The 55,898-nt window shown below is 63.7% G+C and carries 54 protein-coding genes, 1 tRNA gene and 1 pseudogene (2 of these 56 cut by a window edge); 30 read left to right on the top strand and 26 right to left on the bottom strand.

Going from position 1 to position 55,898, the window contains the following annotated elements:
• From CR492_RS09305 to CR492_RS09295, 3 genes are all read right to left on the bottom strand, one after another.
• Positions 1–371 carry the beginning of a competence/damage-inducible protein A gene (locus CR492_RS09305; protein WP_102843469.1) on the bottom strand. 406 nt of this gene lie to the left of the window's left edge, so 371 of the gene's 777 nt are visible here — the first part of the coding sequence; its start codon is at positions 369–371; the stop codon falls past the left edge of the window.
• 127 nt (positions 372–498) lie between these two features.
• Entirely contained in the window at positions 499–918 is a 420-nt protein-coding gene (locus CR492_RS09300; protein WP_102843468.1) for a secondary thiamine-phosphate synthase enzyme YjbQ, read from the bottom strand.
• Positions 918–1,586: a M15 family metallopeptidase gene (locus tag CR492_RS09295; protein ID WP_102843467.1), complete on the bottom strand. Its 669-nt coding sequence runs from the start codon at positions 1,584–1,586 to the stop codon at positions 918–920. The genes CR492_RS09300 and CR492_RS09295 overlap by 1 nt, the downstream gene beginning before the upstream one ends.
• Before the next feature lie 215 nt (positions 1,587–1,801).
• On the opposite strand from CR492_RS09295, the gene CR492_RS09290 reads away from it, so the two are divergent.
• Positions 1,802–2,275, top strand: coding sequence for an RDD family protein (locus CR492_RS09290; protein ID WP_102843466.1), 474 nt, complete (start codon positions 1,802–1,804; stop codon positions 2,273–2,275).
• An 86-nt stretch (positions 2,276–2,361) separates the two neighbouring features.
• Entirely contained in the window at positions 2,362–3,096 is a 735-nt protein-coding gene (locus tag CR492_RS09285; RefSeq protein WP_102843518.1) for an arginyltransferase, read from the top strand.
• Between the two features lie 63 nt (positions 3,097–3,159).
• Here the strand turns inward: CR492_RS09285 and CR492_RS09280 are convergent, their stop codons facing one another.
• Both CR492_RS09280 and CR492_RS09275 read right to left on the bottom strand, forming a co-directional pair.
• Entirely contained in the window at positions 3,160–3,678 is a 519-nt protein-coding gene (locus tag CR492_RS09280) for a DUF4399 domain-containing protein (protein WP_180982492.1), read from the bottom strand.
• Between the two features lie 86 nt (positions 3,679–3,764).
• Positions 3,765–5,861: a bifunctional serine/threonine-protein kinase/formylglycine-generating enzyme family protein gene (locus CR492_RS09275; protein ID WP_102843516.1), complete on the bottom strand. Its 2,097-nt coding sequence runs from the start codon at positions 5,859–5,861 to the stop codon at positions 3,765–3,767.
• Between the two features lie 401 nt (positions 5,862–6,262).
• On the opposite strand from CR492_RS09275, the gene CR492_RS09270 reads away from it, so the two are divergent.
• Entirely contained in the window at positions 6,263–6,859 is a 597-nt protein-coding gene (locus tag CR492_RS09270; protein ID WP_146030227.1) for a hypothetical protein, read from the top strand.
• A 246-nt stretch (positions 6,860–7,105) separates the two neighbouring features.
• Here the strand turns inward: CR492_RS09270 and CR492_RS09265 are convergent, their stop codons facing one another.
• Together CR492_RS09265 and parC are read right to left on the bottom strand one after the other, a co-directional pair.
• The gene (locus CR492_RS09265; protein ID WP_102843464.1) at positions 7,106–7,456 is read right to left on the bottom strand and encodes a hypothetical protein; all 351 of its coding nucleotides are present in this window, start codon (positions 7,454–7,456) and stop codon (positions 7,106–7,108) included.
• Positions 7,457–7,513: 57 nt separating this feature from the next.
• A complete protein-coding gene (parC, locus tag CR492_RS09260; protein ID WP_102843463.1) occupies positions 7,514–9,766 on the bottom strand; it encodes a DNA topoisomerase IV subunit A in 2,253 nt (750 codons plus the stop codon).
• A gap of 260 nt (positions 9,767–10,026) precedes the next feature.
• Here parC and CR492_RS09255 point away from each other — a divergent pair, with 260 nt between their 5' ends.
• Positions 10,027–10,260 (top strand): hypothetical protein, encoded by a 234-nt coding sequence (locus CR492_RS09255; protein ID WP_146030226.1) that lies wholly within the window; start codon positions 10,027–10,029, stop codon positions 10,258–10,260.
• 44 nt (positions 10,261–10,304) lie between these two features.
• On the opposite strand, the pseudogene CR492_RS09250 reads toward CR492_RS09255, so the two are convergent.
• Positions 10,305–11,369: pseudogene (locus CR492_RS09250) on the bottom strand (SDR family oxidoreductase).
• 58 nt (positions 11,370–11,427) lie between these two features.
• Positions 11,428–12,702 carry an adenosylmethionine--8-amino-7-oxononanoate transaminase gene (locus CR492_RS09245; RefSeq protein ID WP_102843461.1) on the bottom strand — a complete coding sequence of 425 codons (1,275 nt, stop codon included), beginning with the start codon at positions 12,700–12,702 and terminating at the stop codon, positions 11,428–11,430.
• Positions 12,703–12,808: 106 nt separating this feature from the next.
• On the opposite strand from CR492_RS09245, the gene CR492_RS09240 reads away from it, so the two are divergent.
• Both CR492_RS09240 and bioD read left to right on the top strand, forming a co-directional pair.
• A complete protein-coding gene (locus CR492_RS09240) occupies positions 12,809–13,957 on the top strand; it encodes an aminotransferase class I/II-fold pyridoxal phosphate-dependent enzyme (RefSeq protein ID WP_180982491.1) in 1,149 nt (382 codons plus the stop codon).
• A 3-nt stretch (positions 13,958–13,960) separates the two neighbouring features.
• Positions 13,961–14,632, top strand: coding sequence for a dethiobiotin synthase (bioD, locus tag CR492_RS09235; RefSeq protein WP_102843460.1), 672 nt, complete (start codon positions 13,961–13,963; stop codon positions 14,630–14,632).
• Between the two features lie 60 nt (positions 14,633–14,692).
• On the opposite strand, the gene CR492_RS09230 is transcribed toward bioD, so the two are convergent.
• The 7 genes from CR492_RS09230 to CR492_RS09200 all read right to left on the bottom strand — a co-directional run bounded on the left by CR492_RS09230 (position 14,693) and on the right by CR492_RS09200 (position 20,707).
• Positions 14,693–15,253, bottom strand: coding sequence for a TetR/AcrR family transcriptional regulator (locus CR492_RS09230; protein WP_102843459.1), 561 nt, complete (start codon positions 15,251–15,253; stop codon positions 14,693–14,695).
• Positions 15,254–15,259: 6 nt separating this feature from the next.
• Positions 15,260–15,733 carry a DUF1348 family protein gene (locus tag CR492_RS09225; RefSeq protein WP_102843458.1) on the bottom strand — a complete coding sequence of 158 codons (474 nt, stop codon included), beginning with the start codon at positions 15,731–15,733 and terminating at the stop codon, positions 15,260–15,262.
• 121 nt (positions 15,734–15,854) lie between these two features.
• Positions 15,855–16,601, bottom strand: a complete 747-nt coding sequence (locus tag CR492_RS09220; protein WP_102843457.1) for an ABC transporter permease — start codon at positions 16,599–16,601, stop codon at positions 15,855–15,857.
• Positions 16,598–17,536, bottom strand: coding sequence for an ABC transporter ATP-binding protein (locus tag CR492_RS09215; protein WP_102843456.1), 939 nt, complete (start codon positions 17,534–17,536; stop codon positions 16,598–16,600). Before CR492_RS09215 ends, CR492_RS09220 begins: the two co-directional genes overlap by 4 nt.
• Positions 17,533–18,702, bottom strand: a complete 1,170-nt coding sequence (locus CR492_RS09210; protein WP_102843455.1) for an ABC transporter permease — start codon at positions 18,700–18,702, stop codon at positions 17,533–17,535. The genes CR492_RS09215 and CR492_RS09210 overlap by 4 nt, the downstream gene beginning before the upstream one ends.
• Positions 18,699–19,619 carry an ABC transporter substrate-binding protein gene (locus CR492_RS09205; protein ID WP_102843454.1) on the bottom strand — a complete coding sequence of 307 codons (921 nt, stop codon included), beginning with the start codon at positions 19,617–19,619 and terminating at the stop codon, positions 18,699–18,701. The genes CR492_RS09210 and CR492_RS09205 overlap by 4 nt, the downstream gene beginning before the upstream one ends.
• Positions 19,616–20,707 (bottom strand): ATP-dependent DNA helicase, encoded by a 1,092-nt coding sequence (locus tag CR492_RS09200; RefSeq protein WP_102843453.1) that lies wholly within the window; start codon positions 20,705–20,707, stop codon positions 19,616–19,618. Before CR492_RS09200 ends, CR492_RS09205 begins: the two co-directional genes overlap by 4 nt.
• 147 nt (positions 20,708–20,854) lie before the next feature.
• Between CR492_RS09200 and CR492_RS09195 the strand changes: the two genes are divergently transcribed.
• Complete coding sequence (locus CR492_RS09195; RefSeq protein ID WP_102843452.1) at positions 20,855–21,358, top strand: DUF3455 domain-containing protein; 504 nt, start codon at positions 20,855–20,857, stop codon at positions 21,356–21,358.
• Between the two features lie 119 nt (positions 21,359–21,477).
• On the opposite strand, the gene msrP is transcribed toward CR492_RS09195, so the two are convergent.
• Entirely contained in the window at positions 21,478–22,467 is a 990-nt protein-coding gene (gene msrP, locus CR492_RS09190) for a protein-methionine-sulfoxide reductase catalytic subunit MsrP (protein ID WP_102843514.1), read from the bottom strand.
• A 248-nt stretch (positions 22,468–22,715) separates the two neighbouring features.
• Between msrP and CR492_RS09185 the strand changes: the two genes are divergently transcribed.
• The 5 genes from CR492_RS09185 (at position 22,716) to CR492_RS09160 (ending at position 28,605) form a co-directional block, all read left to right on the top strand.
• Complete coding sequence (locus CR492_RS09185; RefSeq protein ID WP_180982490.1) at positions 22,716–23,081, top strand: ArsR/SmtB family transcription factor; 366 nt, start codon at positions 22,716–22,718, stop codon at positions 23,079–23,081.
• Complete coding sequence (locus CR492_RS09180) at positions 23,078–23,611, top strand: SRPBCC family protein (protein WP_102843450.1); 534 nt, start codon at positions 23,078–23,080, stop codon at positions 23,609–23,611. Before CR492_RS09185 ends, CR492_RS09180 begins: the two co-directional genes overlap by 4 nt.
• 364 nt (positions 23,612–23,975) lie before the next feature.
• Entirely contained in the window at positions 23,976–27,023 is a 3,048-nt protein-coding gene (locus CR492_RS09170) for a bifunctional diguanylate cyclase/phosphodiesterase (protein ID WP_146030225.1), read from the top strand.
• A gap of 134 nt (positions 27,024–27,157) precedes the next feature.
• Entirely contained in the window at positions 27,158–28,045 is an 888-nt protein-coding gene (locus CR492_RS09165) for an S-methyl-5'-thioadenosine phosphorylase (protein WP_102843447.1), read from the top strand.
• A complete protein-coding gene (locus CR492_RS09160; protein WP_102843446.1) occupies positions 28,045–28,605 on the top strand; it encodes an adenine phosphoribosyltransferase in 561 nt (186 codons plus the stop codon). The genes CR492_RS09165 and CR492_RS09160 overlap by 1 nt, the downstream gene beginning before the upstream one ends.
• Positions 28,606–28,672: 67 nt before the next feature.
• Here CR492_RS09160 and CR492_RS09155 read toward each other — a convergent pair whose 3' ends face one another.
• Together CR492_RS09155 and CR492_RS09150 are read right to left on the bottom strand one after the other, a co-directional pair.
• The gene (locus tag CR492_RS09155) at positions 28,673–29,107 is read right to left on the bottom strand and encodes a DUF1801 domain-containing protein (RefSeq protein WP_102843445.1); all 435 of its coding nucleotides are present in this window, start codon (positions 29,105–29,107) and stop codon (positions 28,673–28,675) included.
• A gap of 11 nt (positions 29,108–29,118) precedes the next feature.
• Entirely contained in the window at positions 29,119–29,472 is a 354-nt protein-coding gene (locus CR492_RS09150; protein ID WP_245412028.1) for a hypothetical protein, read from the bottom strand.
• 144 nt (positions 29,473–29,616) lie between these two features.
• Here CR492_RS09150 and rph point away from each other — a divergent pair, with 144 nt between their 5' ends.
• The 3 genes from rph (at position 29,617) to CR492_RS09135 (ending at position 31,396) form a co-directional block, all read left to right on the top strand.
• A complete protein-coding gene (rph, locus tag CR492_RS09145; protein ID WP_102843444.1) occupies positions 29,617–30,330 on the top strand; it encodes a ribonuclease PH in 714 nt (237 codons plus the stop codon).
• Entirely contained in the window at positions 30,330–30,959 is a 630-nt protein-coding gene (gene rdgB, locus CR492_RS09140; RefSeq protein WP_102843443.1) for an RdgB/HAM1 family non-canonical purine NTP pyrophosphatase, read from the top strand. Before rph ends, rdgB begins: the two co-directional genes overlap by 1 nt.
• Before the next feature lie 119 nt (positions 30,960–31,078).
• On the top strand, positions 31,079–31,396 hold the full coding sequence (locus CR492_RS09135; protein WP_102843442.1) for a hypothetical protein: 318 nt from the start codon (positions 31,079–31,081) through the stop codon (positions 31,394–31,396).
• A 197-nt stretch (positions 31,397–31,593) separates the two neighbouring features.
• On the opposite strand, the gene CR492_RS20760 is transcribed toward CR492_RS09135, so the two are convergent.
• Positions 31,594–32,469 (bottom strand): hypothetical protein, encoded by an 876-nt coding sequence (locus CR492_RS20760; protein WP_180982489.1) that lies wholly within the window; start codon positions 32,467–32,469, stop codon positions 31,594–31,596.
• A 152-nt stretch (positions 32,470–32,621) separates the two neighbouring features.
• Here CR492_RS20760 and hemW point away from each other — a divergent pair, with 152 nt between their 5' ends.
• From hemW to CR492_RS09115, 3 genes are all read left to right on the top strand, one after another.
• The gene (gene hemW, locus CR492_RS09125; protein WP_102843441.1) at positions 32,622–33,791 is read left to right on the top strand and encodes a radical SAM family heme chaperone HemW; all 1,170 of its coding nucleotides are present in this window, start codon (positions 32,622–32,624) and stop codon (positions 33,789–33,791) included.
• 245 nt (positions 33,792–34,036) lie between these two features.
• Positions 34,037–35,875, top strand: coding sequence for a DUF882 domain-containing protein (locus CR492_RS09120; protein WP_180982488.1), 1,839 nt, complete (start codon positions 34,037–34,039; stop codon positions 35,873–35,875).
• A gap of 159 nt (positions 35,876–36,034) precedes the next feature.
• Positions 36,035–36,517: an MmcB family DNA repair protein gene (locus CR492_RS09115; RefSeq protein WP_102843512.1), complete on the top strand. Its 483-nt coding sequence runs from the start codon at positions 36,035–36,037 to the stop codon at positions 36,515–36,517.
• A 4-nt stretch (positions 36,518–36,521) separates the two neighbouring features.
• Here CR492_RS09115 and CR492_RS09110 read toward each other — a convergent pair whose 3' ends face one another.
• Positions 36,522–38,483, bottom strand: a complete 1,962-nt coding sequence (locus CR492_RS09110) for an AI-2E family transporter (protein WP_102843439.1) — start codon at positions 38,481–38,483, stop codon at positions 36,522–36,524.
• A gap of 254 nt (positions 38,484–38,737) precedes the next feature.
• On the opposite strand from CR492_RS09110, the gene CR492_RS09105 reads away from it, so the two are divergent.
• The 7 genes from CR492_RS09105 to CR492_RS09075 all read left to right on the top strand — a co-directional run bounded on the left by CR492_RS09105 (position 38,738) and on the right by CR492_RS09075 (position 46,370).
• Complete coding sequence (locus CR492_RS09105) at positions 38,738–39,712, top strand: flagellar motor protein MotA (protein WP_102843438.1); 975 nt, start codon at positions 38,738–38,740, stop codon at positions 39,710–39,712.
• Positions 39,712–40,731 carry a peptidoglycan -binding protein gene (locus CR492_RS09100; RefSeq protein WP_102843437.1) on the top strand — a complete coding sequence of 340 codons (1,020 nt, stop codon included), beginning with the start codon at positions 39,712–39,714 and terminating at the stop codon, positions 40,729–40,731. The genes CR492_RS09105 and CR492_RS09100 overlap by 1 nt, the downstream gene beginning before the upstream one ends.
• 619 nt (positions 40,732–41,350) lie before the next feature.
• Positions 41,351–42,778 carry a UbiA family prenyltransferase gene (locus CR492_RS09095; RefSeq protein ID WP_245412027.1) on the top strand — a complete coding sequence of 476 codons (1,428 nt, stop codon included), beginning with the start codon at positions 41,351–41,353 and terminating at the stop codon, positions 42,776–42,778.
• Between the two features lie 8 nt (positions 42,779–42,786).
• Positions 42,787–43,251 (top strand): GtrA family protein, encoded by a 465-nt coding sequence (locus tag CR492_RS09090; RefSeq protein ID WP_102843435.1) that lies wholly within the window; start codon positions 42,787–42,789, stop codon positions 43,249–43,251.
• Positions 43,242–44,570: an FAD-binding oxidoreductase gene (locus CR492_RS09085; RefSeq protein ID WP_102843434.1), complete on the top strand. Its 1,329-nt coding sequence runs from the start codon at positions 43,242–43,244 to the stop codon at positions 44,568–44,570. Before CR492_RS09090 ends, CR492_RS09085 begins: the two co-directional genes overlap by 10 nt.
• A gap of 17 nt (positions 44,571–44,587) precedes the next feature.
• The gene (locus tag CR492_RS09080) at positions 44,588–45,331 is read left to right on the top strand and encodes an SDR family oxidoreductase (protein ID WP_102843433.1); all 744 of its coding nucleotides are present in this window, start codon (positions 44,588–44,590) and stop codon (positions 45,329–45,331) included.
• A 106-nt stretch (positions 45,332–45,437) separates the two neighbouring features.
• The gene (locus CR492_RS09075; RefSeq protein WP_102843432.1) at positions 45,438–46,370 is read left to right on the top strand and encodes a ribose-phosphate pyrophosphokinase; all 933 of its coding nucleotides are present in this window, start codon (positions 45,438–45,440) and stop codon (positions 46,368–46,370) included.
• 206 nt (positions 46,371–46,576) lie between these two features.
• Here the strand turns inward: CR492_RS09075 and CR492_RS09070 are convergent, their stop codons facing one another.
• Complete coding sequence (locus CR492_RS09070; protein ID WP_102843431.1) at positions 46,577–47,182, bottom strand: TetR/AcrR family transcriptional regulator; 606 nt, start codon at positions 47,180–47,182, stop codon at positions 46,577–46,579.
• A 577-nt stretch (positions 47,183–47,759) separates the two neighbouring features.
• On the bottom strand, positions 47,760–48,419 hold the full coding sequence (locus tag CR492_RS09065; RefSeq protein WP_245412026.1) for a Crp/Fnr family transcriptional regulator: 660 nt from the start codon (positions 48,417–48,419) through the stop codon (positions 47,760–47,762).
• A 344-nt stretch (positions 48,420–48,763) separates the two neighbouring features.
• Here CR492_RS09065 and CR492_RS09060 point away from each other — a divergent pair, with 344 nt between their 5' ends.
• Positions 48,764–49,000 carry a hypothetical protein gene (locus tag CR492_RS09060; RefSeq protein WP_102843429.1) on the top strand — a complete coding sequence of 79 codons (237 nt, stop codon included), beginning with the start codon at positions 48,764–48,766 and terminating at the stop codon, positions 48,998–49,000.
• 318 nt (positions 49,001–49,318) lie between these two features.
• Here CR492_RS09060 and CR492_RS09055 read toward each other — a convergent pair.
• Positions 49,319–49,395, bottom strand: a tRNA-Arg gene (locus CR492_RS09055).
• Positions 49,396–49,800: 405 nt separating this feature from the next.
• Here CR492_RS09055 and ffh point away from each other — a divergent pair.
• The 4 genes from ffh to CR492_RS09030 all read left to right on the top strand — a co-directional run bounded on the left by ffh (position 49,801) and on the right by CR492_RS09030 (position 54,681).
• A complete protein-coding gene (ffh, locus tag CR492_RS09045) occupies positions 49,801–51,417 on the top strand; it encodes a signal recognition particle protein (RefSeq protein ID WP_102843427.1) in 1,617 nt (538 codons plus the stop codon).
• A gap of 71 nt (positions 51,418–51,488) precedes the next feature.
• Entirely contained in the window at positions 51,489–51,863 is a 375-nt protein-coding gene (gene rpsP, locus CR492_RS09040) for a 30S ribosomal protein S16 (protein WP_102843426.1), read from the top strand.
• Between the two features lie 100 nt (positions 51,864–51,963).
• On the top strand, positions 51,964–52,947 hold the full coding sequence (locus CR492_RS09035; RefSeq protein WP_102843425.1) for an asparaginase: 984 nt from the start codon (positions 51,964–51,966) through the stop codon (positions 52,945–52,947).
• Positions 52,948–52,989: 42 nt separating this feature from the next.
• Positions 52,990–54,681, top strand: a complete 1,692-nt coding sequence (locus CR492_RS09030) for a SulP family inorganic anion transporter (protein WP_102843424.1) — start codon at positions 52,990–52,992, stop codon at positions 54,679–54,681.
• An 18-nt stretch (positions 54,682–54,699) separates the two neighbouring features.
• Here CR492_RS09030 and CR492_RS09025 read toward each other — a convergent pair whose 3' ends face one another.
• Together CR492_RS09025 and CR492_RS09020 are read right to left on the bottom strand one after the other, a co-directional pair.
• Positions 54,700–55,224 carry a DUF4142 domain-containing protein gene (locus CR492_RS09025; protein ID WP_102843511.1) on the bottom strand — a complete coding sequence of 175 codons (525 nt, stop codon included), beginning with the start codon at positions 55,222–55,224 and terminating at the stop codon, positions 54,700–54,702.
• Between the two features lie 149 nt (positions 55,225–55,373).
• Positions 55,374–55,898 carry the end of an acetate/propionate family kinase gene (locus CR492_RS09020; protein ID WP_102843423.1) on the bottom strand. Its footprint extends 690 nt past the window's final position, so only the last 525 of its 1,215 coding nucleotides appear in the window; its start codon lies beyond the right edge, outside the window; it ends in the stop codon at positions 55,374–55,376.

The raw sequence follows: 55,898 nt of genomic DNA, 5'->3' as shown, positions 1-55,898 counted from the left end.
ACGCGGGCCATGCGCCGGCGCGCTTCGTTCAGATCCTCCGGCTTGATCTTTTCCAGCAGCAGGGCGATCGCGCGGGGATCTTCCGATATGCCGACGCCGAAGGCGCGGGCGATCGCGTCGGCGGTGATGTCGTCGTGAGTCGGCCCGATGCCGCCTGTCGTGAACACATAATCATAGCGCGCCCGCAGCGCGTTCACCGCGGCGACGATTTCCGGCTCGACATCGCCGATGACGCGCACTTCGCGCAGATCGACGCCGATCTGCGCAAGGTAGTCTGCGATATAACCGCTGTTCGCGTCTTTCGTCCGGCCCGACAAAATCTCGTCGCCGATGACGAGGATCGCCGCCGTGATGTCGGCTTGTTGCGCCATATGCGCCTCCGTTGCGTCGAAAAGGCGGGGATTTTCGCGGGCCGTCCTCCCGCTTGTAGATCAAACGCTTTATCACGAAAATCCGTCCGTTGCGGCAAAGCCTGAGCCGGCGCGTCTTCGTGAAAAATCATTCGCCGATGAGATGCATCGCGACGCGACGCCGATGCGGCGCGCGCCGATGCTCGAACAGATAGACGCCTTGCCAGGTCCCGAGCGTCATGGCGCCGCCCGCCACCGGCACGCTGAGCTGGGTTTGCGTCAACGCCGCCCTGATATGCGCCGGCATGTCGTCCTGCCCCTCCGCGTCATGGATATAGAGCGCGCTCTGTTCGGGCGCGGCGCGCTCGAAAAAGGCCAGAAGATCCGTCTGAACGTCGGGATCGGCGTTCTCCTGGATGAGCAGCGAGGCCGAGGTATGCCGACAGAACAGCGTCAGAAGGCCGGTTTCAATCCGCTCGACCTTCACAAAGGCGGCGATCTCGCGCGTGATCTCGATGAGGCCTTTGCCTTTCGTCTCCACATCGAGCTGGCGCAGCGCCTGCCGCATCAGCGCACGTCGAAATCATGGGGGGCGACGCCCTCGAGGTTTTCGAGCGTAAAGTGCCACCATTCCTTGTCGAAATTGACGAATCCGTGCCGTTCCATCAGTGCGAACAGTTCCGCGCGGTTCTGCTTCGCCTCGGCGCTCAGCCCCGCGAAATGAGAGCCGGAGGCCTCGTCGAAGAGGTCGAAGGGCGTGCCAAAATCAAGCCCGATCAACGCGAGATCGACGGCGACTCCAGTCGAATGCGCCGATTCCCTGGCGATATAGCCGAGGTCGAACAGCGTCTCTTTGCCAAGATGCGGATAATATTCCTCTTTCATGAGCTCGTCGGCGGGATCGCCCGCCCAGGCGATGAACGCCCGCGTCGCGCGCTGCGGCCGGTAGCAATCATAGACGACGAGGCTTCGCCCGCCGCTTTCCGCGTCGCTCTGGACCGCCGCCAGAGCCTTGGCCACTTCCCGGCGCAGCCAGCATTGGCCCGCGCAATAGCCCGGAACCGGGCGGCCCATGAAATTTTCCGAGCCAGCGTAGCGCATCTCCTGACGGATGCGAGGGGCGACATCGCCGAGGCGCACGAAATTTTCAGGCGGCTCGCCGCGCGGTCCGGCCTGATCGCGGCAGCCGCCGCTGGAGGTCAGCAAGGTTGCGAAGGGCTTGTCGGCGCAGTTCATCCCGGCTCCTGAACAATTATGATTTCAGCGATACGGGCGCCGGTTTTGTTTTCTTCGGGCGGAAAAATAGCGATTATGAGGCAAAGTCCCGGCTGCGACGCCGATCGGGGAGCCCACGAGCGTCAAAACGCCCTTGTGCGCGCCGGACGGGTCGCCAAATAAGGGACGCGCGGACTTTCCCCGCACCCGCGCAAAAAGGTGAATCGAGAACGCCAATGAGCAATCTGGACCAATTCGACAGGGTCGCGGTCGGCAGCGCGCCTTATCTTCCGGCCAATCTGCCGCCGGCGGCGTTTTCGGGCGTGCTGACGCGACGCGTCGCAGCCTTTTTCCTCGACTTCATTCTCGTCTCGATTTTTTCGGTCGCAATCTGGTTCGCGCTCGCCCTGCTGACGTTCGGCCTGTCAGTGCTGCTGCTGCCGCCGATATTTCCCTTTGTCGCCTTCTTTTATAACGGCCTCACCGTCTCCGGGCCGAATATGGCGACGCCAGGGATGCGCGCCATGGACCTCGAATTGCGCACCGTGGACGGTCAGCGCGCGCCCTTTTTGATCGCCGCGGCGCATGCGGTCCTCTTCTATATCAGCACCATGTTCATGCCGATTTTTCTTGTCGCCCTCGTCACCGACGGAAAAAGATGTTTGCACGACATCCTTGCTGGCGTGATCATGACGCGGCGTCCGATCTGACCTGCATTTTATTCAGTTGCGGCCGCCTCAGAAACCGCTAGCCTGATTGATCGAAGATGAAAACGGGTTCAAAGGGGCAGACCAGCTTGACGAGAGAGCCGCGTGACGCGCCGCAGTTCTATCTGACTGCGCCCTCCCCGTGCCCCTATCTTCCCGATCGTCAGGAACGCAAGGTCTTCACCCATCTCATCGGCGGGCGCGCTGTCGGGCTCAACGATCAGCTGACCCTGTCCGGCTTTCGTCGCTCCCAGACCATCGCCTACCGGCCGGCCTGCGAGCGCTGCCGCGCCTGCGTGTCGGTTCGGGTCAAGGTGGATGATTTTCGCTGCTCGCGCAGCTTCAGGCGCGTCATCGAGCAAAACCGCGATCTTGTCAGCGCGGTCGGCCGCACCGAGCCGACCTCGGAGCAATATAGCCTGTTCCGCCGCTATCTCGACGCCCGCCATGGCGAGGGCGGCATGGCTGACATGACCGTTCTCGACTATTCGATGATGATCGAGGACAGCCACGTCGAGAGCCGGCTGGTCGAATACAGGGCGCCCGATCGCGAAAAAGGAGGGGAGACCACGCTCGCCGCCGCCTGCCTGACCGATCTCCTCGCCGACGGCCTATCGATGGTCTACTCCTTTTATGCTCCCGAGGAGACGCAGCGCTCGTTGGGAACCTATATGATCCTTGACCACATCGAGCGCGCCCGGCGCCTCGGCCTGCCGCATGTCTATCTCGGCTATTGGGTTCAGGGTTCGCAGAAGATGGCTTACAAGGAGCGTTTTCTGCCGCAGGAGCGCCTGACGATGAGCGGCTGGGAACGTGTGGGTTAGGCGCCGTTCGCCAGGCGCCCGCTCCCATAAAGGTCTCCCGCGCTGACCGGACGCGGCGGCGTTTCAATAATGGCTATGCGGCCGCCGATGTTTTTTCTTCTTGGCCGTCGGCGAGATCACCGTCACTTCGATCTTTTGCGAGGCCAGCAGCGGCGCCAAGGGCCTGTGCTTGGCGTCGCCGAGAACGAGCTGGAGCGTGTGCCGGCCCGGCGGCAGATCAAGCGTGGTTTCGGTCTGGCCGCCGCCGAAATGAAGATGGTTCTTGTCGGAGGGAATGATCTCCGTCTCGGAAATCGGCTCCTTGACGTCGACGAGAAGATGATGATGCCCGGCGTTGGCGGATGTGTTCCCTGCCTGCGTGACCCCCATGCCCTTCAGGCCGAACTGGACCGTGAAGGGCGAGCGCACCCGCGCCTTATTGGCCGGCGAGATGATGTAGAGTTTTGCGCCGGGGGGCGTCGCGACCTGCTGGTAGGCGGCTGCGGGCGCGGCGGGATCAGCTGGCGCAGGGGCTTGCGCCGCCGCCTGCAAGGGAAGCGCCATCGCGCCGAGAACGAATGCCGTCTTGAACCAGTGCCTCATCGCGTCGCTCCTCAGTTGGCCTTGCGTTTTCTTAAGGTTTACTTGCCGCCCGCGCGCGTCGAACGGGGCTTTGTCCCACCAAGCCGTCAGGGGTCGCGGCCGACGCGAAGTCCGTGGCCGGGATAGCGCACTTTCGGATCGTAGAATTCCCGGTTGGTGACCCTGAGGTCGGCGGGCGCGCTGTTCCATGAGCCGCCGCGCAGAACCCGCTCGGGGCAGTTCAGGCTCGTCCAGGCGCTCCCGTCGGTCGGCGCGCCTTTAAAGCTGCGATGCCAGCAGTCCGCCACCCATTGCGACACCGAGCCCGTCACATCCTGCAGGCCGAAACCGTTCGGCGGGTAGAGGCCGATTTTTGGCGGACCCTCGGCGCTTTGGTCGCCGCAGGAGCGGCACGCCGACATCTCCGGCTTGAACTGATCGCCCCACCAATAGCGCGTCGCGCCGCCGCCGCGCGCCGCATACTCCCACTCCGCTTCGCTCAGCAGGCGATAGCGATGGCCCGTCAGCTTTGAAAGCCAGTCGACATATTGCGCGGCGTCGTCCCAACTGAGGTTATGGGCGGGGGCGCCTTCATCGCCGCCGGGATCGAAGCTGCACCCCTTTGCGGCGACGCAGAGGCGCCATTCGCCTTCCGTGACCGGGAAGCGGCCCACCATGAACGGCGCGACCTTGACCTTCCGGATCGGCCGTTCGCTCGGATCGGCGTTGCTGCCCATCGCGAAGACCCCGGCCGGCGCCGGGAGCATTTCGGGGCATCCGCCGCAGTCGCGGAATGCGCCCTCGGGGGGAGGAACAGCGGAACCGGATTGCTGCTCCGCCGGCCGGGCGACAATGCCGGCGGTTTGCACGCCATCCGGCTCGGCGGCTGGCCGCGTGGGCCGCGTCGGCGGCGCGGCGGGCGAAACCTCCGAGAGCTTGAGCTCTGCGAGCTGCGCGGCGGTCGCGTGGTCCGGCGAGGCGTCGAGCGGCGCCGGAGCCGTTGCGACGGGGGCTCCCGGCGGCGCGCTGAGGTTTGAAGGCGGGGGCGCCAGCGGGCTCGGATCGGACGGGATTGGATTCGTCGCGCTTTGGATCGGCGGCGCAGACGCGGACGGCGCCGACGTTGCGGACACCGACGGCTGGGGAGATTGTTCGACTGGCGGCGTCGCCGCTTGGGGAGGCGCTTCGGCAGTCAGGCGCGGCGCCACGAGCGGAAACTGCTCGAGGCTGCCCGATTTGCGATCGCCGAGGCTCAGCATCGCGACCGCGCCTGCGCCGATCAGCGCCGCGGCCGCCGCCGCAGCGGCCGGCAGGATCCAGCGACGTTTTTGGGGGACCGGCCGCGCCGAGGCAGGCGCGGCCTCCGTCGAGGCGAAGGCGACCTCGGCCATGGTCGGACGATCCTCCGGCCGCGGCTGCAGCATACGGCGCAGCAGCGGGCGCATCTCGGCGGGCATTTCGCTCAGATCCGGCACGCTGCTGCGTTTTCGCACCACCTCGGCCGGGAGACCGCCCATGTCGATTGAGCGCCCGAGCAGGGCGGCGGCGAGCGTGAGGCCAAGACTGTAGACATCGGATTTGGTGGTGACCTCGCCGCCGAAGAGGCCGATCTGTTCGGGCGAAACATAATTCGACTTGCCGGCGAACTCGCCGCCGATCACCGTCGCGTCGCCCTTCGAGTCGCGGGCGATGCCAAAATCGATGATCTTGGCCTGGTTCGGGTCGTTCTCGGGGAGAATGATATTGTCGGGCGACAGATCGCGGTGGATCACGCCCGCCCGATGCGCAACGTCAAGCCCCCCGGCAAGGCGCCGCTGCAGGACGCGCACCGTGCCAAGATCGAGCGGCCCGCGGTCGAGGAGACTTGCAAGCGACTCGCCCTCGACGAACTCCATCGCAAGATAGGGGCAGCGAAGCTCGGGATCGGTCGTGAAGAGATAATAGCGCACGATGGCCTCGTGCGGGCTACGATGCAGCGCCGCGGCCTCCTTGCGGAACAGAGCCAGATAGGTGTCGCTCTGGGCGAGTTCGGGGCGGATCATCTTGATCGCCACCTTGTCGGCGGTCTCGATCGTGTGGCCGACAAAGACCTGCCCCATCCCGCCCGTGGCGATCAGCCGGTCGATTACATAGATGTCGTTGAGCCGCGTGCCGGGTCCCGCCAGCGCATAGGAAGCAAGCGGTGGGGAGGTCGGCTGTTTCAAGGAAGCGGCTCCATTCGATTTCGCGAAACGGGCGTCCGGTCGGCCGCCCTCGGGGCGGCCCCGGATATGGTAGTGCGGCGCGGCCCGCAGGGCCATGCCAAAATTGTACCGGCGGACGTTGATTTCTCAAACTATTTGGCCAACGCGCCGCAAGCAGCTTAAACGCCGCGCCGCCGCGCGGACGCGGACAGGACAGCGAACCGCCCTGACCTTGTTATACTTGATGGTTTCAAATTCTTGCGGTTATTTTTTTCTTAACGCGTGCGCTAGAGCATATTCCGATCGAGCCGGCTCGCTGTATCGCAATCATTCCAAGCTTTTGAAGCGGAAGCGGTTTTTGGTCTGCCGAATGGATCGGCCGATCTTAAGAAATCGCTTACTCAAGCGATCGGAGTTCAGCCATGCGATCATACGCGCGTTCATTGCAGCTTTTTGCAACCGCCGCCGTTCTGATGCTCGGCGCCGCGGCGGCGCCTTCGCGCGCGGCAAGCAGCGACGGAGGGGTTCAGCAAAGCGCGCCGCTTGCCGACCAAGCTGGCGCTCAGCCAGCCGCCCTTCCGGCGCCAACAGGCCAGGCGGCCCGCTATGTCATCCCCTTCTACACGTCGCAAACGGTGTTTTCGACCGCACGTAGCGTCACCGTGGTGGGGATCTTCAATAACAGCAATGTCGCCTGCTCGGTTTTCGTTCAGTTCCAGTTCGCCAGCCAAACAAGCAGCATCTGCACGATCACCGCGACCGTCCCGGCGAGAACCTCGGCGCAATTGTGCAGCCGCCCGGTCGGCGATCCGCTGGCGCCCTGCAATGCGAGCTGTCCAGGCGGCGGGCTGACCTTTAACACCGGCCACGCCTATGTCGGCTCCAGTACGGCGCCGCCAGGGTGCAAGACGATCGCAGTCGATCCGCGCATCTATTACACGACCGGCTCCGATTCAGTGATTTTGGGGAGCAGCCAGCTCTCTCTGGTGCCGGTCAATGCGGCCAACAAGGGCGACTGAGGGGCAATCAGGGACCGTTTGAAAATTTGAACCTCCTCTCCTGAGGAGCCATTTCTTCAGAAATGGCGTCTCGAAGGATGCGTTCAGAGCACGCTTTTAGCGCCCTCGTGGTTCGAGACGGGCTCTTCGAGTCCTCCTCACCATGAAGGCTTCTTGGAGGAAGCGAGCATTTTCAAACGGTCTCTCAGCGGCCGCATTGAGGAGATGGACTTACGAGAAGCGCGGCGGGAGGATGCTCATAAAAGCTTATGCGAACATTCTCCGATCGATTTTTCTAAGTAGTTTATAGTCACGCTCTTCCCATGTATAAATAGTTCCATCTAAGAGAATATTTTTAACCCTGCGGCCAAAAAGAAACGGATTGTGACCACAGTTGATACGTTGAAACTTATCAATTTCGGCAGGATAAGGATTCTCTTTTCTTATTCTCGCGTATGCAAGTTTTTCTGCTTCCGTTGTACCTGAAAGCAGGATGTATAACTGCTCGATTAGATCCTTGACGCGAGTGGCGCCCCACCGCGAATCATAGACTGCGACGATTTTGTTCCGATTCAGGTCGGCGTCGGTCCCGTCCCACGTAACGATCCAGCCGTTCATCACCCCTCCGAGTTCATTCGACTGCTTGCTTTCGCCAGCGGATGGAGACTGCACCTTTCACCCAAACCGGCTGTTCTTCGGAAAACCTCGCGGCGGCAGCCGGCCGGCCTCGGCGCGGTTGCCGATCCATTCCGCCAAATCCGCCTTCGCCACCACAAAACTGCGCCCCGCCGAATCTTTCCAGCTCAGCCCCTCGGTCATGGCAAAGACCTTGGCGTCGGCGACGCCGCCGTCGCGGTATTTTTGCAGGCGCACGCCCTTGCCGCGCGCCATTTCCGGAACCTGATCGAGCGGAAACACCAACAGCTTTCTGTTCTCGCCGATGATCGCGACATGATCGCCGTCGGCCGGAATAATGATTTTCGCGATCCCCGGCTTTTCCACATTGAGCAGCAGCTTGCCCTTGCGCGTGCCGCCGATCATCTCGTCCTGCGAAACGACGAAGCCGCGTCCGTCATCGGTTGCGACCAGCATTTTTTGCCCCGGCGCATAGGGAAACACCGCAGCGACGCTCTCGCCCTCGCCGATGTCGGCAAGCAGGCGCAAAGGCTCGCCCTGACTGCGCCCGCCCGGCAATTTGCCAGCGTCGAGCGTGAAAATCTTTCCGTCCCCCGACAGCACAAGAATCTTCGACGTCGTCTCGGCAAAAAACGAGATATGCAGCGAATCATCGCCCTTGAATTGCAGCGCCGAAAGATCGGCGACCTGGCCTTTCAGCGCGCGGATCCAGCCCTTTTCGGACACCACCACCGTCACCGGCTCGCGCTCGACCATCGCGCTCGCAAAATCGATCTCGCCAATATCGGGCGCCTCGGCGAAGCTCGTGCGCCGGCGCCCGAGTTTGGTCTCGGGGCCATATTTCTTCTTCAGATCGCGGATTTCCGCGGCGATCTTTTTCCACTGCCTCGCCTCGTCGGCAAGCAAGGCCTCGAGCTCCAGTTTTTCCTTTTCGAGCGCTTCATGCTCGCGCTGGATTTGCATTTCCTCAAGCCGGCGCAGGCTGCGCAGCCGCGTGTCGAGGACATAATTGACCTGCATGTCGGAAAGGCTGAAGGCCAGTTGCAGCCGCTCCTTCGGCTCATCCTCCTCGCGGATGATGCGGATCACCTCATCGAGATTGAGGAAGACGATGAGCATGCCGGCCAGCAGTTCGAGCCGGCGCACGATCTCGGCGAGGCGATGGCGCGCGCGGCGCACCAGCACCTCGCGGCGATGGTCGAGCCATTGCTGCAGCGCCTCCTTGAAGGAGACGACGCGCGGCGCGACGCCATCGACCAGCACATTGAGATTGACCGGAAAGCGCGTCTCGAGCTCGGTCAACCGGAACAGATGCTCCATCAGAAGCGCCGGGTCGACCGTGCGGCTTTTGGGCTCGATGACGACGCGCACATCCTCAGCCGATTCGTCGCGGATGTCAGCGACGAGCGGGAGCTTCTTGTCGTTCAAAAGCTCGGCGATCTTTTCGATTAGCCGCGATTTTTGCACCATGTAGGGAATTTCGGTGACGACGATGGTCCAGGCGCCGCGCGCGGCCTCCTCCTTCGACCAGCGCGCGCGAAGGCGCAGCGAACCGCGTCCCGTCCGGTAGGTTTCCGCGATGGACTGTTTCGATTCGACCAGCACGCCGCCGGTCGGGAAATCCGGCCCTGGCGCGAAGCTTAGAAGCTGATCGGTCGAGGCGTCGGAATGGGAGAGCAGATAGAGCGCGGCGTCGCAGAGTTCGGCAAGATTATGCGGCGGGATCGAGGTCGCCATGCCGACCGCGATGCCCTGCGCGCCATTGGCCAGCAGATTGGGCAGCGCCGAGGGCAGCACCACCGGCTCCTGCTGGTCGCCGGAATAATTGTCGCGGAAATCGACGCTGTCCTCGTCGATGCCTTCCAGCAGCAGGCGCGCAACGTCGGTCATGCGCGCTTCGGTGTAGCGATAGGCGGCAGCCCCGTCCCCGTCGATATTGCCGAAATTGCCCTGCCCGTCGACCAGCGGATAGCGCGAGGAAAAATCCTGCGCGAGGCGCACGAGCGCGTCATAGATCGCCTGATCGCCATGCGGATGGAACGAGCCCATCACGTCGCCGACGATTTTCGCGCATTTCTTGAAGGCGGTTCCGGGGTCGAGCCGCAGAATCTGCATGCCGTAGAGGATGCGCCGATGCACGGGCTTCAGCCCGTCGCGCGCGTCCGGCAGAGCTCTGCCCATGATGGTCGAGAGCGCATAGGCGAGATAGCGCTCTTCCAGCGCCTCGCGCAGATTGACGGGTTCGGTTCCGCCGGAGGACGGCGGGGCGGGAGGAGAGACGGTCTTGCCCATTCGAAGACGCCTAGCGGAGGCGGCGCGGCGGCGCAAGTTCCGTTTTTGTTCTGGACGAGACCAGACCGCGCCGAACAACAAAACGCCTTACCGAACCCGGTCCACTGTGTCCCGCCTGCACTAGTTTGGCGGGCGCCCCTCGGCTACCAAGCGCTCGGGCTGCAAAAGCTGGTTTTTCGAAATTTCGGAACCGCGCAAGCGGAACCGTAAGGGCAACTTAACTGTTTAGCTTGTCGAAGCGGCATAAGAATGGATGCGACATGATCAGGCTGGGTTCGATCTTCGGTTTTGTCCTCAGTCTCGGCCTCATTTTCGTGATTTATATGGGAACCCCGGACCCCTCGCTCGCCGATTCGCAGGCGAGCGCCGCGCTGGCCGAAGGCTGCGTCGCTGAAAAAGTCGCCCTAGACGAAGGCTATGGCGTCACCCGTACGGAGACCCATGTCGTCTGCCCGAAGGCGAGCGAAGAAAAAGCCAAGGGCGCGAAAGACTGATTTCCTTTGGCTGGCGTCGCCAAAGACGGCCAGCCGGCTGGTAGCTAAGTCGGAATAAGCCGGTCCGCGCGCAGCTCCGCAAACAAATCGAAGAAAGCCTCATCAGTTGGCTGGTAGGCGGTAAAACCGAGCTTCCGGCTTTTCGACATGTCGGTGACGACCTCGATCGGCCGTCCAAGGTCGGCGTCCGTGTGCCAGGGCGAGGCCAGCCGAGCAATCTCCGGCTCCTTCAGACCATGCCGCTCGGCGATCGCGCGCCAAACGGGCGCGTCGCTCGCCATCTGCGTTTCCAGCGGCTGGATCCGGCCGTCGAAGGGCGCAGCCTTGATCCCGAACCAGTCGGCGATGCGACGCCACATCCAGCTCCAGCGAAACACATCGCCATCGCCGACATTGAAGGCCTCGTTCGCTGCCGCGGGGGTCGTCGCCGCCCACAGCAGATGACGCGCGAGCAGGCGCGAATCCGTCATGTCGGTGAGCCCGCTCCACTGCACGGCGGACCCCGGGAAGTAGAATGGCCTTCCCGTCTCCCGGCAGATCGACGCATAGACCGCCAGCGTCGTTCCCATATTCATGGCATTGCCGACCGCCTTGCCGATGATCGTATGCGGGCGGTGCACGCTCCACGCAAAACCTTCGCGGGCGGCGGCGGCAAAGACCTCATCCTCCTGCGCATAATAGAAATTCTCGACAGCGAGCCGCGGCTGATCCTCGCGAAAGGGCGTCGCCGGCAGCTTGCCCTTGCCATAGGATTCAAACGGCCCGAGCTAATGCTTGAGGCCCGTCACGAGAGCGACATGGCGCAGGCTTTCAGCCGGACGCAGGGCGTCGAGCAGATTGCGCGCCATGGCGCCATTGACCCTGATGTTTTCGGCCTCGTTCGCCTGCCGCGACCAGTTGGTCAGAAAAACATGGCTCGGGCGCATCCCGGCGAGCGCTGCCGCGAGGGCGGCCGGGTCTTGCAGATCGGCGGCGATCGGCGTGACGCCCTTTTGCGCCAGCGGTTTGCGCGCGAGCCCGAACACGGTCCAGCCGCTCTCAACCAAAAGACTTGCGGCGGCGGCGCCGACGATGCCGCTCACGCCGGCGATGAGGGCGGTCTTTGTCATGGCTTGGCTCCTGATGGGTCTTGGCTCCATCTAAGCGGAGGCTCGGCGCCGCGCCAGCCTAGGCCTTCCGCCCATGGGCGCCGACCCCCGCGACCACGGCGTCGGTCAGACGCTTCAATTCCTCGGGCGCAATGGTGAAAGCCGGCGTCAGATAGACGATGTTACGAAACGGGCGCACAAAGACGCCCGCCTCGACGAAGCGCCGTTTCAGCCCGTCCATGTCGTCGATGCGATCGAGTTCGACAACGCCGATCGCGCCAAGCACGCGCACATCCCTGACCCGCGGAAAGTCGCGGCAAGGGGCGAGACCCAGCTTCAGCGCCTCGCTGATCGCAGCGACCTGTTCGCGCCGCGGCTCTTGCTCGAACAGATCGAGCGAGGCGTTCGCCGCCGCGCAGGCAAGCGGATTGGCCATGAAGGTCGGGCCATGCATCAGCGCATGCAGCGGATCGTCCGACAAAAACGCCTCGAAAATTTTTCGGCTGGCGATGGTCGCAGCGAGCCCCATCGTGCCGCCCGTCAATGCTTTCGATAGCGCGACAATGTCGGGGACGACGCCTGCCGCCTCGCAGGCGAACATGGTCCCGGTTCGGCCGAAGCCGGTAAAAACCTCGTCGAAAATCAGCAGGATTCCATGCCGGTCGGCGGCGCGACGCAGTTTTTGCAAGACCTCCGCGTCATGAAAGATCATGCCGCCCGCCCCCTGTACGAGGGGCTCGACGAGAATTGCGGCGAGTTCGTCCGCATGCGCCGCGAGCAGCTGGTCGAAGGCCGCTTCGCTTGCTTCATCGACCGGGAGATCGGCAATGATTTGTTTCGCCAAAGCGCCGGCGAACAGGCTGTGCATCCCTTCCTCGGGATCGCAGACGGACATGCAGGCGAAGGTGTCGCCATGATACCCGCCCCGAAACGACAGGAATTTCGTGCGGCCCTTAAAACCCTGATTGAGCCAGAATTGCATGGAGATTTTCATCGCCACTTCCATGGCGACCGATCCGCTGTCGGAGAAAAACACCCGCTCCAGCGGCTCCGGCAGAAGCGCTGCAAGACGCCGCGCCAGCGTCAGCGCCGGCTCGTGAACCAAACCGCCGAACATCACATGCGGCATTTTTTCAATCTGGGCGCGGAGGGCTTGTGCGATATGCGGATGATTATAGCCGTGACAGGCGGTCCACCAGCTCGCGAGCCCGTCAATCAGCACGCGGCCATCGGCGAGCGTGATGCGCGAGCCTTTTGTGCTGGCGACCGGCAGCGGCGGCGGCGCGGTCCGCATCTGCGTATAGGGCAGCCAAATGTGGGGCAGGCCCTTTTCGAGCCAGTCGGCAGCGCTCATGAATTTGCCTTGAGCTGGTTTGCGCGCAATTGCGTTGCGCGCGCATATTGCGCAAAAGCTTGGGAGAAAACAGGCTTTCGCCGACTCAACGAGGACCAAAGTCCTGATGAACTCCCTCGACCAGTTCGCCGCCGCAAAACTCGCTGAGCTCGACGCCGCGCATCTGCGCCGGCGCCTCGCGCCGAGCACGCGCGAGGATGGCGTGCATATCATGCGCAACGGGCGCCGGCTCATTTCCTTTTCCTGCAATGATTATCTTAATCTGACGCATCATCCCGCCGTGAAAGCCGCCGCCATCGCGGCAATCAATCTTTATGGCGCGGGCAGCGGCGGCTCGCGGCTCGTCACCGGCAATCATCCGCTGCTCGTCGTGCTTGAAGAGCGCCTCGCGCGGATCAAGGGGATGCGGGCCGCCTGCGTCTTCGGCTCGGGCTATCTCGCCAATACCGGCATCGTGCCGGCGCTCGCCGGCGCAAAAGATCTGCTTCTTATCGACGAATTGGCGCATGCCTGCCTTTTCGCCGGCACGCAGCTCTCGCCGGCCAAAACGATGGTCTTCCGCCACAATGATGTTGCCCACGCCGAAGAGATTCTGGCGGCGAGCCGCAAAACCTATCGCCATGTTCTGCTGTTGACCGACGGCGTTTTTTCCATGGACGGCGACCGCGCGCCGCTCGACGCGCTGTCCGCGCTTTGCGCCGCTTATGACGTCTGGCTGATGAGCGATGACGCGCATGGGCTTGGGGTGATCGGCGGCGGGCGCGGTTCGGTCGCCGCGAGCGGCGATCCGCCGGTTCCGCTGCAGATGGGCACGCTCTCAAAAGCGATCGGCGGCTACGGCGGCTATCTCTGCGCCTCGGCCGGCGTGATCGACCTCATGAAAACGCGCGCGCGCACGGTGATCTATTCGACCGGCCTACCCCCTGCCTCGGCAGGCGCCGCCATCGCGGCGCTGAAGATTATCGAGAGCGAGCCGGAGCTGACGGCCAAGCCGCTCGCCAAAGCGCAAGCGTTTTGCGCCGCGCTCGGCCTGCCAGAGCCGCAAAGTCCGATCGTGCCGGTGATTGTCGGCGCGCCCGAGGCCGCGCTCGAGGCTTCGCAAAAATTGGCGGAGGCGGGCTTTCTCGTCACCGCGATCCGGCCGCCAACGGTTCCGGCCGGCACAGCGCGGCTGCGCTTCGCCTTCACCGCCGGACATGCGGACGAGGATGTCGCAAGGCTCGCGCAAGCCCTGCGCGATATCGTGAAGCTGTAAGAGATGGCGGCCTATTTCGTCACCGGCTCCAGCACCGATATCGGCAAAACGTTCGTCACGGCGGGGCTCATTCGCGCGCTGCGGGCGCGGGGCCGCGCGGTCGCGGCGCTGAAGCCGGTCGTCAGCGGCTTCGATCCGGCGGCGCCGGAGGGCAGCGATCCCGTCGTGCTGCTTGAAGCGCTTGGGCGTCCGCTGACCGCGGAGACTCTGCAAAAAATCGCGCCCTGGCGGTTCAGGGCGCCGCTGTCGCCCGACATGGCGTCAGAGCTTGAGCAGCGGGAGATCCATCTCGCCGAGGTTGCAAGCTTTTGTCAGGCCGCGCTGGCGGGCGCGCCCGATGTGCTGCTGATCGAGGGGGCTGGCGGCGTCATGGTTCCGCTGAACGGGCGCGAGACCACGCTCGACCTCATGGCGGCGCTGAACCTGCCGCTGATTTTTGTCGCGGGCTCCTATCTCGGCGCGATCAGCCATGCGCTGACAGGGCTTGAGGCCGTGCGGGCGCGCGGGCTTCAGGTGCGGTCGATCGTGGTCAACGAGACGCCCGGCTCGACCGTCAGGCTGGAGGCGACGGGCGAGACCTTGTCGCGTTTCGTCGCTGCGCCTTTGCTGGCGTTGCGCTTCAACGATCCGTCCGCGAACGAGGCCACATTCGCGGCGCTCGCCGCGCAGCTCTGACAACGCGGCAGGCGGCCCCCGCGTCGCCGTGGAGCGCCTGCGCGTAGTTGCCGACGCGTCTCACCCCGCCAGCAGCCGCGCCACGATCCGCGCCATCGCGCGCTCGAACACGGCCGGATCGTCGAGCGCCCGCGCCAGCACCAGCGCGCCCTGGATGTTGGCGACCGCCTCCTCGGCGCGATAGGGCGCCTCTTTCGGATCGACGCCGCCCCGCTCCAGGGCGCCGGCCAGCGCTTCCGTCCAGGCCGCAAAATAATTGCGGATTTTTGCGCTGAAGCGGTCGCGCACATTGTCAAGCGCGAAGGCGCCGATCAGGCAGGCGCGCCGGCCGGAGCGGAAATAATCCTCGACCGATTGGCGCATGTCGCCGACGGCCTGCGCGGCATCCTGCGTTTCGCGCAACGGGCGATAGACATGCGCCTCGAACCAGCGCTCGATATCGCCCAGCACAGCTTCCGCCATCTCTTCCTTTCCGCCGGGGAAGAAATGGTAGAGGCTGCCCTTGCCGAGCCCGGTGCGCGCGCCGATGAGCGTCAGGCTCGCGCCCTCAAAGCCATTCTCGCGAAACACTTCGGCGAGAAGAGGCACGATGTCGGAGCGCTCGGCGATTTTGCGCGCCATGGGAAGCTAGAGCCCAAGGTCCGACAGGCCGGGATGATCCTTGGGGCGATCGCCTTGCGGCCAGAACAATTTGCGCTGCGATTCATGGATCGGCAGATCATTGATCGAGGCAAAGCGGCGCGTCATCAGACCGTCCGCGTTGAACTCCCAATTCTCATTGCCATAAGCGCGCCGCCAGAAGCCGGAATCATCGCAAAACTCATAGGCGAACCGGACCGCGATGCGATTGTCCGTGTAGGCCCAGAGCTCCTTCACCAGCCGATATTCGAGCTCGCGCTCCCATTTGCGCTTCAGGAAGGAGACAATCTCCTTTCGGCCATTGACGAATTCGGCGCGGTTGCGCCATTCGCTGTCGACGCTGTAGGCGCGCGCGACGCGCTCCGGATCGCGGCTGTTCCAGGCGTTTTCCGCAAGGCGGATTTTTTCGACCGCGCTCTCGGCGGTGAAAGGCGGCAGCGGCGGGCGTTGATCCTCGGACATGCATCTCTCCCCGTGATTGTACTCTTTGGTCCAAACCGGACCGTTCGGTACATTATGATCGGCGCGGCGTCAAATCCTTGCCGTGACGGGACAGGATAATGCGAGAGCCCTCCTGTACCAATCATCTTGGGCGGACCGCGGCCTCGAGCGCCGCAAAGCCGCGGTCGGCGGTGACGGCGAGCAGGGCGACGAGAAACCCGCCTTGCAGAACATAGGCCGGATTTGACGCTGAAAGGCCCTCGAGGATGGGCGAGCCGAGCGACAGCGCGCCGACGCTGGAGCCGATCGCCGCCGTGCCGATGTTGATGATGACGGCGCTGCGCAGACCCGCGAGGATGAAGGGCAGCGCCAGCGGCAGTTCGATCTCGAGCAGCATGATCCCTGGCGCAAAGCCCACGCCCTGCGCCGCGTCCCGCACGCCGGAGGGAACATTGGCGAGTCCTGTAAAGGCGCCTTCGAGGATAGGCAAAATGGCGTAAAGGCTCAAGGCGGCCAGCGCCGGCGCCGCGCCATAGCCGAGCAACGGCACGGAAAGAGCGAGAACGGCGACCGGCGGGAAAGTCTGGCCGACGGCGGCGACCGCGCTGACGAGCGGACGAAAATCGCGTCCGCTGTCGCGGGTGACGAAAATCGCAAGGCCAACGCCGATGATCGCCGCGATGAGGCTTGATACGGCGACGAGTTCGCAATGGGCGAGCGTCAGCGCGAAAAAACTTGCGCGCGTATAGAGCGGGCGCGGATCCTCCGGAAACAACAGGGCAAACAGCGGCGTGCTAAAGGGCGCGGCGGCAAGCAAGAATGCGAGCAGCGCCGCCAGCCACAGCGCCGGCTGGCGTAATGCGCAACGGGTCAGTCGCTCTGCATTCATTGAGGAGCGCCGCCCGCGACGATATCGGCGAGACCGATTTCACCGACTATCCTTCCAGTCTCGTCAGCGACGGCAAGGCGACTCACATGATGATCGAGCATCATGTTCAGCGCGGCCCGCAGCGTGGCGTTCCCGCCGATCGCCGTCGTCGAAGGGCGATGCGACAGCGGCGCTATTCGATCGCGAATTTCGACAAGATCGAGCAGCCGCAACGGCAGCTCGTCGCGGCCGAGAAAGCCGCGAACGAATTCGTCGACAGGCCGCATCAATATGTCGGCGGGGGTTCCGGCCTGCGCCACGCGGCCCTTGTTCATCACGACGATGCGTGTGGCCAGGCGCAACGCCTCATTGATGTCATGGGTGACGAACAGAAAGGTCTTGCCGCTGACCTCATGCAGGCGCCGCATCTCATCCTGCAAGGCGGCGCGGCTGATCGGGTCCAGCGCGGCGAAGGGTTCGTCCATCAGGATGATGTCGGGGTCCGCAGCGAGCGCGCGGGCGACGCCGATCCGCTGCTGCTGGCCTCCCGACAATTCGCGCGGATAGCGGGGAAGCAGAGCCTTGTCGATCTGCATCGCGGCGACGACCTCGGCCATGCGCGCGGCGATCCTGGGCCGGCTCCAGCCGAGCAGCCTCGGCACGGCGGCGATGTTGCGCTCAACGGTCCAATGCGGAAACAGGCCGACCGACTGGATGCAATAGCCGACGCCGCGCCGCAATTTGATCGGGTCCAGAGTCGCTATATCCACCCCGCCGATGACGATCCGCCCTCTGTCCGGCGCGATCATGGCGTTGACCATCCTGAGCACGGTCGACTTGCCGCAGCCGGAGGGGCCGAGCAGCACACAGAAATCGCCCGCCGCCACATTGAGCGAGACATTCTCGACCGCAACCGTCGGCCCGAAGAATTTGGCGACGCCGTCGAGCTCGATCATCGTTTTCCCCGCGCAGCGGAGAGGCCCGCCGAGAAGACAAGATCGGCGGCGAGCGCCATCAGGATGATCGGGATCGCGCCGAGCAGCACGAGATCCAGCGCATATTGGCCGATGCCCTGAAAGACGAAAACGCCGAGGCCGCCCGCGCCGATGAGCGCCGCGACCGTGGCAAGCCCGATCGCCTGAATGGCGACGACGCGCAAACCGGAAATCAGCGCCGGCAGCGCGAGCGGAAACTCGACCGCGAAGAAGAGGCGGCGCCCGTCGAAGCCAATCCCGCGCGCGGCGTCCTTCACATCGGCGCTGACCTCGTTGAAGCCGGTGACAAAGATGCGCACGAGCGGCCCCAGCGAATAGAGCGTCAGGGCGATGATGGCGGGCGCCGCCCCGGTGCCGCCGACGCCCCATGCGCCAAGCAAGGGAAAGCGCCCGGCCAGCGCGGCGAGCGGCGCGATCAACACGCCAAACAGCGCAATCGAGGGAATCGTCTGCACGACGCCAAGGGTTGCAAACAACAGGCCGCGCCAATGGGCGCGATGCAGCGCCAGCACGGTCAAGGGTATGCTGATGGCCAAGGCGATCGCGACGCTTGCGCCGACGAGCGCCATATGGCGCCAAAGCTGAACCATGAACTCGGCGCGATGGACGGCAAATTCCCTGGCGAGCGCCAGCTGCGCGAAAACGCCCGCCTGCGCCAGCGCCGCGAAGCCGGCGGCAAAACCCGCGCCGATCGCGACCCGCAAGGCGAACGGCAGGCGGCCGCGCTGCGCGGCGTTGAGCGCGCAAAGAGCAGCGAGCGCAATGAGGATCCAGAAGGCGGCGCCAAGGGAGGTGCGCGCAGCGGGCTTTGCGCCCTCGGCGAGGCGATCGGCAAAATGGGCCGAGGCGACAAGGCAGCCGAAGAACAAGGCGAACGCGGCGCCGATCGCAGCGAGGGCGCGCGGCTTTTCGCGGGAAAGACAGGAGGCCGCGACCATCGCCGCGAGCGCGCCGGCGATCAAGGCCTGGTCGCCGGGCGGCGCGCGCCACAGCGGCAGCGCAACGCCGTCGGCAAGGCGGTTTGCGGCATGATTGACGAATCCGCCAAGCGCAACCGCCGCGACGCCGGCGCAGGCGAGCGTCAGCAGCACCCGATCAAGAATGAACGGCGTTCCGCGCGCGCTCACAGAAGGTTTTGCTTCATCATATAATCGCGCGCGACAAGGGCCGCGTCCTCGCCTTCCACTGCGATTCTTTCATTCAGCGCGCGCAATGTTTTGAGATGAAGGCCCGCAAAAACGGGCGCCAGCGCCCCCCCGATCTGCGGATAGGCGGCGAGCGTGTCAGCGCGAATAACGGGGGCCGGCGCATAAACCGGTTCGGCGCGGCGCGGGTCTTCGAGCGCGCGAAGATCGAGCGCATCGAGGGCGCCGTCGCTCGCATAGGCCATCGCGGCGTTGACGCCGGATATGCCGGCGGAGGCGGCTTTCATGGTCGCCGTCGTCTCGCCGCCGGAGAGAACCAGCAATTGATCGGCGCCGAGATGAAAATGATAGGCCGCTTCAAAGGCCGGAAGTCCGGCCTCGCTCTCGACAAATTCGGCGGAGGCCGCAAGTCTTACGCGGGCGCCGGAATTGACCCATTTGGCGAAATCTTCGAGCGTTGACAGTGCTTTTTCGCGCGCGAGCGTGTTGGGAACAGAGATGACCCAGCTGTTGTCGGCGTGCGCGGGATCGAGCCAGACGAGATTGTTGGCTTTCAGGTCCAGCATCGCCGCGCGCAAAAAGCCGGCCCTCGCGTCGCGCCAAACAGGATCGTCTTCCTGATGGAAAAAGAAAGCGGCGTTGCCGGTATATTCGACGCAAAGATCGACCGCGCCGGAGATCAGCGCCTGACGCAGGATGGCGGTCGGCCCGATCTGCAGATTCGCGACGACCGGCACGCCCGCGCGGCGCAAGGCGATGAGCATCATCTGCCCCAGCAGCGCGCCTTCAAGATCAAGTTTCGAGCTGACGACCACCGGCGCCGCGGCAAGCGTCGCGGCGGCGGGAAACGCCAGCGCCGAGACAACAAAGCCGCGTCGGGAAAGCAGCGCTGCATTCATATGACAACCGTCAGCCTTTCGGCCGCCCGGGTCACGCCTGTGTAGAGCCATCGGCTGCGATGTTCGCGGAAAGCGAAACTTTCGTCAAACAGCACCACGGAATTCCACTGCGAGCCCTGCGCCTTGTGCACGGTCAGCGCATAGCCGTAATCGAATTCATCGGAGTCGCGCCTCGCCTTCGGCGTCAGCGTATCCTCGCGGCCTTGAAAGAACTCGGGGAGCACGCCGATGCGGAGCGGCTTTCGCGCGGAATCGTCCTCTGGCGTCACATGCAGCACGAGCTTTTTCTTGCGCGTCGTTCCCGTCGTCTTGACGAGCCAGACGCCGCCATTCAGCAAGCCTTTCGTGCTGTCGTTGCGCAGGCAGACAAGCCTGTCGCCAGCTTCGGGAAATTCGGAAACATAGCCATAGAGCTCGCGCATGCGGCGATTGTAGGAGCGCCGCGTGCGGTTGACCCCGACGAGCACCTGATCGCTGGCCGTGACGGCGGCGGCGTCGATGTCGCCGCGCGTGATGATACGGCTTTCGCCATAGGCGCCGGCCTCGAGCCGGCCGCCCTCGCGCACCAGCATCGACAGCCGGATGATCGGATTATCGGCCGCCTGGCGATGGATCTCGGTCAGCATGACGTCGGGCTCGGCCTCGGTAAAGAAGCCGCCGCCGCGCACGGGCGGCAGCTGCGCCGGATCGCCAAGCACCAGCACCGGCTTGCCAAAGGAAAGCAGATCGCGGCCGAGATTTTCATCGACCATGGAGCATTCGTCGATGATGACGAGACTCGCCCTGGAGAGCGCGCTGTCTTCATTGAGGACGAAAGTCGGCTCCTCGGCGTCCGCCTCTCTCGGCCGGTAGATCAGGCTGTGGATGGTTCTTGCGCCCTTGCAGCCTTTCGAGCGCAGCATCAGCGCCGCCTTGCCGGTGAAGGCGGCAAAGATCGTCTCGCCGTCGACGTCTTCGGCGATGCGCCGCGCCAGCGTCGTCTTGCCGACGCCGGCATAGCCGAACAGGCGAAACACCTGCGGCTCGCCGCGCTTCACCCACTCCGCGACGGATTTCAGGGCGCGTTCCTGCTGCGGCGACCAGCTCACGCGGCCAAAACCTTGATCGGCTGAAGAATGGAAAGACTCAAGACAGGCTCGTGTGTTGCAATTTCATAATCTTCTTTGCGCGGCTGGCGGCCGCACTCGGCCTCGGCTAGATTGCCGCGCCGCGCCGCGCGGCAAAGGGGGGATAGCATGAAAATGACCGCCGCGTTCGCAGGACTGGCCGCTCTGGCGCTGACGGCTGAGGCCGCCCCGGCGCAGGATGCGCTAAGCCCCCCGCCCGGGTCAAACCTTCTGCTCGAGGCGCATGCGCAAGGGGTGCAGGTCTATGTCTGCACGAAAAAGGACAATGGTCTCGTCTGGGTTCTGGACGGGCCGGCGGCGGCGCTGTTCAACGCCAAGGGCCGCGAGATCGGCACCCATGGCAAGGGGCCGATGTGGACCCTCGCCGACGGCTCGGCGATCGTCGGCGAGGTCGTCGCCAAGCAGGACGCGCCCGATAAGCGATCAATCCCCTGGCTGCTCGTCAAGGTGACATCGCATACCGGGACGTTCGGCGCGCTGACCAATGCGGAAACCGTACGCCGCATCGACACCGAAGGCGGCGTCGCGCCGCCGGACGGCTGCGACGAGCCCAATCAGGGCGACATCGCGCGCATCCGCTATTCCGCGATGTATCAGTTTTACGGGCAGTAAGGGCGGCTTCAAGGAGGCGTTTCGCCCGAAATGCCTCGGGGGGCGCATAGGGCCCATCCTTCGAGGCGCGCCCTTCGGGCGTTCCTCAGGATGAGAGGTTCGAGCTATTCGGCGCAGCCTCAAACGTAAAGCCGCTCTTTCTCCAGCCCGACATAGAGGCCGGCGACGAATTCGCCGTAGCCATTGAAAATTTGCGTCTTGCGGCGCTCATGCGTCCCCAGCACCTCTTCGCTCGCCTGACTCCAGCGCGGATGCGGCACGTCGGGGTTCACATTGGCCCAAAAGCCATATTCGGACGCCTGCAACTGCTCCCAGAAGGTTTTCGGCCGCTCGGAGACGAAGGAAATCTTGGTGATCGATTTGATCGATTTGAACCCATATTTCCACGGAACTGCCAGCCGCAGCGGCGCGCCGAACTGTTTTCCGAGCGGCTTGCCATAGGCGCCGGTGACGAGAAAAGCGAGATCGTTTGACGCCTCGGCCATGGTCAGCCCCTCGCCATAGGGCCACGGATACCAGATCTGACGCTGTCCCGGCGCCATGGCGCGATTGAGAAAGGTCTCGAAGCGCACATATTTCGCGCCCGACTGGGGCTTTGCCAGATCGACAAAGTGTTTCAGCGGGAAGCCGGTCCAGGGGATCGCCATCGCCCAGGCCTCGACGCAGCGGTGCCGGTAAAGACGCTCCTCGAGCGGGGCGGAGGCAATGAGATCGTCGATGCCGATTTCCCTCGGGGCTTCGACAAGCCCGTCGATTTTTATGGTCCAGGGCCGCGTCTTGAGCGCCTGCGCCGCCTCAAAAATATCCTTGCCCGAGCCGAATTCGTAAAAATTATTGTAGTGGGAATTGATCTCTTCCGGCGTCACATCGCGGTCGAGCTTGAACAGATCGTTTCGCTTGGCGGGATAGAGATTTTGCGTCGGATCGGGCGCCTCCGGCGCGGCGGGCGCGTCACCGCCGAACAGGGAGAAGGCGCGCGCGGAAGGCGCCGCCGCCAGCGCCGTGGCGGCGACGCCGGCCTTCAGCAGCGAGCGGCGCGCGAAAAAGAGCGCCTCGGGCGTCGCCTCGCGCTCCGGAATCTCCCAGCCCTTGCGGCGATGATAGAACATAGGCGGCGTCTCCTTGCGATCTGGCATTGATACGGCGCCGCCGCCCGGATTGTTACGCCGCAGTGGCGGCGCGCCGGTCAAATGCACGCGAGCGGAGCGATAGCTTCCGTGGCGCTCAAGTCCGGTAAAAGTCTTTCACCCGAGCGCGCTGGAGGGTTTGCACAGCGTTCACGCCAGCGCCCGATCACCCATGCCAGTCATTCAACCATATGGTTGACTGTCTTAAAATATGGGCTATATTCAACCTTATGGTTGAATTACAAACGCCCCAGCTCGATTCCATCTTCCACGCTCTTGGCGATTCCACGCGCCGGCGGATGCTGTTTGAGCTCGCCGACGGCGAGCGGACGGTCGGCCAGCTTGCCGAGCCCTTTTCGATCTCGCTGGCCGCCGCCTCCAAGCACATCAAGGCGCTGGAGAACGCCGGCCTGATCCGTCGCGAGATCCACGGCCGCACGCATCTCTGCCGCCTCGAACCCGGACCGCTGGCCAGCGCACACAACTGGCTCGGCTTCTACGAGCGCTTCTGGACCGAACGTCTCGGTGTGCTCGAACAACTTCTCCGCATGGAAGATTCAGGCAAAACCACAGATCCCGAAGGAGACGATTCATGACCGAACTCGCAACCCGCGACGCCTATGGCGTGCTGATCGAACCCGCCACCTTGAAGATCGAACGCCTTGTTCCCGGCCCGATCGAGCGCGTCTGGGCCTATCTCACGGACAGCGAATTGCGCCGCAAATGGCTCGCCGCGGGTGCGATGGAGATGAAGGTCGGGACGGCCTTCGAACTGGTCTGGCGCAACGACGAGCTATCGAGCCCGCCCGGCCAGCGCCCGCCAGGCTTCTCCGAGGAGCACCGCATGGAGAGCCAAATCATCGCGCTCGACCCGCCGCGAAAGCTCACCTTCGCCTGGAACGGCAGCGGCGAGGTCTCCTTCGAGCTGACGCCACAGGGCGAGGATGTGCTGCTCACAGTGATCCACCGCCGCCTGCCCGACCGCACAATGTTGCTGAAAGTCGCCGCCGGCTGGCACGCCCACCTCGACATACTAGTGGCCCGGGTGAATGGCGTGGAGCCGGCCCCTTTCTGGGAGGGGTGGATGCGGTTGAGGGGAGAATATGAGGGGCGGATTCTGGGGTGATTGGGCCAGTATGCGCGCCATTCGTATCCGACGATCGACGGGAAAATCTGCAAATCGAGGTCGATTCTATCGCCGTCGCCAAAGCGGGCGGCGGCGTTTTCTCTGGTGTAAAGGATCGCGCCACCAGGCAGATCCGCCTCGCAATCGTCAAGCTGCCGCATCTGCGAGGTCTGCCATCCCCAGGCGGAATGGCTTTTTATGAGTAGTTTCCGAGTCTCCCATCGCAAAGCGCGGTCGGCCATAATGCATCCGCCAATGGTTCGCTTCGGGGCGCAAGCCCCTTGGTCTGGCCCGGGCGCTTCCTCCTGAACTCAAGGGCGGCATCCAAAATCATCGTGATCCGGGACTGACCTGAAAGATAGACGTGACGAGCAGTGAATCGCCTCCGGTCGGCAGTCGTCCCGAAATGGCGGAAGGCGATCACGCGCTGGCCTATCGTGATCGCCTGATGCACGCCGTCACCATCGGAGCGGCGGCGATCGTCAAGGCCGCGTCGCTCGACCTGGCGATGCCCGAGGCGCTGCCGATCCTGGGCGAGGCGCTCGGCGTCGATCGCGTCATTATCCTGCGGACCAATCCGGCGCCAGAACTGGTCCATATCTGGCAACGGCCAGAGACGCCTCCGCAGATGGACAAACCGTCTTTTGAGACGGCGGTCGCGGATTTGCCTGCCCCGTCGGAGTGGCAAGCGCGAATGAAAGACGGCAAGCCCTGGGTCGCGCAGCGTGCGACAAGCGAAGGCGCCGCACACGCCCTGCTCATGCGCCTCGGCGAGCAGTCGCAGCTAACCGTGCCGATCTTCGCTGGCTCAAGACTCTGGGGCTATCTGGGCTTTGCTTCATGCCTCGCTGCGCGCGACTGGACCGAGCCCGAGATCGATCTTTTGAATATATTCAGCGACATCGCCGGATCGGCGATCATGCGCCATGAAACAGCAAGCGCGCTCGAAGAAAGCCTGGAGCGGTTTCGGTCGATCACAACGGCGGCGCGAGATGGGATCATAGCGATGGGCGCCACAAGGCTCGTCGAGCTGTGGAACCCCGCCGCCGAACGCATCACGGGCTACTCCCCGGCCGAAGCGATCGGCCGTCCGATCAGTGAATTCATTGCCCCACGCTACATCGCCGATTTCATGGAGATCATCGATTCATTCGACGTCACCAGCGAGGTCGCGGCAAACGGTAAGACAATGGAAATTGTCGCCATGCGCAAAGACGGCACCGAAGTCACCCTCGAGACATCCTTCGCCCAGTTGCGCTGCAGCGGCGGCTGGGGCGGCGTCGGCGTCATTCGCGATGTGACCGAGCGAAAGGCCAATGAAGCGAAGCTTATCTTCGCCAATACCCTGTTGAAGAGCGAGATGGAGGCCTCGCGCAGCGGCGTCCTCGTCGTCGATTCGGATGTGAATGTCGTGATGTTCAATCGCCGCTTCGTCGATATGTGGCATCTCCCGGCAGAGCAACTGGCCGGCGTCACCCTGACCGAGCTTTTCGCCTATGCGAGGCCGCTGTTGACCGACCCGGAACGATTTGTCGCCGGCGTATACAACTTGCTCGGCCACCGCGACCAGGACAGCAGCGAGGAATATGCGCTCACGGACGGTCGGATCATCAATCGAGATATTTTACGCCTGTCCGGCCCAGACGGCGGCTATCTCGGTCGGGTCGGCTATTTCAACGACGTGACCGACGAGCGTAACGCCGCCGAAAAGCTGCAATTTGCCAATCTGTTACTCAAGACCCAGATGGAAGCCTCGCTTGACGGCATATTGATCGTCAATGCCGAGATGAAGATCATCGCCTTCAATCAACGCTTCGCCGAAATCTGGCGAATCCCGCTCGTCAATATTCAAAAGGGCGACGACGCGCCTGTGCTGGCCAGCGTGCTGACCAAAGTCAAAGACGAGGCGACCTTCGCCGCCAGCGTCGCCTATCTTTATGCACATCCCGAAGAAACCCGGCACGATGAATTTGAAACGAGCGACGGGCGGTTTATAGCGCGCGACGCCATCCCGCTCATCCATGAGGGCGTCAATCTCGGGCGCGGCTGGTTCTTCCGCGACATCACCGAGCGCAAGCAGGCCGCTGCCTATGCGCTCAAAATGGCACGCTATGATGTGCTGACCGGGCTCGCCAACCGCGCCGTTTTCGTCGAAGCCTTGCAGCACGCAATCGCAGCGACGAGGCGCGGCGAAAAAAGCTTCGCTGTAATCTATCTCGACCTCGATCATTTCAAGGACGTAAACGACACTTTGGGCCATCCGGCCGGAGACCAACTGCTCAGGCAGATCGCTGATTTGCTGGCCTCGACCACCCGTGTGACCGACACGGTGGCGCGCTTTGGCGGCGACGAATTCGCCGTGGTGGTCAGCGATATCAACGATCCGGCCGACGCAGCGATTCTGGCAAAAAAGCTGATTGCCGCGCTCGCCGCCCCGTTTCATGTTTGGGGCAATGAAATCCACACCGGCGCGAGCATAGGCATTGCGAGCTACGGCGCCGAGGCAGACGACGCCGAAACGCTGCTGTCGCATGCCGATGTCGCGCTTTATCGCGCCAAGGCCGAAGGGCGCGGCAACTACCGCTTCTTCACGCAGGCCATGGACAATGAAGTGCAGTCGCGAGTCAAACTGGGCGCAGAGCTGCGCGACGCGATCAATACCGGCCAGCTTTTCCTGATGTATCAGCCGCAAGTGGAAATCGCCAATGGCCACATCAATGGCGTCGAGGCGCTGGTGCGCTGGCGCCATCCTGAACGCGGGGTATTGCGGCCCGATCGGTTCATCCCGCTCGCCGAACATATCGGCATTATCGGCCGCCTGGGAAACTGGGTGCTCTGGGCGGCGTGCCGGCAGGCCCGGCTTTGGCTCGATGCCGGCCTCGCGCCGGTTCGGATCGCCGTCAATGTCTCCGCCCTGCAGTTCAAGGCGCCGATCGCGCTGGAGACCGAAGTCGCCGCCGCGCTACGGGAAACCGCGTTGCCGCCGCATCTGCTCGAACTCGAACTGACCGAAACTGTCCTCGTCGCGGTTACGCGCGAACATAGCGACGTGCTCGAGCGGCTCCGCATGACCGGCGTCACGATCGCGATCGATGATTTCGGCACCGGTTATTCCTCCCTCGAATATTTGCGGCGGTTCCCCGTCAACCGCATCAAGATCGCTCAGGTGTTCGTGAAGGAAGTCGAGACGGAGCGCGACGATGTCGTGATCGTCAAGGCCACAATCGGCCTCGCGCGCGAATTGGCGATCGAGGTCATCGCCGAGGGCGTCGAAACCGAAGCGCAGGCGAGCCTCATCGCCGGCTGGGGATGCAAGGAGGCACAAGGCTTTCTGTTCAGCAGGCCGTTAAGCGCCGAAGACGCCGCGGCAGCCCTGAAAGCCGGCGTCGTTCAACGCCGGACGTCGTCCTGATCGCCATCATCTGTCGCTCGCCGAATCCAACCCGCCCAATACGGCAAATCGGCTCGAACGCCCCGAAAACCCGCCCCTTGCGCCCAGCGCCGCGCGGGTTAAAACTCCGCCGCTCAAGAGGCGGCGTAAAATCAATGACAAAAGCTATTTTGGGAATTATCGGCGGCTCGGGCGTTTATCATCTGCCGGGCCTTGAGGATGTGCGCGAGGAGCGGGTTCGGACCCCATGGGGCGAGCCCTCCGACGCGCTGCGCTTTGGCCGTGTCGGCCAGACCGAGGCGGTGTTTCTGCCGCGCCACGGACGCGGCCATGTGTTTTCGCCCTCCGGCATCAATTACCGCGCCAATATCGACGCCATGAAGCGCGCCGGCGTCACCGACATCGTTTCGGTCTCGGCCTGCGGCTCCTTCAAGGAGGAGCTTTATCCGGGCCTGTTCGTGCTGGTCGACCAATTCGTCGACCGCACCTTTTCGCGGCAAAGCTCGTTTTTCGGCAATGGCTGCGTCGCCCATGTCTCGATGGCTCATCCCGTCGCTCCAGCCTTGCAGGCCCGCGTCGCCCTCGCCGCGCAGGCCGAATCGATCCCCTGCCTGACGGGCGGAACCTATGTCTGCATGGAAGGGCCGCAATTTTCCTCGCTGGCCGAATCGCGCGCCTATAAGGCCGCGGGCTTCGACGTCATCGGCATGACGGCGATGCCCGAAGCAAAACTCGCGCGCGAGGCCGAGATTTCCTATGCGACCGTCGCCATGGTGACCGACTATGATTGCTGGCATCCGGACCATGACGATGTCGACGTCGCCTCGGTGATCGCCGTCGTCAACGCCAATGCGGGCGCGGCGGCGCGGCTGCTGGCGCGGCTGTTGCATGATTTTCCGGCCGAACACGAGCCCTGTCCGGTCGGTTCGGATTGCGCGCTCGACAATGCGATTTTGACGGCCCCGCCGGCGCGGGACCCGGCGCTTTTGAAGAAACTCGACGCGATCATGTCGCGCGTCAATCAGCCGGAGACAACGCCCTAATGACGAGCGAAACCCAGTGGGACCACGATCGCGGCGATCTTAAATCGGCGATCCGCAGCATTCCCGACTATCCAAAACCCGGCATCCTGTTTCGCGACATCACCACGCTGCTTGGCGACGCGCGGGCGTTCCGCCGCGCCATCGACGAATTGGTGCAGCCCTGGTGCGGCGCCAAGATCGACAAGGTGGCGGGCATGGAAGCGCGCGGCTTCATCCTCGGCGGCGCGGTGGCCCATCAGCTCTCGGCCGGCTTCGTGCCGATCCGCAAGAAGGGCAAGCTGCCGCATACCAAGGTGTCGATCGCCTATTCGCTCGAATATGGGCTCGACGAGATGGAGATCCATCAGGACGCCGTCGTCGCCGGCGAAAAGGTGATTCTGGTCGATGATCTGGTCGCGACGGGCGGAACCGCCGTCGGCGCCGTGAGCCTGTTGAAGAAGATCGGCGCCGATGTCGTGGCGGCCTGTTTCGTGATCGACCTGCCGGATCTTGGCGGCGCCGACAAGATCAGGGCGCTCGGCGTGCCGGTGCGGACGCTGGTGAGTTTTCCGGGGCATTGAGCCAAGGAGCAAAGATCGCGCTGCTCAGCGGGGCGCCGGGGCGCAAGGATGCATGGGCGGCGGTCCGCTATGACTTCTTTTTGACTGCGCGTTGGGCGCGCGCTGCGGCGTTGGCCGCCACCGCGGCGCGGATCAATCGCCTGAAGGCGGTTTCGCTGATCTTCTCCCCTTCGCGGAGGTCGATCGCACGTCGCGTCGCGCCTTCGAGGCTTGAATTGAACAGTCTATCTGGATCTTCGATGGAGGCTCCACGCGCGAAGGTGAGCTTCACGACCTGCTTGTAGGATTCCCCTGTGCAGACGATGCCGTAAAGGGACCAGACCGGAATTCCGGGGGATTTTGGCTTCTCCCATTTCCACTCCTCCTCGATGTCGGGGTCGGCGTCGTGGATGAGCTGACGAACATGAGCGAGGGTCTCTCCCCTCCAATCCGCCAGCGCTTCAATCCGCCTGGTGACGTTGGCTGAAGCGGCCTCGCCATTCGGTGGACTCGTCGGCTTCATGCTCTGCCCGTTCACTTGTTGCAGTCGATGAGGTCCTTGTCCTCGATCGAAAAGATCTGCCCGGCCTCGATCGCGATGTTCTTCGCCAGGCAGACTCGGCCGTCCTCGTAGCCCACTTTCGCATCGTAAGTTCCCGTCGCAACGCCGGCAAGGTTCAGCCGCTCGTCGTGGTCGACTTCCTTGTCCTTGTCATTGAGGCACTGGTTTTCGCCGAATTTACCGGTCCCTGCCGGCGCGAGGCGAAGGTCGGACACGGTTTTCGAGGTCAAATTCCAAAATCGCGTCGGCTTTTCGGCGCGAGCGGGACCGCCCGCTGCCAGGGCGAAAGCGGCGAGCGCCACCGCGGCAAATCCATTGATGCGCATGCGAAAACCTTTCGGCGTTTCCTGTCGGCGTTTTTTTGTCTCCGGCGCTGAATACAGAAGCCGCGCCAAGTTGAACAGGGGGCCGAAGTTGCGCAACGCCAAGCGAGCCTCTAGACAGTCGCTTCTCTTCCTTGAGGATTTTTGATGCGCCCTTCCCAGCGCGCCGCCGATGAATTGCGGCCCGTCACCTTTGAACGCAACGTTGCGCGCTACGCCGAGGGCTCATGCCTGATCAAATTCGGCTCGACCCATGTGCTGTGCACGGCCTCGCTCGAAGACAAGCCGCCGGCGTGGCTGCGCGGCCAGGGGCGCGGCTGGGTCAGCGCCGAATACGCGATGCTGCCGCGCGCGACCCATACCCGCACAAGGCGCGAATCGACGACCGGCAAACCGTCCGGCCGCACGCAGGAAATCCAGCGCCTGATCGGGCGCAGCCTGCGCGCCGTCACCAATCTGCAAGGGCTCGGCGAACGCCAGATCACCATCGACTGCGATGTGCTGCAGGCCGATGGCGGCACGCGCACCGCCTCGATCACGGGCGCCTGGGTCGCCCTGCATGATTGCCTGAAATGGATGCGCCAGCGCTCCATCATCAAGGACATGCCGCTGCGCGAGCATGTCGCCGCGATCTCCTGCGGCGTCTCCAGCGGGGAATGTGTGCTCGATCTCGATTACGCCGAGGATTCGGCGGCAGAGACCGACGCCAATTTCGTCATCACGGGATCGGGCTCGCTCGTCGAGGTGCAGGCGACCGCGGAAGGCGCCGTGTTCACCGAAGCGCAGCTCACCGCCATGCTGGCCCTGGCGCGCGGCGGAATCGCGAGCCTCATCGAGATGCAGAAAAGCGCGGTCGCCTGATGGTCCGGGCGCTCGAAGGGCGGCTTGTGATCGCCACGCATAATGCGGGCAAGCTTGCCGAAATGCGCGAACTGCTCGACCATTACGGCGTCAAGGCGGTCTCGGCTGGCGAACTCGGCCTGCCCGAGCCGGAAGAGACCGGCTCGACTTTTCTGGAAAATTCGCGGCTGAAGGCGCTGGCGGCCGCGGAAGGCTCGGCAAGCCCCGCGCTCGCGGATGATTCAGGGCTTTGCGTCGACGCGCTCGGCGGCGAACCGGGCATTTATTCGGCAAGGTGGGCGGGCCCCGATCGCGACTTTGGCATCGGCCGGGCCGCCGTCGAGGAGGCCTTGCGCGCAGCTGGCGCGCAGGCGCCGTTCAAGGCGCATTTCATCTGCGTCCTGACGCTCGCCTTTCCCGATGGAGAGACGGCGAGCTTCGAGGGCCGCGTCGATGGCGAGCTGGTGTTTCCGGCGCGCGGCTCGCTGGTATTCGGCTATGATCCGATCTTTCTGCCGGTCGGCTTGAGCAAAACCTTCGGCGAGATGACGCTGGAGGAAAAGCAGGCGATCCCGGCTAACGGCTCGCCCGCCCTGTCGCATCGCGCGCGGGCGTTTCAGGCTTTTGCCAAGGCTTGTTTTAGCGCCTGACTGCGGCGCATTCCAAAGTTCGGTCAAAAGGTCGCAACCTCGACCAGAGCGCTTGATTTTTGCTCGTGTTTTCGCTTATATTGCAGTGCAATATATGAAGCGCAGGCGAGGAAACGGCGATGTCCGTGGTATGGAACACCAAATATGGATCGCGGAAAGTTCGCCACGATCCGCCGACCCTCAAGGAGGCGATTCTCGCCGCGCAGGGTCTGACCGATCAGCTTCTCGAGCAGGTCGAGATCGCCGCCGCGCTGATGGATCTGCCGGTCGCCGAGGTGCGCGCCGAAGTGCTGAAGAGCGCCCCGCCCCGCAAGGCCGAACAGATCGTCACCTCGAGCGGCCGCGTTCCGCGCACCGTCGTGGTCGAGCGCAAGACGAGCCGCCGCATTCCGGCTGGCGCCGCCCGCCCGCTGATCTCGAGATCTTCGGGGATCTAAAGCATCCGCCCGAGAAGCTGAAGGCTTTTTGGACCAGACGGATGCGTTGAAACAATGCGTTAGAGCAAAAATCCATCCCAGCCAGATCGGCTTGCTCTAAGTCGCGGTTCCAACTTTTCGAACCTGCATTCCTCACAACCAGAGTTTCTGGAGCGTCGGTGAGGCCGGCGCTCCAGTTCAAACGGCCCCGCTCCTGCCTACCGGGCAAGCTCCGCTGTGGCGATGAAGCGCGTCGGCAGGATCGCCTGCGCGCCGCCGATTAGCTTCGGCGGATGGATGCGCGCTGCGCCATAAGCATAGCCAATCTCAAAATCGGAAGGGCGACGCGGCGGCGGCGGCGCGCTGCCCGGCTCGGCGGTCGTCGCTTCCCGCGCGGCGCTCGCAGCGCCCTCCTCGTCAGCGGCCTCTGCGGAGACAGCAGGCTCCTCGAGGGATCTTCGCGGCGGCATGGGCGCGCCGGCCCCGAACGCCGTGGACTCTGGCGGCTTGCCCGGCGCTGCGCGGGCGAGTTCGAGGCGCGGCGGCTGCGCCGGCCCGCTGCCGATCGAAGCCAGCGTCGAGGCGACGCTGCGCAGCAGCCCGCCAAAAATCGACTCTTCCGCGCCGGCGCCGCCAGCATCGACCGCCGCCGGCCGTCCTTGCGCGACCTTCCTCTGCGACGCATTGGACGCGACCATGATCGACGGCTCGCCCGGACGCGGCGCGGCGCAGTTTCGCACGCCAAGCGCGATCAGCTCCTCGCCGCGCAGAACCTTATACTGCCGCGTCAGCGCGCCGAGCCTTGCGCGGACAGCCGGCGGATAGGAATTGAACAATTGCTGCGAGACTTCATAATTGCTCTGATGATTGCGCGGATCGTAAGCAAGATGAAATTTCAGCGTGCTATCGGGATAGACGCATGCATTCGGCAGGCTGAGAGCCAGGGTGCAGGCCGAGCGGCATTCATGCAGGCGGACCTCTCGGCCGGTCGCACGATATAGCTCTGTTTTTTCCTGATATTGGTTCACATAGCCGCCGACATCCTTGGTGACCACGACGGGAGCGGGAATCGGCGGCGGATCGAGATAGCTCACGCTTCACCCATCGCGCAACCGCGCCTCACGCCAACTTTGACGCCGCAACGCTAGAGAATCGTAGTGAACGCTCCGTTAAAGCGGCTCAAGGACCAAACGTCTCGAGCAGGGCTCGATTTTGGCGCCGCCGCGCGCTGTGACATAAGGCGACCATGGCTCATGAACTTCAAAACGGCGCCGACCCGGGTTTCGGCGTCTATGTGCACTGGCCCTTTTGCCTGTCGAAATGCCCCTATTGCGACTTCAACAGCCATGTCCGCCATGAGCCGGTCGACGAGGCGCGCTTCGCCAGCGCCCTGATCGGCGAAATTGCCCACCGCGCCGAGACGACGCGCGGTAGGCAGGTCGCTTCCATCTTCTTCGGCGGCGGGACGCCCTCGCTGATGAGCGCTTCGACCGTGGCCCGCATCATCGAGGCGATCGACAGCTATTGGACCCTCGCGCCCGGCGCCGAAATCACCCTTGAAGCCAATCCGACCAGCGTCGAGGCGACGAAATTCGCCGGCTTTCGCGCAGCAGGCGTCAATCGCGTCTCGATCGGCGTGCAGGCGCTGAACGACGCCGATCTCAAGGCGCTGGGGCGAACCCACTCCAGCGCGGAAGCGCTGGCCGCGCTCCATATCGCGCGCAAAACTTTCGAGCGTTTTTCATTCGATCTCATCTACGCCCGCCCCGGCCAGAGCGTCGCGCAATGGCGAAGCGAACTCGCCTCCGCGCTCGCCCTCGCGCGCGATCATCTCTCGCTCTATCAGCTGACGATCGAACCCGGCACCATGTTCGAGCGGATGCGGGACGCCGGAAAGCTCGTCGTTCCCGGGCCGGATCTTGGCCGCGATTTCTGGGACGCGACGCAGGAGATCATGAACGGCGCCGGACTGCCGGCCTATGAGATCTCCAATCACGCCCGCCCCGGGGCCGAAAGCCGGCACAATCTGATCTATTGGCGCACGGGCGATTATGCCGGCGTCGGGCCCGGCGCGCATGGCCGCATCTCAAGCGGAAATAAACGCCGCGCGCAGGCGACCGAGCGCGATCCGCAAAAATGGCTGAGCGCCGTCGAATTCGCCGGCCATGGCCTGATCGAAAATGAAATCCTCTCCCGCGAGGAGCAGGGCGACGAATTCCTGCTCATGGGCCTGCGCCTCGCCGAGGGAATTGAGGTGGGGCGCTTCGAAGCAACGTCCGGCCGCGGCCTCGACCAGAGCCGGATCCAATCGCTGATCGCCGACGGCATGGTGGAATATACCAGCAGCGGACGCCTCAGGGTCAGCGCCGAAGGGTTTCCCCTGCTCGACGCCGTCGTCGCCGATCTCGCCGCCTGACCACGCCCGTCGCGCCGCCGGGATGATTCCCTGCGGGCGACACACAGCCGCCACATTAGTCGGTGAGTTTGCCAGCGTGTCCGTGGCCGCACTTTAGCGTCATTGCCGCGCAAGCGTTGCGTGTCACACCATGTCGCGGAGCGCCGACGATAACGCATTGTTACGGGCCATTAACGGTTCGAGTTTAATCAATCGATTCATCTTTCCGAGCGCAGCCGCCGCTCGAGCAACCCGCGAGATCGAATTTGCACAAAGGCTGCAGGCGTTTCGTCCCCGCAAGCAAGGCGTTACGGCTCGTCGCGGCTTCGGCCGCCGCGCTGCTCTGCGGTCTCTTTGCCGGATCCTCGACCGAGACCGCCGAAGCCAATGGCGATACGCGCACGCTGAACCTCTATCATTCGCACACGGGCGAATCGATCCAGGCGACATTCCGGGTCAATGGCTCGTACGACCCTGCGGTGCTGGAAAAGCTGAACTATTTCCTGCGCGACTGGCGCAACAATGACCGCACGCGGATGGACCCGCGCCTGTTCGACACGGTGTGGGAAGTCTATCGCTCGGCGGGCGCGACGCAGCCGATCGTGATCTTCTCCGCCTATCGCTCGCCCGAGACCAACGCCATGCTGCGCCGGCGTTCGAGCGCGGTCGCCGAATATTCGCAGCACATGCTCGGCAAGGCGATGGACACCACCATGCCCGGCATGTCGATGGAGCAGATCCGCGAGATCGGCATCAAAATGCAACGCGGCGGCGTCGGCTTCTACTCGCGCGAGAATTTCGTGCATCTCGACGTCGGCGGCGTGCGCAGCTGGCCGCGGCTCAGCTATGAGCAGCTCGCCCGCTTGTTCCCGGACGGCAAGAGCGCGCATCTTGCCTCGAATGGCCGCTCGCTGCCCCGCTATGAGGAAGCCCGCGCCGAGATCGCCTCGCGCGGCGGCGTCGTCAGCGACGCGCCGCAGGTCGTGGCCGGCGGCGGCTTCTTCGGCTGGCTGTTCGGCGGCGGTCGCGACCGCCAGGAGGAGGCCGAGGCCGTCCGCGGCGCGATGCCGGGCCGCGGCCCGGCGCCGTCCGGCGCGACGCAGGTCGCCGCACTCGAAAACCCCGCCCCTGCCGCAAGGATGACGCGCGCCGAGCGCCGCGCCGCCGAAAAGGCCGCCAAAACCGCGCCAGCCCTCGCCGCGATCGACGCCGCCGATCCGCGGGACGCCGGCGCCAATCGGGCGATCGTCGCGGCTGTCGCGCCGCCGCCCGCTCCCGCCCCGCAATCCGTGGCGGCTGCAGTTCCGGCGCCGCCTGTCCCGACGCCGCCAACGCGCGCCGCCGCCAAGGACGCGCCCGTCAAAGACCTGGACAACGAGAAGGATGCGGCGAAGGAAAAGCCCGACGCCTCGGTCAGGCCGCTCCTGGCCTTCGTCCCCCTGCCGCCATCGCGGCCGGATGATCTTGTTGCCTATGCCGACGTGCCGCTGCCGCCGGCGCGCGCCGGGGGCCTGATCCAGACCGCGTCCCTGACAGCCGCCTCCCCGGCTCCTGCCCCGGCCGCTTCCGACGCAGCCGCAAAGCCGGCCCCGACAACCATCGCAGCGAAGATGGACGCGGCGAGAGCCGAGGCCGCCAAAGCCGATCCCGCCAAGGCCAGCGCGGCGATCACCCTTGCCCGCGCCGCAAGCCTTCCGGTCGTCATCACGCGGGGTCCGAAGGATCAGCAGGTCATGCCGGCGAGCGTTCTTGGCTATGCCGCAAGTTCCGGCGCCGCGCCGCGTCAGCGCGTCGCAAATCTCGCCAAGGACGCGCCCGAGATCGTTTCGGCGCGGCTCGACCGGTCGAATTTCAGCGATCTCACCAGCGAAACGCCAACGGCAGAAGCGCCGCCGGCTTCCCTGCTCGGCCAGGCCCTGACCGGTCTGCGGCAGGCGGCCCGCATCGTCCCGGACGCCCTCGCGGCCGCGCCCTCGGCTGGCTACAGATTGGCGTTCGGCGCAGCCTCTGGCATTCTCAATTACGCCAGCTTCACCAAACCGCAGCCGCCCGCGGCGGCCTCGCATGCGGATAAGGTCAGCATCGTCGACGCTTCGACGAAATAGTTTCCCGTGCGGGCGGACAGGCGCCGCAAGGAATGCCGACGGGGATTGGCCATTGAACGGCCGGTCGGTTTCGCGCATGGTTCGCGGCGCAAAATCCTTTTGAGGCGAACGATCGCGTTCGTCCCGCGCCATTCGCATCGCCACACCGTCAAGCGCCTGATGCCACGATTGATCGAACCTGCTGCGCCGTATGACGGACGCCAATCCGAGACCGCGCTTTTCGTCGCGCGCGGCACGCGGCGGCTGCTGCGGCGCCTCAATTTTTCATCCGTTACCGAACTTCCCCTTCTGTCCGGACGGCGCGCTGACATCGCGGCTCTGGCTAGCGACGGCGCGGTCTTGATCGTCGAGATCAAATCCTCGATCGCGGACTTCCGCACGGACGCGAAATGGCGCGACTACCGCGCTCATTGCGATCGGCTGTATTTCGCTATTCCCGAGACAATGCCGGTCGAGATCATGCCGGCCGACGCCGGGCTGATCGTCGCCGACGCCTATGGAGCCGAGATTTTGCGAGAGGCGCCCGAGCATCGCATGGCCCCGGCGACGCGGCGCGCCGTGCTGATCCGCTTCGCCCAGGCCGCGGCGCAGCGTCTGCATGGGCTCAGCGACCCGGAGGCGATGGCGATCGGGGTGTTCTGAAAAATCAGGCCGCGCCGGCGAGGACAGGCGCCGCCGATGGGCTCGCAATCACAGCCTTTTGCGCGTTCGCTTCCGCGACGAAGAAAGACGCAGCTTCGGCAAGGCTTGTCACGCAGGCGTCGGCGCGGATCTGGCCGCAGAGTTCGCCCGCGCGCTCCGCCTCGCAGCGCCAGAAGCCGACGATGATTTTGGCGTCCGGCAGACGCCGGCGCAGCCGTCGGATTGCATAGCGGACCTGCGCCGCGCTCGCCTCCGAGCCGAGATAGGACAGGCAGATCATCTGCGCGCCGGAACCGACCAGGTTGAGAATGCCGCCGATCCGCAGAATGTCGGCCGGCTCGACCTTGGCGCGGAATCCATGCTTTTCAAGAATTTGCGCAAGCAATCCCGCCGCCGCCTCATCCAGCGGATGACGCCCGGCGATGCACAGCACGGGCTTGCGCCCGGGCTCCGGCTCCGGCGGCGCATGGTCAGGCGGGGGCTCCAGCGCCAGCGGCGCCTGCGACTCGCCGATATCAGCGACGGGCGGCTCGCGCGACGGCGGCTGCGCCGGCGCCTCGTCCGTATGATCGGCGAGATCATCGATCATCTCGTCGATCGCCTCCTTGATCCGCTTCTGGCGACCCTCCGGCAGCACGCCGCGGCGAAAATCCGCCTCGGCCATCAGCAGCCCATTCAGGGCCACTTCATCGTAATAAGAGATCAGCGGACCGACCTTCAAGAACGCCTCCGCCTGGTCGGCGACCTCCGACGCGTCGCCGACCAGCATGCGCTGGTAGAAGTGCTCGACGGGGGTTAGCGCCGGCGCATCGCCTAGAATGACGTCGAGAAAATTCAGCTGTTCGACGTGGCGCCCAAGCACGACGAGGCAAACAGTGAGCGGCGTCGACAACACGAGGCCGACCGGCCCCCAGAGCCAGGTCCAGAACGTCGCCGCAACGACGACGGCAATGGGCGAAAGGCCCGTATTTCGACCGTACAGCAAAGGCTCGATGAACTGTCCGACGGCGAGCTCCAGGACGAGGAACAGCGCGAGTGTCTCAAGCGCCATGGTCCAGCCGGGATCGACGGCGGCGGCGAGCGCGACCGGCAGGCCGGCAGCCACGATCGCGCCAATATAGGGCACGAAACGCATGAGAAAGCCGATCATTCCGAACAGCAACGGCCCCGGAACCCCGATCACGTAGAGGCCGGCGGCGACGACAACGCCGAAGGCGGCGTTGAGAAGCGTTTGCGCCAGGAAAAACCGGCTCAGTCGTTCTGCGGCGTCGTTCATCGCGACAGTCGTGCGTTGCAGATCGCGCGTGCCGACGAGACTGATGAAGCGATTGCGCAGATCCTCGCGCTGCAAGAGGATGAAGATCGCGAAAATCACGACGATGGCGATCGTCTCCAGCGGCGACAGCGCCGTGCCGACAATGGTTTGCAGCATGGAAAGGGGAGTCGGCCCGGCCTCGCGCACCTCCACCGGAATGGGTTTGGGTCCTTCGTCGTGCTCCGGCGCAGGGGCCGCAGCCCGATCGCCGCCGCTTTTATGTCCGAGCGCTCCAAGCCCCTGGAAAAGGCTTGCCCCCTTTTCCATAAGCCCATTGGCGGCCACGAGCTCGCGCGCTGAGGCGACCTTGCTGGTGATGGTCGCCTGATATTTGGGCAGGTCGACGGCAAGGTCCGAAACCTGGCGAGTCAGCGCCGCGCTGATCGCGAAGGTGACGGCAAGGCTGGCGATCACCACGATCAGCACCGCGACAACCCGGTTGAGGCCAAGCCCGCGTAAAAGGCGGACCGGCGGCGAAAGCACGAAGCTGAGGAGAACAGCGATGGCGATCGGCACGAAGACGCTGCGGGCGGCATAGAGCGCGACAATGCAAAGCGTCGCAATCATCAAGGTCGCCAGCATATCGAGCGTTCGCGTGATGTCGCGCTCGTCGGATGGGCGCGTGCGCGGAACGTCGAACGGCTCGCTCATCCAAAAATCTCCTTTGCGGAAAAACCAACGTTATCCCGCTCGGCAAAGTTCCGCCAACGCCCGCGGGAGTCGGGGAGGCCGTTGAAAAAACACTCATTCAATTTTCTCTAAAGCCAGAATCCGAAAGCGTTGGGCGCCGGACGTCAGGGCGCTGGCAAAATCGTGTCGAATCTTGCTAATGTCCCCACAGCAAACGGCGCAAGCGCAAGGCGGGCGCGCCGACAACAGCCTCCTTCGCGCGTCAGGTGACCCATATGGACGGTGACGACCGCCGCCTTTTGTCCCGCCCGGTCATCTATGTCGTGCGGATGCTCGTCTTTCTGATCCTCGTCGGCTTTTGCGCGCTGATCCTTTACCGTCAGATCGCGACCGCCTTCCTCGCCAATCCAGCGCTGAACGGGCTTATCCTCGCCGTTCTCGCGCTTGGAATCCTGCTTGCCTTGCGCCAGGTGCTGCGACTGTTCCGCGAGGCGAACTGGGCCAACGCCCTGCTGGGCGGCGGCGGCGGCAAAAGGGTCAAGCCGCCCACGCTGCTCGCGCCGGTGGCCCAGCTTTTTCGCGCAAAGCCTTTCATCAACGCGCCGGCGGCGCTGCCGCTTCGCGCCGTGCTCGACACCATCGGGGCGCGGCTCGACGAATCACGCGACACCGCCCGCTATCTGACCGGCCTCCTCGTGTTCCTCGGCCTGCTCGGCACCTTTTGGGGTTTGCTTGAGACAGTCGGCTCGATCGGAGGCGTCATCAAGTCGATGCAGACAGGCTCGGACGCCGCGGTCATGTTCGACGATCTCAAAAGCGGCCTGTCGGCGCCAATCGCCGGCATGAGCATCTCCTTCACCTCCTCGCTGTTCGGACTCGCCGGCTCTCTGGTGCTCGGCTTTCTCGATTTGCAGGCGGGGCACGCCCAGAACCGTTTCTTCACCGAGCTCGAAGACGCCCTGACGGCGCTTCCCCTCGCTGACGCCCATGACGCCGCCGCCCGCTATGAGGGGCTGCCGCCGGAGCTCAGCGCCGCGTTGCAGACGATCGCTGTCTCCGTCGACCAGACGCAGGCCAAAGCGACCTCGGTCGCGGTCGCAAGCCTCGCCGACGGCGTACAGGCGCTGGTTCAGCACATGCGCTCCGAGCAGCAGATCATCCGTGACTGGGTGGAAGCGCAGGCCGAACGCAACCGCGAGGTCAAGGACGCGCTGGAGCGGCTCGCCGAAGGGCTGAAGGAGCGCGGCTGATGGCGCCGCCCCGCTCACGTCAGCGCATCCGCCAGATCGACTATTGGCCGGGCTTCGTCGACGCTTTGTCGACCATGCTGCTGGTCATCATTTTTCTGCTCTCCGTGTTCATGCTGGCGCAATTCTTTCTTGCCCGTGAGGTGACCGGGAAGGACACCGCCCTCGAAAAGCTGAACCGCCAGATCCAACAGCTGAGCGCGCTGCTCGCGCTGGAGCGCTCAGGCAAGACCGAGTCGGACGAGAAAGCGGCCATCCTCGCCTCAAATCTCGACGCCGCGCAGAGGGACAAGGCCCGGCTGCAGGGAGCGATCGATTCGAAGGCCGCAGGCGTCGGCGATGGCGGAGCCGGCGCGCAGCAGCAATTGGCGGCCGAAAAGGACGCCTCCGCGGCCGCGCTGGCGCAAATCGAAATTCTCAACCAGCAAATTTCGGCGCTCCGCCGCCAGCTCGCCGCGCTGGAGGATGCTTTGGCGGCGTCGGAAAAATCAGGCGCAGAGTCGCAGACAAAGATCGCCGATCTCGGCTCGCGCCTCAATATCGCGCTGGCGCAAAAGGTGCAGGAGCTCGCCCGCTACCGCTCCGATTTCTTCGGCCGGCTGCGGCAAATTCTCGGCGACCGGCCGGGCGTCAGCGTCGTCGGCGACCGCTTCATCTTCCAATCCGAGGTGCTCTTTGAATCAAGCCAGGCGACGCTTGACGCAGCCGGCCGCGCCGAACTCGACAAGCTGGCGAGCGCCCTGATCGAACTCGAGCATGAAATTCCTCCCGACATTCCGTGGATCATCCGCGTTGACGGCCACACGGACAGGAAGCCGATCCAGTCGTCGCAATATCCTTCAAACTGGTCGCTATCGGCGGCCCGCGCCATCGCTGTCGTGCAATACCTTGTATCGAAAGGCGTTTCGCCACAGCGGCTCGCGGCGGCCGGTTTCGGCGAGTTCCAGCCGCTCGATCCGGCTGAGGGCGATGACGCAAACCGTCACAACCGGCGGATCGAGCTGAAAATCACCGAAAGATAGCGAGTCCAAACGCCTGGCTGCGCGTCAAGGATCGATCGCCTCGGACGATTGGCCGCGCTTGACGCCCGCCGCGGCCGATGAGAATGTGATTTTGTTGGGAGACCAGCGGCAGGCAGCCAAGCCTGTCTCTTTTTGTGCGCTTCGGCTTTGGGCGCTCAATTTTCGCCGTGAGGGGTCCGTCGCGAGATGTGCGCGATGGCGCCGCGAGCCAAAAGCAAAGAAGACAACTTGACGTAACAATAATCCTGGTCTTGCGGGAGCCGGGAAAATTCGTCTACGAGGTCAATAGCTTGTGGGCCTTTCATGGCGAGCTGGCTTGGTATTTGCTTCGTGGCCGGACAGCGCGGCGCGAGTTTTGTCGTGACGCATACCGTCGTAATCCTGTCGAAAGTTATCTCTAGAGCATGACGCCGAAAAGCAGATACCCGGTTTGACCTCTGCTCTGAAATATTGGGGATCGATAAGCTTCGTGATCTTGGATGGATTTCCTCCCAAATCAGCGTGATCTTGGACATTTCGACGTCCCGGCAGACATGGCCGCTCCCCGCAAAGGGGGCTGGCGTCGGCGCGGGCGCGAGTTTTTGGAGCAGCAATGTCATCAGCGGCAATAGATTCGACCTTGATCGGTGAAGCCTCCGGCCAGAAGCTTCCGCTCGTCGTCGACCTCGACGGGACGCTGATCAAATCCGATCTCCTGCTTGAATCCTTCTTTGCCAATGTTGGAAAAAATCCGGCCTCCGTTTTCGGCTTTTTGGCCGCCTTGCGTCATGGCAAGGCGCGCTTCAAGGATGCGCTCGCCCAGGGCGTCGATCTCGACGTCGCCAGCCTTCCTTACGATCAAAAGATCCTCGACCTGATCACGGCGGCGCGAAACGAAGGACGGCCGGTTTATCTCGCCTCCGCGAGCAACGCCAAATTTGTCGGCGCGGTCGCCGATCACCTCGGCCTGTTCACGGACTGGTTCGCCTCGGACGCCTCGACCAATAATTCAGCACACACGAAGGCGGAGTTTCTGGTCGGCAAATTCGGCGCGCATGGCTTCGACTATGTCGGCAACGACAAAGCCGATCTGCCGGTTTGGGCCGTCGCCTCGGGCCGAATTGGCGTCCGGACGGCGCCGGCTCTCAGCGGGCGGCTGGCGGCGCTTGGGGTCGAGGTGATCGAATCGCCGGCGCCGCAGCTTAAATCATGGATCAAACTGATCCGCGTGCACCAATACGCCAAGAACGGCCTCGTCTTCCTGCCGCTGCTGGCCGCGCATAAATTCGATCTTCTCTCGCTTTACCACTGCGTCCTCGCCGCGATCGCCTTTTCGCTGTGCGCCTCGAGCGTCTATATATTCAACGACCTCGTCGACCTTTCGGCCGACCGCGGCCATCCCAGCAAGAGACGGCGCCCGCTGGCCTCCGGCGCCATCCCGATCATGCGCGGCGTGATCGCCATGCCGGTGTTGTTCCTGGCCTCGATCGTCGTCGCGGCGCTCGTCTCATGGCAGTTCCTCGGCGTGCTTTTGTTCTATTTCGCCGTGACCAACGCCTACACATGCTGGCTCAAGACGAAGATGCTGATCGACGTCGTGGCGCTCGCGGCGCTCTATTCGCTGCGCGTCATTGGCGGCGCTGTCGCCATCAATGTGACAGCGTCGGAGTGGCTGATCGGCTTCTCGATGTTCATCTTCGCCTCGCTTGCCTTGATCAAGCGCTATATCGAGCTCGCCGTCCGCCTCGATAAGGAGCTGCCCGATCCGAGCAACCGCAATTACAAGCTGGGCGACATGCCGATCGTCGCCTCGCTCGCCGCCGCTTCCGGCTTCAACGCCGTCACCGTGTTCGCCCTCTATATCTCCTCGGACACGGTCCATTCCCTCTACCGGCATCCGCAGTTTCTCTGGCTGGTGTGCCCGATCCTCATGTATTGGATCAGCCGCATGGTGATGCTGGCGCACCGCCGCCTCGTGCATGACGATCCGATCGTCTTCGCCCTGAAGGATCGCGTCAGCTACGCCGCCGGCGCGGCGATTGCGCTCGTCGTTCTGGCCGCGATCTGACCAAGCCCATGACCAGCACGCCCGAAGCACGGCCGTCCGGCGGTCCGCGGCCTCACATCATTGCCATCCGCTACGGACTTTTCGCGGTCATCGCGGGCGCCATGAACCTTGGCGCGCAGGCGGTTACGTTCGCGATCGCGCCGATCCAGCCGCTGGCAATCTCGATCTTGGTCGGCACCGGCGTCGGCTTCGTCGTGAAATATTTGCTCGACAAGCGCTGGATCTTCTTTGACGACTACCACGGCGCCGCCGCCGAAACGCAGAAGGTTCTGCTGTACGGCGCCTTCAGCGTCGCCATGACGGCGATTTTCTGGGGCTTCGAGATCGCATTCCTCGCCATCTGGGGCACCAATTTCGCCAAATATGCCGGGGCGGTGATCGGGCTCGCGATCGGCAATTTCCTCAAATATCTGCTCGACCGCGGCATTACCTTTAATCCCGAGCGCATCCGGAAGGCGGCAAAATGGAGCTGACGGGATGGGGCCGCTTTCCGCGCTTCGAAACAAGGCTCTATGAGCCGTCGTCGCCCGAGGCGGCGGCGCGGCTGCAGCCGCTGCTTTCGGGCTTTGCGCCGCGCGGCAACGGCCGCGCCTATGGCGACGCCGCAATTGGTGTCACGGCCAGCATCCTCTCGCGTGGGCTTGGCCGCTTCCGCCATTTCGATCCCGCCGAACGGCGTCTCACCGTCGAATCCGGCGTGCTGCTCAGCGAGATCATCGACGCCTTCCTACCGCGGGGCTTTTTTCCGCCCGTCGTTCCGGGTACGCAGTTCGTCTCCGTCGGCGGCATGATCGCCTCTGACATTCACGGCAAGAACCATCATGGCGCGGGCGGCTTCGGCGATCATGTCGATGCGTTCGAGCTTGCCTTGCCGGGTGGCGAGATTCGGATCTGTTCGCCGGGCCAGAACGCCGATCTGTTCAAGGCGACCATCGGCGGCATGGGGCTGACCGGGACGATCCTGTCCGCGAGTTTCAAGCTCATTCCCGTCGAATCCGCCCTGATCGCCCAGGAAACCATCGTCGCACAAAATCTCGATGAGGCCATCGCGGCGCTGAGCGCGCATGAGGACTGGCCCTATTCGGCCGCCTGGATCGATTGCCTCGCGAGCGGCGCGGCGCTTGGGCGCTCGCTGATCTATCTCGGGCGGCACGCCAAGGCGGCCGATATCGCGGCGATCGATCCGCACCGGCGCCCCGCCGGAAAAAAACGCCCGCTCGGCGTTCCCATCGATCTGCCGGGCTTCACGCTCAATCGCCTCAGCGTCGCGGCCTTCAACGAACTCTATTTCCGCAAAGGCGCGAGCGCCGCCGGAAAACCCTTTCTGAACGGGATCGGCAGCTTCTTTTTCCCGCTCGACGGCGTGCTCAACTGGAACCGGATCTACGGCCGGCGCGGCTTTCTGCAGCATCAATGCGTCATCGGGACTGACGCCGCCGCCGGCGCGATCGCCGAGATTCTCGGCCGCTTCGCCAAGCGCGGCAACGCGTCTTTCCTCGCCGTCCTGAAGAAGCTCGGGCCGGCCGGCCGGGGCTATCTGTCCTTTCCCAAGCCCGGCTTCACCCTGGCGCTCGATCTTGCCATGGACCGCGGCGTGTTCGAATTTCTGGACGAGATCGACGACATCGTCGTCGCGGCGGGCGGGCGAATCTATCTCGCCAAGGACGCGCGCCAATCGCGCGCCACCTTCGAGGCCGGTTACCCGGAGCTTGACCGGTTTCGTGAGATCAGGCGAGAGATCGGCGCCGAGCGCGCCGTCGCCTCCCGCCTGTCCGATCGTTTGGGCATTTGAACAGGATCGCCGCACCCATGGATGAGCCGAAATTCCTTCTCGTTCTAGGCGGAGGCTCCGACATCGGCCGCGCCTGTGCGCTGCGCTTTGCGCAAGCTGGATGGCGCGTCACGCTCGCCGGCCGCGATCTTGCGCCGCTGAAGCGCGAGGCTGAAGACATCGCGACGCGCACCGGCGTCGCGATCACGACGTCATTCATTGACATCCTCGACACGCCTTCCTTCGCCGCCTTCGAGACAGGCCTCGGCGGATTGCCAGACGCGATTGTTTGCGTCGTCGGCCTGCTCGGCGACGCGCGCAGGGCGGAGACCGATCCAGCCCATGCAAGCCTCGTCATGCGCTCGAATTTCGAGGGACCGGCCCTTCTTCTTGGCCAGTTCGCCGAAGGATTTGCCGAGCGGGGCGAAGGCGTCATCGTCGGCGTCAGCTCGGTCGCCGGCGATCGCGGGCGCGCCTCGAACTATGTCTATGGCGCCGCCAAGGCCGGCCTGACCGCCTTTCTGTCAGGCCTGCGCAATCGCTTCGGCAAGACGAAGATTCGCGTCGTCACCGTCAAACCCGGTTTCGTCCGCACCAAGATGACGGCCGGCATGAAATTGCCGCCGCCCCTGACCGCCGAGCCGCAGGAAGTCGCCGAGGCGATTTATCGCGCGAGCGCAGTCAAGCCGCGCGACGTCATTTACGTGAAGCCCGTCTGGCGTCTGATTATGACCATCATCGGATCGATTCCCGAACCGATCTTCAAGCGACTGAAGCTTTGAGGCGATGCGGGCGCGACGCATTGGCCCATCGCCAGCTTTGCCATTGCGCGGGCGCGGGCGCGATGATTAAGAGAGGGCTGTTGCGGCTGGCGGGATCATTGCGCTCATGAAAATACTGGCGGGCAACTCCAATCGTCCTCTGGCCGAGGCGATCGCCGCCTATCTTGGCGTGCCCCTGACCAAATGTCAGGTGCGCCGCTTCGCCGACATGGAGATCTTTGTCGAGATCCAGGAAAACGTCCGCGGCCAGGACGCCTTCATCGTCCAGTCGACCTCCTATCCGACCAATGATCATCTGATGGAGGCCTTGATCATGACCGACGCGCTGCGCCGCGCCTCGGCCCGCCGCATCACCGCGGTCATTCCCTATTTCGGCTATGCGCGGCAGGACCGCAAGGCCGGCCCGCGCACGCCGATCTCGGCCAAGCTCGTCGCCAATCTGATCACGAGAGCCGGCGCCGACCGCGTCCTCACCGTCGATCTGCACGCCGGCCAGATCCAGGGCTTCTTCGACATCCCGACCGACAATCTGTTCGCCGCCCCGGTGCTGGTGCGCGACATCGAGGAGCGCCTGCCGAAGGGCAATCTGATGGTCGTCTCGCCCGACGTCGGCGGCGTCGTGCGGGCAAGGGCGCTCGCCAAGCGCATCGACGCGCCGCTCGCCATCGTCGACAAGCGGCGCGAGCGCGCCGGCGAATCCGAGGTGATGAACATCATCGGCGACGTCGCCGGCAAGGTCTGCATCCTGATCGACGACATCGTCGATTCCGGCGGCACGCTGTGCAACGCCGCCGACGCGCTGCGCGCCGAGGGCGCGATCGCGGTCTACGCCTATATCACCCACGGCGTGCTCTCCGGCGGCGCCGCCGCGCGCATCTCGGCCTCGAGTCTGAAAGAGCTGGTGCTGACGGACACGATCTCCTCGACGGAGGCGATCCGCGTTTCGAAAAATATCCGGATCGTCTCCGTCGCCCCGCTCATCGGCGAAGCCATCACACGAATCGCCAAGGAAGAAAGCGTCTCAAGCCTGTTCGACTGACGCGCCGATCCGTCCTCCGGCGAGAGCGGGCAATTTCGGGACGCGGCGTACGGGCGCGGACAAAGCCCCCCCGATAGAGCCGGCTGGAACGGCCGCCGCCTCTCCCTCCCCGCTACAATTGCGGCGATGCGGCGGGCACTAAAACAAAAGCCGATCTGACCGGACGGACTTTCGCCCTGATACCTTCAGCTTCGCGGGCGGATTCGCTAATCCGTGATGGCCGCTAAACAAAAATCCATCATTTGGTCCAGCGTTGGCGTCGTCTTCTTGCGGCGCTCGTCAATGAAACGAGGATGAGGGGGTCGAACGCAGGCGTTGTGCACGAGAATTGCGGCCAAATCGCTATCGTTGACGCGAAACTCACCCTCGCGGGCGCCTTGCGCTATGATCCCGGATAGCGATTTTTCGATTGTTTCAAGGTGATCGGCGGTGCTTGGCCAGTCTTCATCGAACGCGGCTTCGATCAGCTCATGCAATTTCTGGTCGAAAAGAAAGCGTCGCGCGTTGCTTTCCTCAATAGCGGTAATACACGCTCGCAGTCTTTGGCTCGCCGAGGCCTGGCTGTTGGCGATGTCGATGACGGACGCTTCTATTTCATGCAACAACCGTCGTCCAACGGCGTCGTTGATCTCCGCCTTCGTGGCAAAAAAGCGATAAACATTTGCTGGCGACATACGAAGCTGGCTGGCAATGTCCTTGATTGTTGTTTTCTGAAATCCAACCCGGCTAAATAATGTCAATGCTGTGTCAATAATTGCCACGCGCGTGTCATCTTGCGCGCGCCGCGCAGCGAATTGCGCTGAATGTCCCATTTGCGACTCCGAAGAGATAGTTCAACCACATGGATATCTCTTGACGCGCCGTGATGGTTAGCGACCGTCGCCATCATGAAGTGTCCTGAAAGAATCTCTTTCATATCGCCAAATTGACACGTCTTTGCGAAGCAGAACAGCAAAAACTTTCCGTTGCGCGCCATTGGCTCTTTTAACGGAGAGTAGACAGGATTATAAGATGAGAAAAATGTCTATGAAGCGCTTCGTAGTGAAATAAGTTGTTTTAGAAAAGTACATAATATTGCAAAATTGATGACGGCATCAATATATTTTTGCCAGATCATTTATTTATAATACTTTTAGCGCTATATATTGCTCGCATCAGAGCAGAGCCTTCCGGCCAAATCAATAATCCATGAGACATCTGTTTATTAAAAACATCTGTTAATATACGTTTTTTATCACTGATTTATCTGATTGATTTTTGTCTCAGAACAAGCAGATATGGCAGAATTGTAGCCCAGAGAAGAAATCTGTTCTTACGTGTAAAAACCTCGACTTGGGCGTTTTCGCCGGAGCAGGCGTCCCCAAGCTTGCGCCAGCTTTCGAAAGCGCGTCAGGCGTGTTCCCTCGTCAACCCGGGCTTGATCAGACCCGGCGTCCAGCCCGTCAGATGCTGGTAGTGCAAATTGATCGCGTCGTAGCACTCGCAAGCAGCCGTGCGGATCCCCGCCACGTCGCGAATCTGAATTTGGCCTCTTCGATAACTGATCAAACCCGCGGTCTGAAGGCGGAGAGCCGCCAATGTGACGCTGCTGCGCTGAACGCCCAGCATCTCGGCCAGCGACTCATGCGTCAGCGGCAAGCTGTCGCTCTGGATCAAGTCCCGCAGCTGCAACAGCCAGCGGCAGAACCGCGCCTCTAATTCATGCACGTTGTTGCATACCGCGACCTGCTGCACATGCGCGAATATCGCTTGTTCGTGGGCCGCGAACGATTTGCGAAGCGTCCCGCTTCGATCCGCCAGGCCTTTGAGATCCGACCGCTCGCCGACCATTCCCGAACCTTTGACGAGGCCTATTGCCTGATTGAGCGCGACGGAACCGTCCAGCAATGTACTGGCGCCGATCACGGTATTTCTGCCAAACATCCCCGCTTCGACAAAATGTCCCGTGCTTACGCCCACAACAAGCGAAACGACGCCGCTGGAGGGGAAGTAAATGCGATTGATTATGTCCTCGGCTCGGAAGAATACGGCTCCGAGGGGCAAATCCATCGGCCTCAAAAGAGAACGCACGGATTCGCTGTCTTGCGACGACAGGGACGCGAGAAAATGATTAGCCGAGTTCGATAAAGGCACAATGGCTCTCCGCAACCGAATGGAAGGGGAGCACAGGAATGTCTCTCAGCCGCCGGGAATTAAAAGAACTGCTGCCAACGATGAAAGGACAATAACACCAAACGGCGTCGGCTGCGACTCAACATAATTCCATCGCTCTGTCGTGAACCAGACGGACGGTAATCCAAAAAGGGCGTATTAATATTCGTCAATAGTCAGAGTTCTTGGCAAGATTAATAATTTTCGGTTGGCGCATGCAGTGAACGAGGAAATGTGAACCGATGGATAGTCATACGCTTTCGCTTTTGAGTGAAGTTTTCCAGCAAGTGGAAGCGAAGCTTTCGCATGAAGGCCTGACCGAGGAAGTTAAGCTTGGCCTTGCGACCCGGATTCTCATTGTGGCTCAAACCGGGGAGCGAGATCCAAAGCGCTTGCTGACGGCGGCGCTTTATTGGGCAAAAACGCGCAGAAGCGACATTGGGGCGGCCACATTCGCCTTTGCCGATACAGAAGCCTAAGCACAGATCCCGCGCCGCCAGGGGCCGCCGGACGTAGGCCATCATCCCGCGAGCCGGTCTCTCTGAGGCTGCGCCCTGAGTTCAAAAGCCGTAAATTGCGGGCGCCGGCAGCGATTCAACCGGCCAGGCGGGTAAAAAGCGCGGCATCTCTGCGAATGTCGCCCGGCCAAGATGCAGCGGGACAGCCGCAGCAACGCCAGCGCCTCGGCGAGCGACGCCCTAACCACCACCGGCATTGCCGCAATCTGCATGAAGGGCGTATCGCTGCCCCGGAATAACGCCGATCAGAACAGCAACAGGCCAGTGCATTGATTGAACTGGCGTCCCGGAAGGGATTCGAACCCCTGACCTACGGTTTAGGAAACCGTTGCTCTATCCTGCTGAGCTACCGGGACCCGGCTTTGCCGCGGGCTGTGGCGAGATCGATTTATCATGTTCCGGCCGGCCGGCAAATGGCGCCGCGCCGCGCGTTCTTGACTTTCAGGGCGCAGCGCTTCAAAAAAGGCGGTCTGTCTTTCCCAAGACGGCATGTTTTCGCATCAGTCGGCCGCTCGGAGGCGGCCGGCGAACGTCCGGCAGCGCGTTGCGCCCCCGGGCGCGTTTTGTGTTGGCCGCGACAATAGCCCGGCGCAAGCCACGCCGGCTCCGCGGATCCGGGCAGACGGGCCAGGGCGTGACCGGCGCGGTTGTTGTCGCTCCCGTCGGCGGCCCGCCAAAAGACGCCGGGACCTAGGCCCCGGCCTCATGTTTGACAATCGGTTCGGGCGCAAGGCGCGCTGCGAACTTTTGAGGATGACCGCATGTTCGAAGGGCTTTCTGAAAAGCTCTCATCCATATTCGATTCCCTGACGCGACGCGGCGCGCTGTCGGAGGAGGACGTCAATCTTGCGTTGCGTGAGGTTCGCCGGGCGTTGCTCGAGGCCGACGTCGCGCTCGACGTCGTGCGCTCCTTCGTCGACAAGGTGCGCGCGCGGGCGGTCGGGGCGAATGTCGTCAAATCGGTGACGCCCGGCCAGATGGTCGTCAAGATCGTCAATGACGTGCTGATCGAGACGCTTGGCTCCGACGCCGAGCCGATCAATCTCGACGCCGCCGCCCCCGTCGCCATCATGATGGTCGGCCTTCAGGGCGCCGGCAAGACGACGACCGCCGCCAAGATCGCCAAGCGGCTCAAGGAGCAGATGGGCCGCAAGGTTCTGATGGCCTCGCTCGACGTCAAGCGTCCGGCGGCGCAGGAGCAGCTCGCCGTGCTCGGACGTCAGGTCGGCGTCGATACGCTGCCGATCATCGCCGGCCAGACGCCCGTGCAGATCGCCATCCGGGCCGAGCAGGCAGGGCGCCTGCAGGGCTATGACGTGGTGCTGTTCGACACTGCCGGGCGCACCCACATCGACGAAGCGCTGATGCAGGAGATGGTCGAGATCAAGGCGGCCTCGCGCCCGCATGAGATCCTGCTCGTCGCCGACAGCCTCACCGGCCAGGACGCCGTTCATCTGGCGAAAAACTTCGACGACCGCGTCGGCATCACCGGCATCGTCCTGACCCGCGTCGACGGCGATGGCCGCGGCGGCGCGGCGCTGTCGATGCGCGCCGTCACCGGCAAGCCGATCAAGCTCATCGGCTCCGGCGAAAAAATGGATGCGCTCGAGGATTTCCATCCCTCGCGCATCGCCAACCGCATCCTCGGCATGGGCGATATCGTCTCGCTCGTCGAGAAGGCGGCGCAGACCATCGACGCCGAGAAGGCGCAGCGCATCGCCGACCGCATGCGCAAGGGCAAGTTCGACCTCGAGGACCTCTCCGACCAGCTGGCGCAGGTGGAAAAGATCGGCGGCCTCGGCGGCATCATGGGCATGCTGCCCGGCATGGGCAAGATCAAGGATCAACTCGCCGCCGCCCATCTCGACGACCGCATCATCACGCGCCAGCGCGCCATTATCTTCTCGATGACGCCACAGGAGCGGCGCAACCCCGACATTCTGAAAGCCTCGCGAAAGAAGCGCATTGCGGCGGGCTCCGGCATGAAGGTCGAGGACGTCAACAAGCTTCTAAAGCAGCATCGCCAGATGGCCGACCTCATGAAATCCATGGGCGGCATGAAGCGCGGCGGCGGCGCCATGGGCAAGATGGCTTCGATGTTCGGCCTTCCGGCCGGCGGCATGGGCGGAGCGATGGGCGGCATGCCGCAGCCCTCGCCGGAGCAGATCGCCTCGCTGCAAAAGCAGTTTGGATCGGCGCCTGGAGCATTTTCGGGCGGCAGCCCGGCGCCGCAGCTCGCGCCGCCTCCGGCCGCGCCGAAGCCGCCCGGATCAAATCTTCCCGGACTCGGCGCAGGGCCGGCCAAACTGCCGGGCCTTGGCGGCGGCGCCAGCGGCGGATTTTTGAGCGGGCTCAACCCGTTCGGAAAAAAGAAATGAGCGCGGCCGGCAGAAGCCGGCTTTGACTCTTCGATGAACCACACTGAACCAACTTTTGGAGAACCAATAAAATGCCATTGAAAATTCGTCTGTCGCGCGGCGGCGCCAAGAAGCGCCCGTTCTATCGCGTGGTCGTCGCCGACTCGCGCATGCCGCGCGACGGCCGCTTCATCGAGCGTCTCGGCGTGTTCGATCCGCTGAAGGCCAAGGATTCCGCCGAGCGCGTGGTGCTTGACGCGGAAAAGGCCAAGGAGTGGATCGCCAAGGGCGCGCAGCCAACCGATCGCGTCGCCCGCCTGCTCGACGGGCTCGGCGTTCTGACCCGCGAAGCGCAGGAGAACCCGAAGAAGGCTCTCCCGAAGAAGAAGGCGCAGGAGCGTGCCGCCGCATCCGCCGCCGCGGCCGAGAAGGCAGCAGCGGCCGCAGCGGCCGCCCCGGAGGCGTGACCCTCGGCGCACGAAAGGGAAGCGGCTTCTCGAAGCCGCGTCTTTCTTCACCCGCGCCAGTGCGGCCGCGACGTCTCAAGCAAGGCGCCTCTTTTTGCAGATGCCGCAGCGACCGCGCGTAATCATCCTCTCCACCGGCGGCACCATCGCCATGCTTGCGCGCGGCTCGGAAGCGGGCGCGCTGCGGCTTGGCGCGCAGGCGCTTGCCGCCGCCGTTCCGCAGCTCGAAGCCATCGCAGATTGCGAGACGCGCGACATTCTCGCCAAGCCGTCGGCGAGCCTGACCGTCGCCGACCAGGCGATGATCGCCGCAGCCGCTGTCGCCGCCGCGCAATCGGCCGACGGGATCGTCATCACCCACGGCACCGATACGCTGGAGGAGACGGCTTTCGCGCTCGCGCTGCTGACCCGCATTGAGACGCCGATCGTGCTGACCGCCGCCATGCGGCGCGCGGACCAGCCCGGCGCGGACGGCCCGGCCAATCTTCTCGCCGCCGTTCGGGTCGCAGCGTCCAACGCCGCCCGCGGCGCCGGCGTTCTCGTCGTGATCGACGATGAGATCCACGCGGGCCCCCTCATCCGCAAGTCGCACAGCTTTCGCACCCACGCGTTTTCGTCGGCGCCCTTCGGTCCGATCGGCTATGTCGCCGAGGACCGCGTTCGTTTTGCCCTTGTCCCGGCCGCCCCGATGCCCCTTATGCATTTTGGCGGAAGTCGGCTGCCCATCGCGCCAATCATCGAAGCCGGCCCCGGCCTTGAGCCCGAAACCGTCGCGGCGCTTGCGGCGGGAGGATTCGATGGGGTCGTACTCAGCCTGCCGGGCGCGGGCCATGTCGCAGCCGAGGCCGCGCCCGATCTCGGCCGCCTCGCCGAACGCCTGCCAGTCGTCTTTGCAAGCCGCACGGGCGCCGGCGAGACGCTCCGCGCCTCCTACGGTTATGCGGGCGGCGAGATCGATCTGATCGCACGGGGTCTCATCCCTGCCGGATGGCTCGACGCGCGCAAGGCGCGCGTTGCGCTTCAGCTGGCGCTGGCGCAGGGCGCCGACCTCGCGCAAACGCGCGAGATTTTTAGCCGGTTCTGAACGCGCCGGCGGCGAGACGCCGTAATTGCAAAAGGACGCCCCATGGGGTTGAAGCTGTTTGCCGGGCTAAAGCTGTTTGGCGGCCTTGGCCCGTTCAATGCGGGGTCCCTGGCGCGCGACATGCTGGCCGGCGTCTCGCTCGCGACGATCAATATTCCGCAGGTGCTCGGCTATACGCGCATCGCACAAACGCCGGTCGTCGCCGGCCTTTACACGGTGCTTCTCCCGCTTGTCGCCTTCGCCATTTTCGGCTCGTCGCGGCAGCTCGTGGTGTCGGCGGATTCGGCCACCGCCGCGATCTTCTCGAATTCGCTCAGCCCCCTCGCCGCGCCGATGAGCGAAAAATATATGGCGCTGGTCGCCCTGACAGCCTTGCTCGCCGCGGGTCTTCTGCTTGCGGCGCGGCTGTTCCGGCTGGGGTTTCTCGCCGATTTTCTATCGCGAACCGTGCTTGTCGGATTTCTGACGGGCGTCGGCGCACAGGTCGCGATCGCCATGCTCCCGGACATGTTCGGGGTTGCAGCGCCCGCCGGCGGCGCGCTCCGGCAACTCTGGCGGCTTGCGCCGCGCCTGGCGGACATCAGCGGTTCGAGCCTCGCGCTTGCCGGCGCGACGCTCGCGGCGATCCTGCTCGGCCGGCGCCTCTTACCCCGCTTTCCCGTCGCGATGATCGCGGTCCTCGCGGCGATCGCGGCCAGTTGGCGATTCAACTTCGCCGGGCACGGCGTCGCCCTGATCGGCCCGGTGCCTGGCGGACTGCCGGCCCTTGCCCTCCCGCCTGTCAGCCTTGACGACATATCGGTCGTCGCGCCGGTCGCCGCGACCTGCGTCTTCGTGATTATCGCGCAGAGCGCCGCCACCGCCCGCGCCTTCGCGGAGCGGCATCATCAACGGATCGACGTGAACGCGGATATTCTCGGTCTTGCCGCAGCGAACGCTGCAGCCGGCCTCAGCGGCGCTTTCGTCGTCAACGGCAGTCCGACGCAAACCGCCATGGCCGAGCGGGCCGGCGCGCACAGCCAATTCGCCCAGCTGACCTTCGCGGCGATCGTCCTTCTGGTGCTGCTGTTTGCGACGGGCTCGCTGCAATATCTGCCGCGTTGCGTGCTTGCGGGCGTCGTCTTCACCATAGCAGTCGGCATGATCGATCTCCAAACGCTCCGCGCCATACGCCGCGAAAGTCCGGGCGAATTCGGGCTCGCCGTCGTGACGGCGGCGACTGTCGTCGCGATCGGCGTCGAGGCCGGCATTCTGATCGCGATCACGCTATCTCTGTTCCGGCATGTAGGTCACAGTTACAAGCCGCACAGGATGGTGCTGACGCCAGATACAAACGGCTGGTGGGAGCCTATCGAAGCCCTGCCAGGCAGCCAGACCGAGCCGGGACTGATCGTCTACCGCTTCGGCTCCGATTTGTTTTACGCCAATGACCACATCTTTGTGGACGAGGTGAAAACTCTGATCGACGCCGCGCCCGACAAGGTGCGCTGGCTGATCGTCGACGCCGGCGCGATCAGCGACATCGATTATTCGGCGGCAGCGACGCTGCGCGATTTTCTGGGCGAGCTAGCCGCTTCCGGCGTCACAGTGGTGTTCGGTCGCGTCCGGTCGTATCTACAGGCCGACTTCGATCGGCACGGCGTCACCGCTGCGTTGGGCGAGGGGCGAATTTTCCGCACGCTGCATGAAGCGTTGACGGCGGCGCGCGGCGGTTCGCCGCCGCCCATCCAATAGATCGGGCGCCGCCGCGCGTCAAAGCTTCTCCGCTATATCGAGATGAGCGCGCAATTCCGGCAGCGTGGTCGCCGCCCATTGTTTCACCGAATCATTGTCGCCGGCCTTGGCGTAGCGGTCAAACAGATCGACCGCCGCCTTATGCGCCTTGACCTGTTCATCCTTGTAGCTCTTCGTAAAATCCCCGCCAGAAAGCTTCTTGAGATCGTCGAGCTTGCCCTCGTGGGATTTATCGAGTCCGGCTGGCAACTCCACTTTCAGGCCGCGTTCGCTGACCAGAGATTTAAGCTGCTGCGAGGTCTTCTCGTGAGCCGAGATCATATGATTGGCGAAGGCGGTTGCGGCGACGTCGCCCTTTTCCTTGGCGAGTCTGCTTGATTCGATTTCAAACATGTCGCTGATCGCGACCTGACGAACAAAATCCGACGTGCTCGGGCTTACGCCCAAGACCGAGTTGATTCCGGTCTTCTCGGCCAAAGACTCTGCATTGGCGAAGCTCGTGAAGGCGATCAGCGCCGCCCCGACCATTATGGCGCGTTTCATGATTGCTCCCTTTTTCCGCAAAGGATTGTCATGGCGCCACAACCCCGCCGCTTCGCACGGGTTCCACCTCGAAACGCAGGTTGTTGTCTATCGGAATATGCGAGCCGCCGCGCCTAAGTTCGAGCGGAGGCGCGGCTTTTCCGCCCTTTTCAGGCAGCAGCCATCCGATCCAGCAGCGCCAAAGTGTGTCTTGCGATCATGCCTTCTTCATTCGTTGGAATGACGAAGACTCTCGTGCGCGAACGCTCGGAGGAGATGACTTCCGCATTGGCGCTGTTGGCGTTGCGGTCGAGCTCGACGCCGATCCACTCCATGCCCTCAAGCACGCGCTCGCGCACATGGCGGGAATGCTCGCCGATGCCGCCGCAGAACACGATCGCGTCGATCCCCTCGAGCACGGCGGCAAGGCCGCCAAGCTCACGGCGGATGCGGAAGACGAAATATTCGATCGCCTGCTGCGCATCGACGCTGTCTGACGCCTCAAGCTCGCGCATGTCGTGGGAGAGGCCGGAGAGGCCTTTGAGGCCTGATTCACGATAAAGGAGATCGGTGATCTCAGCCGCGCTCATCTTCTTTTCCTGCATCAGATAGAGCACGACGCCAGGGTCGAGCTGACCGCAGCGCGTTCCCATCGGCAGGCCGTCGAGCGCGGTAAATCCCATCGAGCTTGCAAC

The organism is Methylocella silvestris (assembly GCF_002891535.1).
GTDB classification, from domain to species: domain Bacteria; phylum Pseudomonadota; class Alphaproteobacteria; order Rhizobiales; family Beijerinckiaceae; genus Methylocapsa; species Methylocapsa silvestris_A.
The sequence above is the reverse complement of the archived record's forward strand: the minus strand, read 5'-3'. Positions and strand labels throughout refer to the sequence as shown.

Excerpts from the sequence above, each read along its gene's own strand:
- CR492_RS09230 (WP_102843459.1), bottom strand. The coding sequence starts at position 15,253 with ATGGCGCGCAAAATCGCCGAGCGCTCCGACATCGTGCCTCTTCTCGCC.
- CR492_RS09205 (WP_102843454.1), bottom strand. The coding sequence starts at position 19,619 with ATGAATGCAGCGCTGCTTTCCCGACGCGGCTTTGTTGTCTCGGCGCTG.
- CR492_RS09195 (WP_102843452.1), top strand. The coding sequence starts at position 20,855 with ATGAAAATGACCGCCGCGTTCGCAGGACTGGCCGCTCTGGCGCTGACG.
- ffh (WP_102843427.1), top strand. The coding sequence starts at position 49,801 with ATGTTCGAAGGGCTTTCTGAAAAGCTCTCATCCATATTCGATTCCCTG.
- CR492_RS09085 (WP_102843434.1), top strand. The coding sequence starts at position 43,242 with ATGGAGCTGACGGGATGGGGCCGCTTTCCGCGCTTCGAAACAAGGCTC.
- CR492_RS09070 (WP_102843431.1), bottom strand. The coding sequence starts at position 47,182 with ATGGGACATTCAGCGCAATTCGCTGCGCGGCGCGCGCAAGATGACACG.
- CR492_RS09115 (WP_102843512.1), top strand. The coding sequence starts at position 36,035 with ATGCCACGATTGATCGAACCTGCTGCGCCGTATGACGGACGCCAATCC.
- CR492_RS09090 (WP_102843435.1), top strand. The coding sequence starts at position 42,787 with ATGACCAGCACGCCCGAAGCACGGCCGTCCGGCGGTCCGCGGCCTCAC.
- CR492_RS09290 (WP_102843466.1), top strand. The coding sequence starts at position 1,802 with ATGAGCAATCTGGACCAATTCGACAGGGTCGCGGTCGGCAGCGCGCCT.
- CR492_RS09110 (WP_102843439.1), bottom strand. The coding sequence starts at position 38,483 with ATGAGCGAGCCGTTCGACGTTCCGCGCACGCGCCCATCCGACGAGCGC.
- CR492_RS09030 (WP_102843424.1), top strand. The coding sequence starts at position 52,990 with ATGGGGTTGAAGCTGTTTGCCGGGCTAAAGCTGTTTGGCGGCCTTGGC.
- CR492_RS09160 (WP_102843446.1), top strand. The coding sequence starts at position 28,045 with ATGACGAGCGAAACCCAGTGGGACCACGATCGCGGCGATCTTAAATCG.
- CR492_RS09265 (WP_102843464.1), bottom strand. The coding sequence starts at position 7,456 with ATGAACGGCTGGATCGTTACGTGGGACGGGACCGACGCCGACCTGAAT.
- CR492_RS09105 (WP_102843438.1), top strand. The coding sequence starts at position 38,738 with ATGGACGGTGACGACCGCCGCCTTTTGTCCCGCCCGGTCATCTATGTC.
- CR492_RS09165 (WP_102843447.1), top strand. The coding sequence starts at position 27,158 with ATGACAAAAGCTATTTTGGGAATTATCGGCGGCTCGGGCGTTTATCAT.
- CR492_RS09060 (WP_102843429.1), top strand. The coding sequence starts at position 48,764 with ATGGATAGTCATACGCTTTCGCTTTTGAGTGAAGTTTTCCAGCAAGTG.
- CR492_RS09225 (WP_102843458.1), bottom strand. The coding sequence starts at position 15,733 with ATGTCCGAGGATCAACGCCCGCCGCTGCCGCCTTTCACCGCCGAGAGC.
- rpsP (WP_102843426.1), top strand. The coding sequence starts at position 51,489 with ATGCCATTGAAAATTCGTCTGTCGCGCGGCGGCGCCAAGAAGCGCCCG.
- bioD (WP_102843460.1), top strand. The coding sequence starts at position 13,961 with ATGGCGGCCTATTTCGTCACCGGCTCCAGCACCGATATCGGCAAAACG.
- rph (WP_102843444.1), top strand. The coding sequence starts at position 29,617 with ATGCGCCCTTCCCAGCGCGCCGCCGATGAATTGCGGCCCGTCACCTTT.
- CR492_RS09220 (WP_102843457.1), bottom strand. The coding sequence starts at position 16,601 with ATGAATGCAGAGCGACTGACCCGTTGCGCATTACGCCAGCCGGCGCTG.
- CR492_RS09180 (WP_102843450.1), top strand. The coding sequence starts at position 23,078 with ATGACCGAACTCGCAACCCGCGACGCCTATGGCGTGCTGATCGAACCC.
- CR492_RS09295 (WP_102843467.1), bottom strand. The coding sequence starts at position 1,586 with ATGAACTGCGCCGACAAGCCCTTCGCAACCTTGCTGACCTCCAGCGGC.
- msrP (WP_102843514.1), bottom strand. The coding sequence starts at position 22,467 with ATGTTCTATCATCGCCGCAAGGGCTGGGAGATTCCGGAGCGCGAGGCG.
- CR492_RS09100 (WP_102843437.1), top strand. The coding sequence starts at position 39,712 with ATGGCGCCGCCCCGCTCACGTCAGCGCATCCGCCAGATCGACTATTGG.
- CR492_RS09155 (WP_102843445.1), bottom strand. The coding sequence starts at position 29,107 with ATGAAGCCGACGAGTCCACCGAATGGCGAGGCCGCTTCAGCCAACGTC.
- parC (WP_102843463.1), bottom strand. The coding sequence starts at position 9,766 with ATGGGCAAGACCGTCTCTCCTCCCGCCCCGCCGTCCTCCGGCGGAACC.
- CR492_RS09075 (WP_102843432.1), top strand. The coding sequence starts at position 45,438 with ATGAAAATACTGGCGGGCAACTCCAATCGTCCTCTGGCCGAGGCGATC.
- CR492_RS09215 (WP_102843456.1), bottom strand. The coding sequence starts at position 17,536 with ATGATCGAGCTCGACGGCGTCGCCAAATTCTTCGGGCCGACGGTTGCG.
- CR492_RS09065 (WP_245412026.1), bottom strand. The coding sequence starts at position 48,419 with ATGGATTTGCCCCTCGGAGCCGTATTCTTCCGAGCCGAGGACATAATC.
- CR492_RS09280 (WP_180982492.1), bottom strand. The coding sequence starts at position 3,678 with ATGAGGCACTGGTTCAAGACGGCATTCGTTCTCGGCGCGATGGCGCTT.
- CR492_RS09025 (WP_102843511.1), bottom strand. The coding sequence starts at position 55,224 with ATGAAACGCGCCATAATGGTCGGGGCGGCGCTGATCGCCTTCACGAGC.
- CR492_RS09300 (WP_102843468.1), bottom strand. The coding sequence starts at position 918 with ATGCGGCAGGCGCTGCGCCAGCTCGATGTGGAGACGAAAGGCAAAGGC.
- hemW (WP_102843441.1), top strand. The coding sequence starts at position 32,622 with ATGGCTCATGAACTTCAAAACGGCGCCGACCCGGGTTTCGGCGTCTAT.
- CR492_RS09080 (WP_102843433.1), top strand. The coding sequence starts at position 44,588 with ATGGATGAGCCGAAATTCCTTCTCGTTCTAGGCGGAGGCTCCGACATC.
- CR492_RS09185 (WP_180982490.1), top strand. The coding sequence starts at position 22,716 with ATGGTTGAATTACAAACGCCCCAGCTCGATTCCATCTTCCACGCTCTT.
- CR492_RS09255 (WP_146030226.1), top strand. The coding sequence starts at position 10,027 with ATGATCAGGCTGGGTTCGATCTTCGGTTTTGTCCTCAGTCTCGGCCTC.
- rdgB (WP_102843443.1), top strand. The coding sequence starts at position 30,330 with ATGGTCCGGGCGCTCGAAGGGCGGCTTGTGATCGCCACGCATAATGCG.
- CR492_RS09035 (WP_102843425.1), top strand. The coding sequence starts at position 51,964 with ATGCCGCAGCGACCGCGCGTAATCATCCTCTCCACCGGCGGCACCATC.
- CR492_RS09240 (WP_180982491.1), top strand. The coding sequence starts at position 12,809 with ATGAACTCCCTCGACCAGTTCGCCGCCGCAAAACTCGCTGAGCTCGAC.
- CR492_RS09135 (WP_102843442.1), top strand. The coding sequence starts at position 31,079 with ATGTCCGTGGTATGGAACACCAAATATGGATCGCGGAAAGTTCGCCAC.
- CR492_RS09270 (WP_146030227.1), top strand. The coding sequence starts at position 6,263 with ATGCGATCATACGCGCGTTCATTGCAGCTTTTTGCAACCGCCGCCGTT.
- CR492_RS09150 (WP_245412028.1), bottom strand. The coding sequence starts at position 29,472 with ATGCGCATCAATGGATTTGCCGCGGTGGCGCTCGCCGCTTTCGCCCTG.
- CR492_RS09245 (WP_102843461.1), bottom strand. The coding sequence starts at position 12,702 with ATGAGCGCTGCCGACTGGCTCGAAAAGGGCCTGCCCCACATTTGGCTG.